Annotated in this window: 45 protein-coding genes, 1 tRNA gene, 1 CRISPR repeat array and 3 riboswitches (2 of these 50 cut by a window edge); of the genes, 13 read left to right on the forward strand and 33 right to left on the reverse strand. The window is 27.4% G+C overall.

Annotation, left to right across the window (positions count from 1 at the left end; genetic code table 11):
• Together KGF38_RS08365 and KGF38_RS08370 are read left to right on the forward strand one after the other, a co-directional pair.
• Window positions 1-331, forward strand: partial view of a VOC family protein gene (locus KGF38_RS08365; RefSeq protein ID WP_054276601.1) — the 3' portion only. 35 nt of this gene lie to the left of the window's left edge; 331 of the gene's 366 nt are visible here — the last part of the coding sequence; its start codon lies beyond the left edge, outside the window; it ends in the stop codon at window positions 329-331.
• An 893-nt stretch (window positions 332-1,224) separates the two neighbouring features.
• On the forward strand, window positions 1,225-1,410 hold the full coding sequence (locus KGF38_RS08370; protein WP_227832301.1) for a hypothetical protein: 186 nt from the start codon (window positions 1,225-1,227) through the stop codon (window positions 1,408-1,410).
• A gap of 232 nt (window positions 1,411-1,642) precedes the next feature.
• Here the strand turns inward: KGF38_RS08370 and KGF38_RS08375 are convergent, their stop codons facing one another.
• Both KGF38_RS08375 and KGF38_RS08380 read right to left on the reverse strand, forming a co-directional pair.
• Window positions 1,643-1,930 (reverse strand): hypothetical protein, encoded by a 288-nt coding sequence (locus tag KGF38_RS08375; RefSeq protein ID WP_054276600.1) that lies wholly within the window; start codon window positions 1,928-1,930, stop codon window positions 1,643-1,645.
• A 29-nt stretch (window positions 1,931-1,959) separates the two neighbouring features.
• Entirely contained in the window at window positions 1,960-2,691 is a 732-nt protein-coding gene (locus KGF38_RS08380) for a hypothetical protein (protein ID WP_074178328.1), read from the reverse strand.
• Window positions 2,692-3,149: 458 nt separating this feature from the next.
• On the opposite strand from KGF38_RS08380, the gene KGF38_RS08385 reads away from it, so the two are divergent.
• Complete coding sequence (locus KGF38_RS08385) at window positions 3,150-3,497, forward strand: hypothetical protein (RefSeq protein WP_227832302.1); 348 nt, start codon at window positions 3,150-3,152, stop codon at window positions 3,495-3,497.
• A 59-nt stretch (window positions 3,498-3,556) separates the two neighbouring features.
• Here KGF38_RS08385 and KGF38_RS08390 read toward each other — a convergent pair whose 3' ends face one another.
• Entirely contained in the window at window positions 3,557-3,814 is a 258-nt protein-coding gene (locus KGF38_RS08390) for a hypothetical protein (protein WP_074178329.1), read from the reverse strand.
• Window positions 3,815-3,972: 158 nt separating this feature from the next.
• Window positions 3,973-5,770: a CRISPR direct-repeat array (repeat unit 29 nt; unit sequence ATTTACATACCACATAGTTAATATAAAAC).
• A 657-nt stretch (window positions 5,771-6,427) separates the two neighbouring features.
• Here KGF38_RS08390 and KGF38_RS08395 point away from each other — a divergent pair.
• The 3 genes from KGF38_RS08395 to KGF38_RS08405 all read left to right on the forward strand — a co-directional run bounded on the left by KGF38_RS08395 (window position 6,428) and on the right by KGF38_RS08405 (window position 9,119).
• On the forward strand, window positions 6,428-6,592 hold the full coding sequence (locus KGF38_RS08395) for an integrase (RefSeq protein ID WP_207644662.1): 165 nt from the start codon (window positions 6,428-6,430) through the stop codon (window positions 6,590-6,592).
• A 205-nt stretch (window positions 6,593-6,797) separates the two neighbouring features.
• Window positions 6,798-8,075, forward strand: a complete 1,278-nt coding sequence (locus KGF38_RS08400; protein WP_074178331.1) for an amidohydrolase family protein — start codon at window positions 6,798-6,800, stop codon at window positions 8,073-8,075.
• Between the two features lie 726 nt (window positions 8,076-8,801).
• On the forward strand, window positions 8,802-9,119 hold the full coding sequence (locus tag KGF38_RS08405) for a pyrimidine/purine nucleoside phosphorylase (RefSeq protein ID WP_054270138.1): 318 nt from the start codon (window positions 8,802-8,804) through the stop codon (window positions 9,117-9,119).
• A gap of 86 nt (window positions 9,120-9,205) precedes the next feature.
• Here the strand turns inward: KGF38_RS08405 and KGF38_RS08410 are convergent, their stop codons facing one another.
• From KGF38_RS08410 to KGF38_RS08435, 5 genes are all read right to left on the reverse strand, one after another.
• Window positions 9,206-11,563 carry an HAD-IC family P-type ATPase gene (locus KGF38_RS08410; protein ID WP_074178332.1) on the reverse strand — a complete coding sequence of 786 codons (2,358 nt, stop codon included), beginning with the start codon at window positions 11,561-11,563 and terminating at the stop codon, window positions 9,206-9,208.
• Window positions 11,564-11,985: 422 nt separating this feature from the next.
• Window positions 11,986-13,443: an aminomethyl-transferring glycine dehydrogenase subunit GcvPB gene (gene gcvPB, locus KGF38_RS08415; RefSeq protein ID WP_074178333.1), complete on the reverse strand. Its 1,458-nt coding sequence runs from the start codon at window positions 13,441-13,443 to the stop codon at window positions 11,986-11,988.
• Window positions 13,443-15,917, reverse strand: a complete 2,475-nt coding sequence (gene gcvPA, locus KGF38_RS20380; RefSeq protein ID WP_075050862.1) for an aminomethyl-transferring glycine dehydrogenase subunit GcvPA — start codon at window positions 15,915-15,917, stop codon at window positions 13,443-13,445. The genes gcvPB and gcvPA overlap by 1 nt, the downstream gene beginning before the upstream one ends.
• 209 nt (window positions 15,918-16,126) lie before the next feature.
• Window positions 16,127-16,231: riboswitch (glycine riboswitch) on the reverse strand.
• Window positions 16,232-16,750: 519 nt separating this feature from the next.
• A tRNA-Leu gene (locus KGF38_RS08430) sits at window positions 16,751-16,831 on the reverse strand.
• Window positions 16,832-16,940: 109 nt separating this feature from the next.
• Complete coding sequence (locus tag KGF38_RS08435) at window positions 16,941-18,671, reverse strand: Na+/H+ antiporter NhaC family protein (protein WP_054270135.1); 1,731 nt, start codon at window positions 18,669-18,671, stop codon at window positions 16,941-16,943.
• A gap of 137 nt (window positions 18,672-18,808) precedes the next feature.
• Window positions 18,809-18,985: riboswitch (Lysine riboswitch) on the reverse strand.
• 258 nt (window positions 18,986-19,243) lie between these two features.
• Here KGF38_RS08435 and KGF38_RS08440 point away from each other — a divergent pair.
• From KGF38_RS08440 to KGF38_RS08450, 3 genes are all read left to right on the forward strand, one after another.
• Window positions 19,244-20,230, forward strand: a complete 987-nt coding sequence (locus KGF38_RS08440) for a lipoate--protein ligase (RefSeq protein WP_054276593.1) — start codon at window positions 19,244-19,246, stop codon at window positions 20,228-20,230.
• 90 nt (window positions 20,231-20,320) lie between these two features.
• A riboswitch (SAM riboswitch) is annotated at window positions 20,321-20,426 on the forward strand.
• 111 nt (window positions 20,427-20,537) lie between these two features.
• Entirely contained in the window at window positions 20,538-21,335 is a 798-nt protein-coding gene (locus KGF38_RS08445; protein ID WP_054270133.1) for a MetQ/NlpA family ABC transporter substrate-binding protein, read from the forward strand.
• Window positions 21,336-21,437: 102 nt separating this feature from the next.
• A complete protein-coding gene (locus tag KGF38_RS08450; protein WP_054270132.1) occupies window positions 21,438-22,037 on the forward strand; it encodes a TerD family protein in 600 nt (199 codons plus the stop codon).
• 50 nt (window positions 22,038-22,087) lie between these two features.
• Here the strand turns inward: KGF38_RS08450 and KGF38_RS08455 are convergent, their stop codons facing one another.
• The 7 genes from KGF38_RS08455 to KGF38_RS08485 all read right to left on the reverse strand — a co-directional run bounded on the left by KGF38_RS08455 (window position 22,088) and on the right by KGF38_RS08485 (window position 30,626).
• The gene (locus KGF38_RS08455; RefSeq protein WP_074178335.1) at window positions 22,088-23,962 is read right to left on the reverse strand and encodes a putative bifunctional diguanylate cyclase/phosphodiesterase; all 1,875 of its coding nucleotides are present in this window, start codon (window positions 23,960-23,962) and stop codon (window positions 22,088-22,090) included.
• 427 nt (window positions 23,963-24,389) lie between these two features.
• Complete coding sequence (locus tag KGF38_RS08460) at window positions 24,390-25,358, reverse strand: siderophore ABC transporter substrate-binding protein (protein ID WP_074179796.1); 969 nt, start codon at window positions 25,356-25,358, stop codon at window positions 24,390-24,392.
• A 99-nt stretch (window positions 25,359-25,457) separates the two neighbouring features.
• Window positions 25,458-26,213, reverse strand: a complete 756-nt coding sequence (locus KGF38_RS08465) for an ABC transporter ATP-binding protein (protein ID WP_054270129.1) — start codon at window positions 26,211-26,213, stop codon at window positions 25,458-25,460.
• Window positions 26,210-27,166, reverse strand: coding sequence for an iron chelate uptake ABC transporter family permease subunit (locus tag KGF38_RS08470; protein WP_074179797.1), 957 nt, complete (start codon window positions 27,164-27,166; stop codon window positions 26,210-26,212). The genes KGF38_RS08465 and KGF38_RS08470 overlap by 4 nt, the downstream gene beginning before the upstream one ends.
• A complete protein-coding gene (locus tag KGF38_RS08475; protein WP_074179798.1) occupies window positions 27,156-28,109 on the reverse strand; it encodes an ABC transporter permease in 954 nt (317 codons plus the stop codon). The genes KGF38_RS08470 and KGF38_RS08475 overlap by 11 nt, the downstream gene beginning before the upstream one ends.
• Window positions 28,110-28,368: 259 nt before the next feature.
• Complete coding sequence (locus KGF38_RS08480) at window positions 28,369-29,349, reverse strand: dipeptidase (protein WP_074179799.1); 981 nt, start codon at window positions 29,347-29,349, stop codon at window positions 28,369-28,371.
• A 74-nt stretch (window positions 29,350-29,423) separates the two neighbouring features.
• Window positions 29,424-30,626 carry a DUF819 domain-containing protein gene (locus KGF38_RS08485; protein ID WP_054270125.1) on the reverse strand — a complete coding sequence of 401 codons (1,203 nt, stop codon included), beginning with the start codon at window positions 30,624-30,626 and terminating at the stop codon, window positions 29,424-29,426.
• 193 nt (window positions 30,627-30,819) lie between these two features.
• Here KGF38_RS08485 and KGF38_RS08490 point away from each other — a divergent pair, with 193 nt between their 5' ends.
• Complete coding sequence (locus tag KGF38_RS08490; protein WP_065388385.1) at window positions 30,820-31,374, forward strand: cupin domain-containing protein; 555 nt, start codon at window positions 30,820-30,822, stop codon at window positions 31,372-31,374.
• A 116-nt stretch (window positions 31,375-31,490) separates the two neighbouring features.
• On the opposite strand, the gene KGF38_RS08495 is transcribed toward KGF38_RS08490, so the two are convergent.
• From KGF38_RS08495 to KGF38_RS08540, 10 genes are all read right to left on the reverse strand, one after another.
• Window positions 31,491-32,282: an HAD hydrolase family protein gene (locus KGF38_RS08495; protein WP_054270124.1), complete on the reverse strand. Its 792-nt coding sequence runs from the start codon at window positions 32,280-32,282 to the stop codon at window positions 31,491-31,493.
• Between the two features lie 27 nt (window positions 32,283-32,309).
• Window positions 32,310-33,398, reverse strand: a complete 1,089-nt coding sequence (locus KGF38_RS08500) for a cysteine protease StiP family protein (protein WP_074179801.1) — start codon at window positions 33,396-33,398, stop codon at window positions 32,310-32,312.
• 53 nt (window positions 33,399-33,451) lie between these two features.
• Complete coding sequence (locus tag KGF38_RS08505) at window positions 33,452-34,690, reverse strand: phosphoribosyltransferase family protein (RefSeq protein WP_074179802.1); 1,239 nt, start codon at window positions 34,688-34,690, stop codon at window positions 33,452-33,454.
• Window positions 34,668-35,744 (reverse strand): HpcH/HpaI aldolase/citrate lyase family protein, encoded by a 1,077-nt coding sequence (locus KGF38_RS08510; protein ID WP_054270121.1) that lies wholly within the window; start codon window positions 35,742-35,744, stop codon window positions 34,668-34,670. Before KGF38_RS08510 ends, KGF38_RS08505 begins: the two co-directional genes overlap by 23 nt.
• 60 nt (window positions 35,745-35,804) lie before the next feature.
• On the reverse strand, window positions 35,805-36,941 hold the full coding sequence (locus KGF38_RS08515) for a toxic anion resistance protein (protein ID WP_054270120.1): 1,137 nt from the start codon (window positions 36,939-36,941) through the stop codon (window positions 35,805-35,807).
• Entirely contained in the window at window positions 36,942-38,504 is a 1,563-nt protein-coding gene (locus KGF38_RS08520) for a YceG family protein (protein WP_054270119.1), read from the reverse strand.
• A gap of 86 nt (window positions 38,505-38,590) precedes the next feature.
• Window positions 38,591-41,350 (reverse strand): calcium-translocating P-type ATPase, PMCA-type, encoded by a 2,760-nt coding sequence (locus KGF38_RS08525; RefSeq protein WP_074179803.1) that lies wholly within the window; start codon window positions 41,348-41,350, stop codon window positions 38,591-38,593.
• Window positions 41,340-41,969 carry a TerD family protein gene (locus KGF38_RS08530; protein ID WP_054270118.1) on the reverse strand — a complete coding sequence of 210 codons (630 nt, stop codon included), beginning with the start codon at window positions 41,967-41,969 and terminating at the stop codon, window positions 41,340-41,342. Before KGF38_RS08530 ends, KGF38_RS08525 begins: the two co-directional genes overlap by 11 nt.
• An 84-nt stretch (window positions 41,970-42,053) precedes the next feature.
• Window positions 42,054-42,632 carry a TerD family protein gene (locus KGF38_RS08535; protein ID WP_054270117.1) on the reverse strand — a complete coding sequence of 193 codons (579 nt, stop codon included), beginning with the start codon at window positions 42,630-42,632 and terminating at the stop codon, window positions 42,054-42,056.
• Between the two features lie 37 nt (window positions 42,633-42,669).
• Window positions 42,670-43,248 carry a TerD family protein gene (locus KGF38_RS08540; RefSeq protein WP_003420269.1) on the reverse strand — a complete coding sequence of 193 codons (579 nt, stop codon included), beginning with the start codon at window positions 43,246-43,248 and terminating at the stop codon, window positions 42,670-42,672.
• A 330-nt stretch (window positions 43,249-43,578) separates the two neighbouring features.
• Here KGF38_RS08540 and KGF38_RS08545 point away from each other — a divergent pair, with 330 nt between their 5' ends.
• The gene (locus KGF38_RS08545; RefSeq protein WP_074179804.1) at window positions 43,579-45,015 is read left to right on the forward strand and encodes a trypsin-like peptidase domain-containing protein; all 1,437 of its coding nucleotides are present in this window, start codon (window positions 43,579-43,581) and stop codon (window positions 45,013-45,015) included.
• Between the two features lie 118 nt (window positions 45,016-45,133).
• Here the strand turns inward: KGF38_RS08545 and asnB are convergent, their stop codons facing one another.
• Window positions 45,134-47,017, reverse strand: a complete 1,884-nt coding sequence (gene asnB / locus KGF38_RS08550) for an asparagine synthase (glutamine-hydrolyzing) (protein WP_074179805.1) — start codon at window positions 47,015-47,017, stop codon at window positions 45,134-45,136.
• 172 nt (window positions 47,018-47,189) lie between these two features.
• On the opposite strand from asnB, the gene KGF38_RS08555 reads away from it, so the two are divergent.
• Window positions 47,190-47,894, forward strand: a complete 705-nt coding sequence (locus KGF38_RS08555; protein ID WP_054270114.1) for a superoxide dismutase — start codon at window positions 47,190-47,192, stop codon at window positions 47,892-47,894.
• A 112-nt stretch (window positions 47,895-48,006) separates the two neighbouring features.
• Entirely contained in the window at window positions 48,007-48,543 is a 537-nt protein-coding gene (locus KGF38_RS08560) for a metal-dependent hydrolase (protein ID WP_054270113.1), read from the forward strand.
• A 134-nt stretch (window positions 48,544-48,677) separates the two neighbouring features.
• Here KGF38_RS08560 and KGF38_RS08565 read toward each other — a convergent pair whose 3' ends face one another.
• The 7 genes from KGF38_RS08565 to KGF38_RS08595 form a co-directional block, all read right to left on the reverse strand.
• Window positions 48,678-49,298 carry a TVP38/TMEM64 family protein gene (locus KGF38_RS08565; RefSeq protein ID WP_074179806.1) on the reverse strand — a complete coding sequence of 207 codons (621 nt, stop codon included), beginning with the start codon at window positions 49,296-49,298 and terminating at the stop codon, window positions 48,678-48,680.
• A 209-nt stretch (window positions 49,299-49,507) separates the two neighbouring features.
• Window positions 49,508-52,039 carry an FAD-dependent oxidoreductase gene (locus tag KGF38_RS08570; RefSeq protein WP_074179807.1) on the reverse strand — a complete coding sequence of 844 codons (2,532 nt, stop codon included), beginning with the start codon at window positions 52,037-52,039 and terminating at the stop codon, window positions 49,508-49,510.
• 107 nt (window positions 52,040-52,146) lie between these two features.
• Complete coding sequence (locus tag KGF38_RS08575) at window positions 52,147-52,764, reverse strand: PepSY domain-containing protein (protein ID WP_054270110.1); 618 nt, start codon at window positions 52,762-52,764, stop codon at window positions 52,147-52,149.
• A 293-nt stretch (window positions 52,765-53,057) separates the two neighbouring features.
• Window positions 53,058-54,503 carry a cell wall-binding repeat-containing protein gene (locus tag KGF38_RS08580; protein WP_074179808.1) on the reverse strand — a complete coding sequence of 482 codons (1,446 nt, stop codon included), beginning with the start codon at window positions 54,501-54,503 and terminating at the stop codon, window positions 53,058-53,060.
• Between the two features lie 286 nt (window positions 54,504-54,789).
• Window positions 54,790-55,674: a mechanosensitive ion channel family protein gene (locus KGF38_RS08585; protein WP_074179809.1), complete on the reverse strand. Its 885-nt coding sequence runs from the start codon at window positions 55,672-55,674 to the stop codon at window positions 54,790-54,792.
• Between the two features lie 199 nt (window positions 55,675-55,873).
• Window positions 55,874-57,124: an MFS transporter gene (locus tag KGF38_RS08590; RefSeq protein ID WP_074179810.1), complete on the reverse strand. Its 1,251-nt coding sequence runs from the start codon at window positions 57,122-57,124 to the stop codon at window positions 55,874-55,876.
• Between the two features lie 248 nt (window positions 57,125-57,372).
• Window positions 57,373-57,671: the 3' end of an ABC transporter permease gene (locus tag KGF38_RS08595; RefSeq protein WP_054270107.1), read on the reverse strand. 466 nt of this gene lie beyond the right edge of the window; only the last 299 of its 765 coding nucleotides appear in the window; its start codon lies beyond the right edge, outside the window — the gene reads right to left on this strand; the stop codon is at window positions 57,373-57,375.

The raw sequence follows: 57,671 nt of genomic DNA on the forward strand, positions 1-57,671 counted from the left end.
TAAAGAGGCGATAGAGCTATATAAGAATGCACTATATGCTGATGTTAAAACGCTCATTGAGGATTCCAATTCAAGTCTTGTCGTTCATGCAGAACTAACAATTCATGATGGATTGCTCATACTAAATGATTTTGGTAATAGTGATGGAGTTTCAAAGTCTGGAGGATATCAGTTATGTCTCCAGTTTGATAATGAAGATGAGTTAAAAAGAGCTTATTCAAATATGGAGTTTGAAAGTATTACAATTAACCCAATACAATCCACAGATTACAGTCCATGCACTGTAAGATTTGAAGATAGATTTGGTGTAAGGTGGGCATTTTGGGTATAGCTGATTGTATATTAGTAAGTAACCCTATTGTAAATTTAGCTTGTTAATACCAATCTTTGAAGTCTTAAAAAAGATTATGGTAAAATCGAGATAGCTTCTTAAGTTTTATCAAACTAAGAAGCTATTAGTCAACAATCTGAGATAAATCCTTTAAACTAGGATTTATGTTTTTATCTTTAGCTTTACAAATTTATTATATATCTTTACACTTTTATTAATTATGTTATAATAACCTTATATGAAAGTTTTATATTTTTGACAAATGGAGTATGAATTACTCCTTTTTTCTTTTATGTTACTATGATGAACATCTAGTTAACATTAATAGGTTATCATGTAAGATAAATACAAACTGTCTCTTATATGTACATTTTTCATTGTTGTAATAATGATTTCATGTATATATTTCTCACAATTGGAGTGCTTTTGCACTCTTTTTTAATATCTTCTATTATTACTTACTAAATATTTCATTACCCTTTTTACATATAAAAAAGATTATTCATATCTATAAATTTATTCAATTTTCAAACATATCTGTTGAATAATATCTAGTTGTATTATATTGTTTTAATTGTAGAATAAAACTAAATTGGCAAAACCAAAGGAATTTAGTGTCATAAATATATATTAAATAAGACTTATAAAACGAATTATAAGTTATATCAAGCAGTCATCAAAAATATATACTCTTTTGGTTTTGTGAAAGTTTTTATGTGGGTAATAATATGTATATTTAAAAATAAATTGTATGGATATACACATATATTGATTGTTTATACTGATAGTTCATATGCTTATTATAATTTTATAGATACATAGTTATATAGATTTTCTTTTCTAGAAAATCTTTTTTAGTTTCATCTACTCTATAAATATATGGGGTGATATAAATGTGTTTTAAGACTTATATACTTAAAAGAGTAGTAAATAACAAGCAACTAAAAATAACTCGAAGTTTTGACTTAGATAATCTCATTTGTACTGTAACAGAAATATTAGAAGAAAATAAGATTGATTTAATAATTACAGATAAAAAAACAAGGTTGTTTGGAGAAATGAAAAAATCACCCTTTTAAGATGTTTGAAGTGTCTAAGGGCACAAATATCAAAATGAATTATTTTTATTATATTTTATTTTGTAGAATAAATTTCGTTCGTATTATTACAACATATACTATAATTTTTTTAACTAATAAAAAATTATTTTTAAAGTAGAATATATTAAAAAGGTGATAGAAATTATCTATCACCTTTTTGTCTAATATTTAAATTTAATTTATATACTACTAAAATAAATCTAAATGCAATTTAAGAAATTAAATAGTTGAATAGTATATTAAAGCATACTGGTAAAGACAAAAATATAAAATTCTTTATAGTCATAAGTTTTATCTCATCATTTTTATTTTCTTCATTAAAGTAATTGTCTTGATAAAATGTGGCTCTATTTTGATAACCTGTTTTTAATACCCCATTTTGAATTAATAGAAGTATAAAAAATATTGCTAATAAAATAAAGTTATAATTTTTTTCTTTTAATATAAAATTAATCGTAATAACTATAAAACTATATAAAACATATAAAAAAATTTTCATAAAAAGCACCTAAATTCCATATTTATATTTTATGTTAAACCAAATCTAGTTCCTATAAAAACATCTACATAATCAGTCCAAGTGGCACTTGATACACTTCTCTTTACTGTTAAATGAGCCTGTGCATTTACTCCACCTGCTCCACTAGCATCATAGTAGTAATTAGAACTTGGAGAAAATGAATATGTAGAACCCATTTTTGGTGAATTCCATGTTGTAGAATTAAATTTTTCTATTCCAGAAGTACGATTCCCTGTAGCATTAAGATATCTACTGTAACCAGAAATTGAACGTAGATATAATTTTGTAGGAGTCATTTGTGGGTCTGACTTAGATATAACACCACCACTCACATTAGTTATTTTGTATCCAGGATATCCATCAGGCAAATTACGTTTATCATATGTCATTTTTACAAAATACTTTACATCTGCAAGTATTTCTTCCTGATATTTGTTAAGTATAGCTCTAGTTACTATTACAGTTGCATCAAATGTTTCTGAATCTTTATTTTCAGCTATTTTTACAACATCTAATATTGTATCTTCTTCTGTTGATATTAAGTTTTTGATATCTTTACTGTTTAACATTACTTTACTCTTAGGGTCTTCATTTCTAGGTCTAATGTTGTGATTTGCTAAATCTATTATCCTTTGAGGAATTTTTTCAGGGGGGTCTTCATCAGCAAAAGTAAATGGTACACATACTTGAAAAATCATTAATACTGATATTACAAATGGTACAAGTTTTTTTAATTTCATAAGAACACCTCCTTGTTTATATAAATTATAATATAAATACTCAGAATTTTCAATCTATTTTTGTAGAATAGTTATATTTTTTGATATTTAATATATTATCATTAAATTTTATTACATATATTTGTAATATTTTAGATACTCTTTGTAATTATGTTGCTGATATACTTTAATTAAGAAAAATAAACCTTATATGAGTTGGTGATTATTTATGAAAAATATTTTAAAGACTTCTTTTCCCACTATGCTAGGTTTTTGTATTGTAGCCTTCTTATGAATTTATTTTTGCAAAAGAAATAAGCTTTAATAAAATTAAACCATTTATGTTTTTATTTGTGGGGGTGCTTATAGGTACTCTAATTCACATAATATTTTATTATTTAAATAAAAATAGATAAAGCTAAATGATTTTTTTTTAAATTTTCACCTTAATAAATTATATTTTAAAGAAGGTCTTTTCTATGAAACTTTGGAATACCTATCTTATACTTATTGGAATAGGAATTATAATATTAACTACAATAATATCTTTAATTAAACCTAAAACTAGTTTTTGCAGTGAAAAATATTTTAATAAATTAGAATCAATGTATGGAAATATATATAGAAAAAGAATTGTTAAACTAGAAGTACTTTCTCGCTATGTAATGGGTCTTGAATATATAGTAATAGGTTTATTCACAAGAAAATTAGATATTACAATAATAGCAATGATATTAATAGCTATTATAACAACTCGGCTTGGCCTACCCATTTTCAAGCATTGCAACTATTTCAATTGGATTTTTAACTCACTATATCTGCAATAAGAAGCATCATATAAGTTAAGTAAGAGTGTCTTGAATGAGACTTCTCTTATCTTCTCCCCTTATTTTTTAATGTCAAATTCACCTAAATTCACTATATCAACAGTTTCAAATCTTTTTTCTTTTTTAATAGATAAAGAATCTTGTGGATTAACTGGAAAATGGAAATCTATTTTTTCTTTTCCATTTTTTAGGTGTATGTCTATTCCCAAATTATCACTTACTTTTATTTTTTGTATAAAAAAATACCTACCTTTTGAGTAAGTACTTACTATATTCACCTCCCTTATCAATGTTGGGAGGATAATTTTTTGATACATGAACTCCACTCTATAAATTGTAGATTCCATCTTCTTGCTAAAAATATTATAACATATGTATTTACATGTTTTTCCTATATATTGTTTTTTATAATATTATTACATCCTTTTAATTTGAAAAACACCTACTATTTAAGTAAGTGTTTTTAGTATTTTTAATTTTAAATCCACATAGTTAATATAAAACAATCGAAGATACAGCTCCAAAAGCTGTTTGAAAAATATTTACATACCACATAGTTAATATAAAACAGGTTCTTTTAAGAGGATTAATTTAATAGCAATCTAATTTACATACCACATAGTTAATATAAAACCTAGCTTCATTTGCTTTCACCCTTAGATTATATAATATTTACATACCACATAGTTAATATAAAACTTTATTATTTACAATTATGTATATTTTATAATAATAAATTTACATACCACATAGTTAATATAAAACCTATTTAAATGAATACAATAAATTTAGTTGGAAGATATTTACATACCACATAGTTAATATAAAACTTGACTGTATCTCTACTTTCGATAATTTTAATTCCAATTTACATACCACATAGTTAATATAAAACATGGGTAGAAAAAAATAAAGACACACATGAATTTATAATTTACATACCACATAGTTAATATAAAACTATATAAGGCGCCTCCGCTAGTTACATAAGCATAATAATTTACATACCACATAGTTAATATAAAACTTTTAAAGTGACTAGTCATGTCCCTTATACTTCTTGATTTACATACCACATAGTTAATATAAAACTTTGCCATGTATCTGATATATTTTGATATAATATTTATTTACATACCACATAGTTAATATAAAACGCTTTCTACTTTTATTATATCAGTAAGCTCAACTGTATTTACATACCACATAGTTAATATAAAACTTGAAGCAGCACAATCGTTTAAAAAGTATACTCCCATATTTACATACCACATAGTTAATATAAAACGTTCTTCTGTTAAATCATTCCATAGCTCGTCAAAATCATTTACATACCACATAGTTAATATAAAACCAGTAACATCACCAAACGCTGAATTAACTAATGTCATATTTACATACCACATAGTTAATATAAAACGGTACTGTTAATATAAACTCTATGCCCCAACTTCCAGATTTACATACCACATAGTTAATATAAAACGCCCAGTATTCGTGAAAAAGTCAAGAGTTGTAGACTTATTTACATACCACATAGTTAATATAAAACATTAAAAATAATAAAAAAGATGTTATTGCTTATACCCATTTACATACCACATAGTTAATATAAAACTTCGTAATCGCACTAGTTTTTTTTACTATCATACCAAATTTACATACCACATAGTTAATATAAAACTATGTTTAGCTGTCATTTTGCCAACAGCTTTACTTTTATTTACATACCACATAGTTAATATAAAACCTCGTAGAATTTACCTCTGTACTCTTTCGTATAAACAATTTACATACCACATAGTTAATATAAAACGATTAGGATTTTCAAGCAAAAATTTAATGTAAATTTCATTTACATACCACATAGTTAATATAAAACGATTGTCTAATTTTTGAGCCACTTCTAATTGTTTATTATTTACATACCACATAGTTAATATAAAACAAGCTTAACTATTTCATCTTTATTTTTACTTACAACAATTTACATACCACATAGTTAATATAAAACGTCATTACAACTTATACTTCCAGTCAAACGACCTTAATTTACATACCACATAGTTAATATAAAACTGAGTTAATTATCGCACGATTTGGGGGAGATTTCAATTTACATACCACATAGTTAATATAAAACCCAACCAGGAAATGCCAAACTAGGCCACTGTACAGGATTTACATACCACATAGTTAATATAAAACTAATTGCGATTATGTGTTCTATTATTCTTTTTAAGGATTTACATACCACATAGTTAATATAAAACCCCAAAATAAACTTAGCATTTCTAATACTTACATATATACAACTCTCTTAAATTTGCAGTGCGCGGATAGTCGTGCAATTGATAACACTTATCATACACTCTCAATGCCTTATGTTTCAACTGTTAAACTATACTTAAATAGAAAAATCGCACGCTGCAAAACTCTTATATTTTTATTATATCATAAATAGATTATTTTTGAATATTTGTACCAATTTATAATTTAATAAAAATAAACATTTTTTTAATAAACTCTGAAAATTTTTTTCACTTGTTATAAAATATAATTAAGTAATTAATTCAAACTAACTCAAAGGATGGTGCTCTTATGGATACTAAGTCAGCCTTCATAAGAAAAAAATTAAAAACAGAAGAGATATAATAAAAAATCAAAATCAAAGAGAACATTATCAGCACTTGATGAATTAATAAGTTTATTAAAAGAAGAAAAACTAAAACAAAACAAATTAAAATTACAAGGAGTATTAAAAAATGAATTAGACCTAATATGTCTAAACTCTAAACTCAAACCTTAGACTCAAGCAAAATTTTGTATGCCTTTCAAAATATTATTAAAAAATAATAATCTTCGAGATATTAAATATACATGAATTAAAACATACAAATGCACGCTTAATTCTTCTAGCTGGAACCAACATAAAAATAATTTCTGAAAGATTAGGACATACAGATATAAAAATGACTATGAATAGATATTCTCACATTTTATATGAAATGGATAAAGAAGCATATGAGAATATAAGTAATATTCTCTTTAAACAAGGTTCAGTTTTATGTCAGTTAGCATTATATTTTTATTAAATATCAGCTAAATGTCAGTTGAATGTCAGTAGCATGTATCTTAGAAGATAATAGCAAACAACTGTATTTAACTACTATTTAATATTATATAATAGAATTTATATCTTAGATTTGATATAATACATATGGTAAAATTTTAATTTATAAAACCAAAATATGACCTACATATATTAAAATTAACAAATTTAAAACTAAGGAGACTTATATGTTAAAAGCAATAAAAGGAAATATAATTTTCACAAAAACTTCAGATGCTTTCACAGTATTTGAAAATAGTTACATAATACTAGATAAAGGTAAAGTAAAAGGAATCTTTAAAGAAATACCTAAAGAATATAAAAACACAGAAATAATAGATTACACTGACAAACTTATAATACCTGGCATGAATGACCTTCACTGTCATGCATCTCAATTTAAAAATCTAGGAATGGCTATGGATAAAGAACTTCTACCATGGCTCGAAACTTATACATTTCCAGAAGAATCAAATTATGCAGATATAGAATATGCAACAAAAATGTATAGAAAATTTGTGAAAGAAGTTTGGAAATCTGGAACTACAAGAATAACTGTATTTGCTACAGTACATAAAGAAGCGTCTATGAAACTTATGGATATATTCAAAGAGGTTGGACTTGGAGCATACGTTGGTAAAGTAAATATGAATATGAATTGCCCTAACACTTTACTAGAAAATACTCATGATTCTATTACTGACACAGAAGAAATTATAAACAAATACAATGATACAGATTCTATTGTAAAACCAATAATAACCCCTAGATTTATACCAAGCTGTACAAGTGAACTTTTAAAAGGTTTGGGTGATTTATGTTTAAAGTATAATATTCCTATGCAATCACACTTATCTGAAAATCATGATGAAATCGAATGGGTTAAAAGTTTAGAACCTGAATCTAAATTTTATGGAGATGCTTATAATAGATATAATTTATTTGGTCAGACTCCTACACTAATGGCTCACTGTATTCATTGTTCTCAGGAAGAAATAGATTTAATGAGAGAAAATAATGTTATGGCAGTTCACTGCCCAGCTTCTAACTTTAATGTTGGTAGTGGAGCTATGCCTATTAGAAAATTAATTGATAATAATATTAAATTAGCTCTTGGTTCAGATATAAGTGGTGGGCATACTTTGTCAATATTTAAAGCCATAGTATCTGCAATACAATTATCTAAATTATATTGGGTAAATTCTGGTAAGAAGTGTAATTTCTTATCTTTATCTGAAGCTTTTTATATTGCAACAAAAAGTGGAGGAAGTTTCTTTGGAAAAGTTGGTAGTTTTGAAGAAGATTATGATTTTGATGCATTAATTATTGATGATTCAGATTTGAATCATGCCAATTATTCTATACTTGAAAGACTTGAAAGGTTTATCTATGTTGGTGATGATAGAAATATCATTCATAGATATGTATGTGGAAAATTAATTGAAGAACCTAGTATAGAATTATAATAAAAATTTTAATTATATAAAATTTTTATTATAATCTGTTTCATTCATATGACTACAATTAATAAAAGAGTGTATTTTAAAACTCAAAACTATAGGTTAAAATACACTCTTTTTAGCTTATTTATAGTATTAGTGAATGTAACATATTTTTACTAATACTATTTTCCTTAATATAATCCCCTCTTAGCATTTAAGATTATCTACATGTATCCAGATATTAAGCAGAATACCTATAGTTTTATAAAATTAATAACTCATTTTGGTAGGTAACCTTAAGCTCTACTTTTACTTTTGTTGTACGCTTTACATACACTAAATCTTAAGATTACCCATCCTATCTGCAACTTTATTTTCATAAATAATACTGATGATATTAAAATAAGTAGTATTGGTTTTATAAGAATATCAAAATTATTAAATTGAAATAATCTATTGTAAAAAATAAAACTTATTACAATTATAACTGTAGCTGTTAGAAGATACACAACCTCTATTGAATAATCTGTTCATTTCATATCTTATTATTTTCAAATTATTAAAGATTTAATTACTCTCTTGTAAGATTATAAGCTTTCAAAAAGTCCTAATATTATATATTATTTTTCTTTATTTTTTATTTACATTAAAATTTTTAATAAATACTAAATTTTATTTGTAAATATCTAGTAATTTTTGTGTTATTTTTATATAATATATATGTATAAATAATTTTGGAGGTTTTATCTAATGAGTGAATTTAAAAATGTTACTGCAGTAAAAAAGGCAAACGTTTATTTTGATGGTAAAGTAAGTAGTAGAGTAATAATATTTCCTAATGGAGAAAGAAAAACTTTAGGATTAATGTTACCTGGAGAATATACTTTTTCTACTAGAGAAGAAGAAATAATGGAAATGCTTGCTGGAAGTATGGATGTAAAATTACCTGGAAGTAATGAGTTTATAACTTATAAAGAAGGGCAGAAGTTTAATGTTCCTAGTGATTCAAGTTTCGATTTAAAAGTTAATGAAGTTGTTGACTACTGTTGCTCATATATAGCTGATTAATAAACATACATATTCTTACATAAAATAAAACACATCTAAAAAGAGCAGTTCAATTAAAAACTGCTCTTTTTTATATATTCTTAAATTTAATTTAAATCTGGAACTATTGTATCTAATATCTCATCTAATACGAATAGCATTACTTTTATCATAATTGGCATTAATACTGCTAATGTTATAGTTATAAGAATTAAGTCTTTACTCAATGCTACAAATGAGAATAATCCACCTAAAAACAAAATTCCAATAACAAATGCAATAGTCATACTTACAATTAAAAATAGTCTTTCTTTATTAAATGGTAAACATTGTTGTCTTAATATTAAAAGACCACATACACCAGTTAATATCGCACACATTGTAGAAAATACGCTTGAACTATAACCTAAGTATTCAACTATGTTGTACACAATAATTACATTTACTGTTACACACAATGCTCCTGGTAAGGAATTTTTTAATATATTGAGTAAAAAATTTCCTGAAATTCTACTTTTATTTGCTTCAAGAGCTAAGAAGAATGATGGTATCCCCACTGTCACAGCTCCAATTAGTGATAATTGTATAGGCACAAATGGATACTGTCTACTAAAGAAGAATAATGTTAATATAGACAAGAAGAATGAAAAAATTGTCTTTACTAAAAATAAAGAAGATGCTCTTTGAATATTATTAATTATCTTTCTTCCTTCCATAACAACTTTTGGCATTGATGCAAAATTTGAGTCCAGTAATACTAAATTAGAAACATTTTTAGTAATATCACTTCCAGAAGCCATTGCTATACTACAATCAGCTTCTTTAAGTGCCAACACGTCATTTACACCATCTCCAGTCATAGCCACTGTATGATTTTGTTTTTTTAGCGCTAAAATCATTTGTTTTTTCTGTTGTGGACTTACCCTTCCAAAAACACTATATTTATCAACAGCTTCATATATATCTTCATCATTTTTAAGTGTTGTAGCATCAATAAAATTACTAGCCGTTTTAAGACCTGCTTTTCTAGCCACTTCACTTACTGTTATTGGATTGTCTCCAGATATAATTTTTATATCTACACCCTCATTATAAAAAAATTCTAATGTCTCTTTAGCTTCATCTCTAATTTTGTCCAGTATCAATATAAAAGCTAGTGGTTTTATATCTTTAGGTATATTGTCTCCTTCCATACAAGAATTACTATGAGCTAAAACTATTACTCTATTACCTTTTTTAGAATATCTTTCAACCTCTGTTTTAAACTCTTTATATTTCTCCTTAAAAATAAACTCAAATGCTCCTAATAAATATGTCCCTTTATTTTCAAAGGATACTCCACTGTATTTTCTTTCTGATGAAAATGGAATTAAATTTTTAACTTTATATGTATCTAAAATATTATATTTATCTCTTATTGCATTTAATGTTGCATTATCATCTTTAAGGGCATTACATATATTGCCCATTATATCATCAATATCTACTTTCTCTAGCATTACTACATCATCAACTTGCATTTTACCCTCTGTAATTGTACCTGTTTTATCAAGGCATAATGTATCGACTCTGGCAAGAGTTTCTACACAGTATAATTCCTGCACTAAAGTTTTATGACTTGCAAGCTTTATAGTTCCTACAGCTAATGCAATACTTGTAAGTAGTGTCAATCCCTCTGGTATCATTCCATTTACAGCTGCCACAGTTCCTACTACAGATGTTGTTATAGAATCTCCATTTCCAAAATGTTGCTTTGCAAATAATATGATTCCTAGAGGAATAATTATTATACCTACAACTTTTAATATTGTATTTAATGAATTTCTAAGTTGAGAGTTATGTTTTCTAGAAACCTTAGCATCATTAGCTATCTTATTTGCATAGTTGTCTTTACCTATATTTTCAACTCTCACAAAAGCTTCTCCAGAAACTATAAAACTACCAGAATATAAGAAATCACCTTTGTTTTTTATAATAATATCAGATTCTCCTGTAATTAAAGACTCATTTACCTCTAATTTTCCATCTAAAACTTTTGAATCTGCACAAATTTGATTACCTGTTTTTAAAATCATAATATCATCTAGTACCAATTCTTGTACATCAATTTCTTTTTTCTCTCTTTCTCTTATAACGGATACCTTATTTGAAACTATGACAGATAGATTGTCCAGCAACCTTTTAGCTCTTATTTCTTGAATTATCCCTATAATAGTATTAATTACAGCAATAAATATAAATAGAGTATTCTTAAAAGAACCAACTGATACTAATAGACATACTAAAACAATATTTATCAAGTTAAAAAGTGTAAACACATTATCTTTAAGAATTTGTTTATATGTTTTAGTTTTTCCATTATCAAATACATTAATTAAATTATCATCTATTCTACTTTGAAGTTGTCTACTGCTTAACCCCATATTTATATCACAATTATACCTTTTTAAATTAATATTATCCATATTCTACTCCTTTCAACTTAACGATTTTTTTATACTTAAAGCTACAAATATATTATAAAAGTATCAATTTTTTATTTTATTATTCTATAGTTTATATAATAAAATATAAATCTAAAGATTTAAATATTATAATTCTTAAGATTTCCTAAATTTTTATAAATTTCGATATATTTTAGTTAAGCTTCTCTTAAGCTAAAAAAGTAAATAAAATTTTACCAAAATAAATTTCCATAATTCCTATAAATATTGGTATTATAATCATTATCCTAACACTCTATATAGATGCTAATGTAATTTAAAACTTCTGTAGTAAATATCATATATATTAATACATAAAAAAGCTATCTAAACCAGATTAAGTTAGATAGCTTTTTCTTATAAATACAAATTTATTTATATTTACAATTTTTATTTTTAATTTTTTATCTTTGTGACCATGTAAGTATAGGTTTCTTTACCGCTCTTGCGTCATCCACTCTCTTAACTAAAGTATTATGTGGAGCAGTTTTCAATAGCTCTGGCTCTTCTTTTGCCTCTTTAGCAACATTTTTCATAGCTTCTATAAAACTATCTAATGTTTCAATGCTTTCACTTTCTGTAGGCTCTATCATAAGTGCTTCATTTATAATAAGAGGAAAATACATTGTTGGAGGATGGTATCCATAATCTAAAAGTCTCTTTGCTATATCGATAGTTTTTATATTTGCCTCTCCTCTTGGTAATCCACCTAATACAAACTCATGTTTACATAAAGTATCTATTGGTAAGATATAATTATCTTTTATACTCTCTTTGATATAATTAGCATTTAAAACTGCCATCTCACTTGCTTCTTTAAGGCCATCTCTTCCCATAGTTAATATATATGTGTAAGCTCTTACAAGCACTCCAAAATTACCATAGAAGTTTTTAATTTTTCCAATAGATTTTTCTCTATCATAATTTAATACATACTTATCTTCTTGTTTCTCAATCACTGGTATTGGTAAAAAAGGTACCAATTCTTTTTTAACTCCAACAGGACCAGCTCCTGGCCCTCCTCCACCATGAGGAGTAGAAAAAGTCTTATGAAGATTAAGATGCACTACATCAAATCCCATATCTCCAGGTCTTGTTATTCCCATAATAGCATTCATATTTGCACCATCATAGTACAAAAGCCCTCCTGCTTCATGTACAAGGCTTGCTATTTCTTTTATATTTTTTTCAAACAATCCAAGAGTACTTGGGTTAGTAAGCATAAGAGCTGCTACTTCATCACTTAAGACTTCTTTTAATGCATCTATGTCTACAGCTCCATTTTTATCAGATGCTATCTGAATCACATCAAAGTTTGCCATAGCTGCACTTGCTGGATTTGTTCCATGTGCAGAATCAGGAATTATTACTTTAGTTCTCTTATGGTCTCCTCTGTTTTCATGGTATGCTTTTATAATCATTAACCCTGTAAATTCTCCATGTGAACCTGCTGAAGGTTGTAGTGTGACTTCATCCATACCTGTAATTTCTGAAAGTCTACTTGACAAGTCATACATTAAAGAAAGAGAACCTTGTGCTGTATCTGAAGATTGGTATGGATGCATTCCTGTAAAGTTTGGAAGTGCTGCCATATCTTCATTTATTTTAGGGTTATATTTCATAGTACAAGAACCTAAAGGATAAAAACCTGTATCAACTCCAAAATTTTTATTCGATAATAGGGTATAATGTCTAACTAATTCTAATTCACCAACTTCTGGCAAATTCAATTCACTTTGTCTAACCATACTTTGGTCAATCATATCTTCTACTTTTATATCATCTATATCTAACTTTGGAAGTGAATATGCTTTTCTACCTTTTTTAGATATATCTATCAACAAACTATTATATTCTTTCATTATAATCCCTCCATTATTCCAACTAACTTATCTATTTCTTCTTTGCTTCTTTTCTCAGTCACACAAAGTAAAGTTGAATTTTTTAATTCTGGATAATTGTGTTCTAAATTATAACCACCTAATATATTTTCTTCTAAAAGTTTATTATTTATAGTTTCTACATTAAGATTTCCTTGTACAGTAAATTCTTTGAAAAATTTACCTTTGAACATTGGCTTATATTTCCCAGTTTGTATAAGTTTATTATAAGCATAATGTGCTTTTTTCATAGATTGCATGCCAACTTCTTTAAAACCTTCTTTACCCATAGTAGCCATATATATTGAGGCTACAAGAGCATTTAAGGCTTGATTTGAACATATATTAGAAGTTGCTTTTTCTCTCCTTACATGTTGTTCTCTAGTTTGTAAAGTTAGTACATATGCAGTTTTACCTTCTGTATCTAAACTTTGCCCAACTATTCTTCCTGGCATTTTTCTTGTATACTTAGATTTGCTAGCCAAAAATCCTACATAAGGACCTCCAAAATTGATAGGATTTCCTAATGATTGAGCTTCTCCAACAACAATATCTGCTCCTATTTCACCTGGTGTCTTTAAAACACCTAATGATATTGGGTCAACACTCATAATTAACATAGCCTTATTTTCATGAGTTATTTTTTCTATTTCTTCCATTTCTTCAATAATTCCAAAGAAGTTAGGAGTCTGTATAAGAACACATGCTGTATCTTTATCTACTGAAGCTCTTAATTTTTCTATATCTGTAATTCCATATTCATTACAAAAATCAATTTCTACTATTTCACAATCTTTATATTGCAGATAAGTCTTTAGTACTGATAAAGTTTCAGGATGTGTAGTTTTTGATACTACTATTTTACTTTTTCTCGTCTGGTTCATAGCCATTATACATGCTTCTATTGCAGCAGTTGCCCCATCATACATTGATGCATTTGCAATTTCCATACCAGTAATTTCTGCAATCATAGATTGGAACTCAAACACTACTTGTAAAGTCCCTTGACTTATTTCAGCTTGATATGGAGTATATGCTGTATAAAACTCAGATCTTGAAGTTATATGTTTTATAATTGATGGTATATAATGGTCATATGCACCAGCTCCAAGAAAACAGGTTAAATCTTCTAAACTTAAATTTTCTTCTGACAATCTTTTTACTATTTTACTTACTTCTAATTCAGATTTCCCACTTTCTAAATTCAAATCTCTTTTTAACTTTATTTCATCTGGTATATCTGAAAATAATTCATCAACTGAATTTAATCCTACTACCTTTAGCATTTTTGATTTATCTTCACTTGTGGCAGGTATATATGAAAATTTATTCTTTTCATTTGATATAGTATTATCTTTTTTATATTGCTTTTTGTAAAAAGGTTTCTTAACTATCATCGCAGGAACAACTTTTTTTCTTATTGCTATCCCTATTTCATTTCCTAATTTTGCATATTCAGAATCTATAATTCCCATACCTAAAATTTTTCCTGTTGTTGGGGATGCACATCCTGTTGTTACAAAACCTACTGTTTTGTCGCCAATCTTTATATCGTATCCATTTCTAGGCATCCCTTTACCTTGCATCTCAAAGCCTATTAATTTTCTTTTAGCTCCACTTTCTTTTTCTTCTGATAAGATTGTTTTCCCAACAAAGCCTTCCTTGTTTGTTTTTACAAAAATTGATAAGCCTCCTTCAATTGGAGATATATGTTCATTTATTTCATGGCCATACAGAGGTAGAGCTGCTTCAAATCTCAAAGTATCTCTACAGCCTAAACCAGCAGGACATATGTCTTCTCCTCCAGCCTTTAAAACTTCATTCCAAATTATTTCTGTATGTTCGCTTTTACAATATATCTCAAATCCATCTTCTCCAGTATATCCTGTTCTTGAAACTAAACAAGTTAAACCACATATTTTTGTTGATGGAATTGACTTATAAAATTTTATTGATTTTAAATCTATATCTATGATTTTTTGAAGAATTTCTTCTGCTTTAGGCCCTTGAACTGCTAGTTGACTAACTTCATTAGAAACATTTTTTATATCTACATGGTATCCTTCACTTTGTTTTATTATCCATGCTACATCTTTATCTATATTCCCTGCATTTATTACTAATAAATAATCTTCTTCACCAAATTTATATATTAATAAATCGTCAACTACTCCTCCATTTTCATAACACATAGGTGTATATATAATGTCATTTATCTTTAATGTGCTTATATCATTTGTAACTAAATTTTGTATAAATTTTTCTGAATCTGCACCTTTTATTTGTACCTCTCCCATATGAGATACATCAAATATACCTGCACTTTTTCTAACCATTTCATGCTCTTTATTTATTCCTTCATATTCTAAAGGCATTTCCCAGCCAGCAAATTCAACAAGTTTTGCTCCAAGCTCTTTGTGTATATTATACAAAGGTACTCTTTTCAATTCATTCATATATAACCCTCCCTATAAATTTAGACCCACTATACTTAAGTAATTTCGATATTATGTCCTGTACTTTTTCATAAAAAAAAGATATATCAGCATAGAAAATAATCCTAGCCTATATATCCCTGTTTGTATACCTGAAAGATTTAATAATTTAATATTATTTTGCTTCTTCGGTGACTTATAGTCTATTAACCTAAGTCTCTCCAGAGTCCCATCAATTAGCGATATCTTTGCCTGAAAGTTTCTCTAAGAATTGGCATTTCTTAAATTGCTTCTTCGGCGCCTTTTTATATAAAGATCTCTCTCGCTAATCTCATTTGGAAATATTTATTTTCATTTTTATTGTATGAATATTTCAATTAAATGTCAACACATTATATTTATTTTTTTTTATGTATTAATTTTTTTGTTAAGTTTTTATTATCAATTATACTACTTTTATAATATTAACTTTTATACATATATGTTATATATTAATGTAAAATAATATATTTATTTAATTTATTACTAGCATGTCATATAAAACACTAAAAGTAAAGTTATATTGTAATTTACTATATTATGTTAAAGATATATTTATACACGCAATAGAATCGTTTGCAAATTTATCTTTGTGAAAAATAAGATTTTATCTTATTGACAAATATCTAAGAACTTATATGTAATTGTAATTTTAAACAACAAAAAAAGCACTCAATGTGCTTTTATATTTATTAATAAAATATCCTTAGAAATATATCCATATTATATTTGATTTATCAAAAAATAAAAACGGGATAGCCCACTCCGAAAGCCAGCAATCCCAGTTTTTTTCAGCACAACTAAGTACTGTAGAGTGCGGATGAAGGGAGTCGAACCCCCACGCCAATGGCGCTAGATCCTAAGTCTAGTGCGTCTGCCAATTCCGCCACATCCGCTTATCACTCTTTTATTTTACTATATTTTGCTATTATTTTCAATAACTTTTTAAAATTATCTAAAAACTAACAAAAGAATGATAATAAAAGGTGAAATTTATTTATATCTTTATTCTGCAAGTTCTATCTCTGCTTCATCAACTCTCTTACCAATTATTTGAATACCAACAAATACAGCAGCTATAGCTACTGGTAATACTATATATATTGGCAATCCTAATCCAGCTGGTATATATCCAAATACAATAGTGATTACTGCTGTAAATATAGCATATGGCATTTGAGTATTAACATGGTCTATATGATTACAACCAGCTCCCATCGAAGAAAGTATTGTTGTATCTGAAATCGGAGAACAGTGGTCTCCAAATATTGCACCTGTTAAGACTGCACTTGTACTCACTATTACATAAGACATATCAGGATTTAATGAGTAAGCTAGTGGTATTGCTAGTGGCATAAGTATACCCATTGTTCCATAAGCTGTTCCAGTAGCAAAAGATATTATTGCTCCTAAACCAAATATTAAACTTGGCAATAAGAATGGAGGTAGTGAACCTGATAATAAGTGTATCAAAAACTTAGCTGTACCTAATTCTTTTATTACTGAACTTAATGACCATGCAAGTATTAATATTACACCAGTTATTACTAAACTTTTCATCCCATCTATCCAAACATCAATTGCTTCTGACACTGTAAAAATCTTCTTAACTACAGCCATTATAATAGCAACTAAACTTGCAACAAGTGCAGATTGGAATAATGCTCTAGATGCATCAGATGCACTAAATGCTTCTTTTATTGCTCCAAAAGAATATGGTGAATTTGTAAATAGTTGTATTAGAGCTTTATCTTCACCACCCATTATAGACGTATATCCACTATAATAGAATGATGCCAAAGCAACTATTATTAATGTTCCTATTGGGATTATAGCATTCCACACACTCAATTTCACTCCATTTTTTGGTGCTAAATCATCTAATTCTTCTACACCTTCATCAAGGTCTGTACCAACTTTTCTACTTCTAGATTTTATTTCTGCTTTTTTCATTGGCCCAAATTCTTTTAATAATAATGCTGATATTACAATAAATGCTAATATTAATATATTATAAAATCTAAATGGTATTGTATTTAAAAATATACCAAATGCATCAACATCTACACTTATACTTTCAAAAGCATCATGTATTAAACCAACTTCAAGACCTATCCATGTAGATATTATAGCTAATCCAGCAACTGGTGCTGCTGTAGCATCTATTATAAAGGCTAATTTTTCTCTTGATATTTTCATTTTATCTGCAACAGGTCTCATCATAGGACCTACTATTAATGAATTTGCATAATCATCAAAGAATACCAAAAGACCTAAAAACCATGTTATAATTTGTGTACCTTTCGCTGATTTCGCTCTTTTGGCAAGTGCCTCAGCTATAGCCTTAGCTCCTCCCATCTTTGCAACAAGATTTATAACCCCTCCAATTGCTAGAACTTGTAGTATTATCCCTGCATTCCACGGGTCTGATAACGATACCAAAGCTCTATCCACTAAGTCTAAAAATGCTTGTATGAATGTAGCAAACACATTTATACCACTAGCTTTAATTATAAAACTCCCAGAAAGAATCCCTATAAGTAAAGAAATTATTACGTTTTTAGTTATGAATGCAAGTATTATAGCAACTAATGGTGGTATTAAAGTTAAGATTCCAAATTTTTCTGCATTAGCTAGTGCGATAGTGTCTATATCTTCCTCTGCAAAAACCATTACTGTTGACATTATAAACATAATTGTCGTCAGAAAAATAATATTAATTTTTTTGTTTCTCATATAAATCTCCCTCTCTTTTTTAGTTTTGTGAATTATACAGGGTATTTGATAAAACTAAAAAAGCCTTAAGTGCTAAACACTCAAGGCTTGAAAATTACAATACATCAACAATATTAAAATAAATATAATATAATTCCTTAAATGATAGCTCACCACAAATAAACCTGTGACAGTTGTACATATTTTCTATGTACCCCCAGCAATATAATCTTAAAGCATCGATTATAAAACTTCGGCAATATCTCCTTTCCTAATAAATCTTTGTGCTTAACTCATTATTAGTACTGATAGATTATTGCGCCTCTACCCTTCTATTCACTTTTTTAAGTATATTTTGAGTATATATTATTTATTTAAACTTTGCAAGTTAGTTTTTAAAATTCCTTTTTATTTTTTACATAAAATCCCAAACTTTTCTAATTATGTTTAATATACACTTCTATTAATATAAGATTGTCTTCTTTTTTAAATCTTCTAATTTAAAGGACTTTTTACATTATTGTCGAATTATAAAATTAATTGTACTAAAAATAACAAAAAAATTTTATCAATTATATGGAGGAATTACTTTAATGTTACTAATTTACAATGAAAAGACAAACCCTTACTTCAATTTAGCGATGGAAGAATATCTTCTAAAAAATTTTGACGAAGACTTATTTATTTTATGGAGGAATGAACCTTCTATAATTGTTGGAAAAAATCAAAATACACTTTCAGAAATAAATTTAGAATATATAAAAGAAAATTCTATACCTGTTGTTAGGAGACAATCTGGTGGTGGAGCTGTATTTCATGATTTAGGAAATATAAATTTTACATTCATAGCCTGCAATAATAATAGCTTTAGTGATTTCAGAAGATTCACTCAACCAATAATAGACTTACTTAAAACATTAGATGTAAACGCTGAATTTTCTGGAAGAAATGACCTTCTTATAGATGGTAAGAAGTTTTCTGGAAATGCTCAATACAACTACAAAAATAAGGTGATGCATCATGGTACACTGTTATTTTCATCTGAGATAAATGACCTTTCAAAAGCTCTAAAGGTAAAACCTATAAAATTTGAAGGAAAGGGCATAAAGTCTGTAAAATCTCGTGTAACTAATATAAGTGAACATCTACAATCTAAAATGGATATACTAGAATTTAAGGACGCAATAATGAATTATCTCTCTAAAACTAACACTGATAATACTAATTATTATTTAAGTGATTATGATATAGAACAAATAGAAAAACTTACTAAGTCAAAATATGAAACTTGGGATTGGAACTTTGGTAATTCACCAAAATATACCCTTTCAAATGAGTTAAAATATTCTGGTGGAAACGTTGAGTTTAATCTAAATGTTGATAAGGGAATAATAACTACTATAAAATTTTTTGGAGACTTTTTTGGAAAACGTGATGTTTCATTTGTGGAAGATAAACTTGCTGGAACGAAGCATGAAGAGAATGCTTTAAGGAATGTTTTAGATTCCATTGAAATAAATGATTATTTCTTAGGAGCTGACACTGATATTCTAATTTCTGGAATCTTAGGTGTTAAATAGAAATATTAAAAATTTTAAAATATTTATAAAATTATGTTTACATATGTAAAAAATCATGATAATATTTATAACATAATTAAAAATTGATACTTCTTATCCAGAGTGGTGAAGGGACTGGCCCTATGAAACCCAGCAACCAGTATATTTTTATATACATTGGTGCTAAATCCTGCAGTATTATACTGAAAGATGAGTCTAAATTAGCTTTTAAAGCCTGAGTTTAAACTCAGGCTTATTTTATTTTGCAGTGTGATAAAAGAGGGTATTTTATTTTTAACTAATCAATCATATTCAGGAGGGAATTTATATGAAATTCAAAAAATTATTAAGTTTATTATTATGTCTAGTTTTTACTTTATCTATAGTTGGATGTTCTAAAGGTAACGATGATAAAAAAATTGTTGTTGGCGCTACTTTAGTACCAGGTGGAGAATTATTAGAAGAATTAAAACCACTTATCGAAGAAAAAGGTTATACTTTGGAGGTTAAAAATTTTGATGACTACATACTTCCAAACGAAGCTTTAAATAATGGAGAAATTGATGCAAATCTATTCCAACATGAACCTTATCTAAAAGAAGCTGTTAAAGCTAAAGGATATAAAATAATGGCTGGAAAAAAACTATATGTATGCCCAGCAATCCTTTACTCTTACAAGATAAAATCTATTGATGAATTTAAAAAAGGAGATACAATCGCAATAAGTAACAACCCATCTTCTTGTTCTAAAGACCTTAGATACCTTGAAAGTATCGGACTTTTAACTTTACCTAAAGGTGATGGATTAGTTAGTCCTAAAGATATAATAGAAAATCCAAAAGGCATACAATTTAAAGAATTGGATATCGCTCAAATTCCATCTTCTCTTCCAGATGTAACTGCTGCATTTATAGATACTACATACGCAGTACCTGCTGGCCTTGATGCTAAGAAAAATGGACTTTATACAGCACCTATAAATGATGAGTATGCAAATCTTTTGGCATTTAGAACTGAAGATAAAGATAGTGAAAAAATTAAAGTTCTACAAGATGTTCTTACATCAGATAAAGCAAGAAGTATAATTGAAGAGAAATATAAAGGCATTGTAATTCCTGTTTTCTAGTATATTTAGTATAATTTTAATATTATTATTCTAATCTTGTTGAATATTGACTTGTTAAGTGCTACCATTTAAGTAAATCTATGTTTATGGAGGAAAATTACTATGGCTATAGAATTAAAAAAGGGGCAAAAAATAAACCTTACAAAAAAAGAAAATAGTGATTTAGGTGAAATCTTAGTTAATTTAAATTGGAATCAAAAAATACAAAAAAAAGGTTTTTTTGGCTCTCTAAAAAGCAGTAATATAGATTTAGATTTAGGTTGCTTGTTTGAAATGAAAAATGGTGTAAAAGGTGCTGTACAGGCATTAGGTAATTCTTTTGGTAGTTTAGGACATCCGCCTTTTGCTCAATTAGATGGAGATGACCGAACAGGTAGCAATACACAAGGAGAAAACATAAGAATAAATGGTAATAAAATAAAAGAAATAAAAAGAATACTTATTTATGCTTTTATCTATGAAGGTGTAGCTAATTGGTCTGAGGCTGATGGAATTGTAACAATTAAACAGAAACAGGATTCAGATTTAGTTGTTAAACTTGATGAACATAAAAATGGCTATAATATGTGTTCAATAGCCTTGATAGAAAATGTAAATGATGAGACATTCAGTGTTGAAAAAGTAATTAAATACTTTAAAGGTCATAGAGAAATGGACAATGAGTTCCATTGGGGCTTAAAATGGGTTGCAGGAAGAAAATAAGTGTATTTATAAGGGACTATAAGTAAATTTACTTACAGTCCCTTTTTTCATTAAGTATTCACTTGATAACTATTATATACACATTCTTTATCCAGTAGTTCCTCAAATTCTAACATGGGCATTGGTTTATAAAATACATATCCTTGAACTAAATCACATCCAATCTCCTTTAGAAACTCAACTTGCTCCTTATATTCAATACCTTCAGCAACAGTTGTAATATTCAATTCTTTTAGCATATGTATAATATTTTTTATTACTGTTCTTTCTTTTTCTTTGTCTAAACTAGCATTAAAAAACATAGAATCAAGCTTCAAAACATCAAATGGTAAATCTTTTAAGACACCTAAAGATGAGTAACCTTTTCCAAAGTCATCTAGAGAACAAGTAAATCCATTTTCATGTAAATCATGTATAATTTCCAAAAAGTGTTCTTGATTCTCAAAAGCAACACTCTCAGTAAATTCAATTTCTATAGTATTTCGTGGTATATTATATTTCTTTTGTATATTTGAGTAAGTTTCCACAAATTTAGTATTATAGAACTGTATTCTAGAAACATTAACTGATATCTGAACAAATGGTTTATTTTCATCTAATCTCTTTCTAATCCATATACAGACTTCTTCAAAAACATACTTATCTACTAAACCAATAAAAAAATCCTTTTCCAATATTGGAATAAATACTGCAGGAGATATAATCCCTTTATCTGGAGTCATCCAACGTACTAAAGCTTCTGCACAATCTATTTTTTGATTATGTAAATTAACTTTAGGTTGAAAATAAACTATAAATTCTTTATTTTCAATAGCTTCATGTATTCTACTTTTGATTGTATTTTCTTCAATCATTTTTTTACGGATATTTTCATTATAAAAAGCATAATTAGTCCCTGGTTTATTTTTAACAGTTTTTTGTGCAAAGTTTGCCCGATTTATTAAATCATCTATGTTTAGTTTTTCAATCACATCTTCAATACAACAAATTCCACTGACAATAGTGATACTATATTTGTTTTTAATTTCATTTGTAATATTAATTAGTTTATCATCTACAACTCTTTGCCTTATTACTAAATCTGACTTATCTACATAACATCTTAAAGCAATAAATCTATCTGCAATTTCTCTTGCGAATATCTCATATTTTCCAATATCATTCATCATAAGATTAGCATATCTTTTCAGTATCATATCTCCATAATCATATCCAAATATATCATTAACGTATTTAAAATTTTCAAAATCAATATAGAATATAGCAAATTTCTTATCTTTATATTTGTGAATATTTTGATTTGCATCTATCTTAAACTTTTCTATAGTATTTGCTCCTGTTAGCTCATCTTTATATGCAATGTTTTTTAAATCTACATTTAGCTTTTCCAAACTAATTAATTTTCTATTATATTGTATAATCAATATAATCCATGCTAACATACCTATAGTAGATATAATGATTATTAAAGTCATTAGATAATCACTTTTTTCTTTAGAGAAATTTTCTATCTCAAACACGGTACTATTTGCAAGATTAAAAAATTCTTCACTTATATCTAATAAATGATTATTCTCTTCATTCATCCTTACTTTTTCTATTTCATTGTTTAAATCTTTCCACTTTTTTTCTAGTAAAAATAAGTACTCATTATATTTTTTGCAATCAGCATCTACCAAACCGTACTTTCCATCCCCTGTAATCAATTCATGTAAAATCCCATCAATATAATCTATCAACTCATCATTAGGTTTATTGTTCATTTCTAATTTGCTTAAACGCTGACTAGCTCCCCGAACAATGCCAACATAATTAATAAGTTTTCCATAGTCCCCAATATTATGAATCAATTTAATCGAAATGGAACTTATAGAAATTAATAAAATAAATAATACTAAGATAGTTACCTTCAAAACTCTCTTCATAAAATACCCCTATCCTCTATGTTGTTTTTCATGTGTATAATCATTTTTCAAATAAGATGCATGAAATTCCAATAAAAACTTATATGCAATTAAGATATAGAAATTTTTATTTTACATAGTTTATTTTTAGCATTATATCCATTTACAAAAACGTTTTTTATATAGAAATTCTTATTTTCAAATATAGTTATCTTACTTTTAGTTGTAAAACATAGCTTAAAACTATATAATTGCGACAACATACATCTATATAGTTCAATTATATTTAAAAATTATTCTTTTTGTCCAGTATAACTTTGTATTTTATTATATTTTGAATAGATTTATATTGTAATTAAGATTATTATTTAAATCATAAAAAATCAGCCACTTAAAGTGGCTGATTAAATAAGTAATAAATAAAACATGTTTATTGTAAATAATAGATTTACTTATTAACTGCTTGTGATGCATCATCTATCATTTTATTTAAAGAAGTTAGACCTCCATCATTCACATACCATGTTGGTGAATCCAGATAGATTACATTATCATTTTTATATGCATCCATAGATTTTATTATATCATTATTTAAAACAGACTTTGCTGTTGAACCCTCTTTTACATCACTACCTGTAGCTATTCCTCTATCTATAACAAACATAACTTCTGGATTTTGTTTAGCTATATACTCAAAAGTAATATTTTGACCATGACTTGATTCTTTTATATTTTTATCTTTATTTTCAAATCCAAAACTATTGTATAATATACTAAATCTTGATTCTTCACCAAATACACTTAAATTACCTTCATTTACCATTAGGGTTAAAGCATTTAAGTTTTTTTCTTTTACTTTTTTATTTAAAGTCTCTATCTTCTTTTCAATTTTACTAAACTCTTGATTAGCTTTTTCTTCCACTCCAAATATTTTTCCTATTTTATCTATATTATTTTTAACAGAATCCAAATACTTCTTATCATCTTTACTTGTACTTATTGTTGGTGCTATTTTCGATAATTGCTCATAAAAATCTTCTTGTCTTCCATTTATTATAATTAAATCTGGATTTGCTGATTTTATACCTTCTAAGTCTGGTTCTTTCAATCCTCCTAAATCTGCATATTTTTCATCTTTATATTTTTCTAAAGATGTTGGCAAACTTGATTTTGGAAGTCCTACTAAGCTCTCTCCTACTCCTAACGTATCCATTGTATCTAGAGCTGAATAATCAAATACTACTACCTTCTTAGGATTTAGCTTTACATCTGTTTCTCCCAAACTATGAGTTATCTTTACAGTATTATTTGAATTATCTGATGTCTTAGATTCATTTTTTTTGCCTCCACCTAATGCAAACACTGTCACCAATACTACTATTACCACTGTGGCTACTATTGCTACTTTTTTATTCATGCTGATATCTCCTTCTTTCTTATTGATGTCTATTTTAATTTAAATTTTTATAAAATTCGTTTGTTTTTATATAATACTTTGAATTTTATAGATGATTCGTTAAAAATAAATACAAATTCGATTTCCATTTATATTTTTAATATTGAAGTTCATCTCATAAATATCTTCTAAAACTTTTTCATTGACTATCTCATCTGTACGACCTACCTTCTCAATTTTTCCATTTTTTAATGCAACTATATTATCTGAATAGCATGATGCGAAGTTTATATCATGCATTACTAACACTATAGTCTTATCTAGGTCATCACAAAGGTCTCTAAGCACTTTCATCATCTGAACTGAATGATTCATATCTAAATTATTAAGTGGTTCATCAAGCAATATATACTCTGTATCTTGGGCTATTACCATTGCTATATAGGCTCTTTGTCTCTGACCTCCGCTCAACTCATCTAGATATTTATGTTGTATATCAGTCAATTTCATATATTCTATCGCTTCATCAATATACTTCTCATCCTCTTTAGTTAGATTTCCTTCACTATACGGAAATCTTCCAAACCCAACCAATTCCCTTATTGTGAGCCTTAAAGTTATATTATTAGATTGTTTAAGAATAGCTATTTTTTTAGCTAATTCCTTGTTAGTGTAGCTAGCTAAGTTTTTCCCTTCTATTATTACTTCGCCACTATCACCACCTATAAGCCTTGTTACTATTGATAATACAGTACTTTTCCCAGCTCCATTTGGTCCTATAAAAGAAGTTATCTTTCCTTTCTCTATATTAAAAGAAACATCTTCTACAACATTTTTGTTCTTATATTTTTTAAATATATTTCTTATTTCTATCACTTATTTGCCCCCTTTAACAATAACTGAATAAAGTAAATTCCTCCTATGAAATTTATTACTACACTCAAAGTAGTATCAAATTTAAATACATGTTGTATAAAAAATTGACCAATTATTAATGTAATCATGCCTATTAGCATAGAACCAAAAATTAAATATGTATGCTTATACGTTTTAAAAACTTCTCTAGATATATTAGCAAGTAAAAGCCCTAAAAATGTCATTGGACCAATAAGTGCTGTTGATATTGAAACTAAAATCGCTATTACTATTATCATTTTTTTAACTACTTTATCAAAATCTACACCTAAATTAATTGATTGCTCTCTACCCAATGATAATACATCTAAATACTTTATTTCGTCATATATAAAAGGTATCATGGCAATAATTATTATAAATGCTATTAAAAGTACATTAGTATTTATATTATTTAAACTGGCCATTATACTAGTTTGTAAAGCTAGAAATTCATTTGGGTCTATCATTACTTGAATAAAGGTTGTTGCACTTTTAAATAATGTTCCAAATATCATACCTACTAGGACTAAAAAGAAAATATTATTTTTATTTTTTTCAAATAATGTCTTATATAATAACATTGATGCTCCAATCATAACAGCAACATTGACAATAAAATTATAATTTTCATTAATAATCAAACTGCTAGTTGAACCAAATATAAATACTATTATAGTTTGAATCATTACATATAATGAATCCAATCCTAATACGCTTGGTGTTAGTATTTGATTGTTTGTAATTGTTTGAAACACTACAGTAGTAAATGCTATACACCCTCCACCTAATATCATAGCAAGTATTTTTGGTATTCTTTGTGATAGTGCATAATCTATATTATTCATATCTATTCCATAAATTGTAAAAATCACTATTGATATTAATAGTAATATACTAATGAAATAAATTTTTTTATTAAGACTAAGCTTCATTTACATTCCTCCTTAGTATCAAATAAAGGAATAGTATACTTCCTATGACTCCAACTGTAAGTCCTATAGATATTTCATATGGATAAATAATTATCCTTCCAAAAATATCGCATATAAGCACAAATATAGCTCCAAATAAACCAGTATACCATATGTTTGCTCTTATATTATCACCCATATATAAGGACACAATGTTTGGAACTATTAGACCTATAAAAGGTATGTTACCAGCTGTAACGACTACACATACTGTGACAAGGGCCACTATTACCAAACCTATATTAACAACCTTTTTGTAGCTCAACCCTAAGTTTGTTGCAAAATCTATGCCCATGCCAACAACAGTAAATTTATTTGCATAGATATATGCTAATATTATAAGAGGTATTGTAATGTATAATATCTCATAATTTCCTTTAAGTATCATAGAAAAGTCACCTTGCATCCAAGAACTTACATTTTGACTCAAATCGTATTTATATGCAATAAAATCTGTCATAGAACCTATTATATTTCCAAACATTATACCTACTAATGGTACGAAAATTATATTTTTAAATTGTAATCTGCTTATTATTTTCATAAACATAAAAGTCCCTATAAGAGAAAATACAAATGCTATTATGGTCTTTGTAAGAATAGACGCAGTTGGTATTAAAAGCATACAAATTACTATACCAAATTGAGCTGCATCTATTGTAGCCCCTGTTGTGGGTGATACAAATTTATTTTTACTTATCTGTTGCATTATAAGACCTGCTATACTCATCCCTACACCTGCAATCAATATACTTATCAATCTTGGTATTCTACTTATAACAAATACCATAAGTTTATGTTGATTTTTTGCAAATAGATGCATTATATTTATATCTTCAGCTCCTATAAATAAAGAAAAATAAGACAAAATTATTATTCCTATGACTAAATACCTTTTTTTCATTCTCCCTCCTTAAAAACTTTTCTTTATTTAAAATGATAATTATTATCATTTTTCACTTTTATAGTTTATCAATAATAATTATCATTGTCAATAGTTGTATATATATTTTTTGTTTTACATATAAAAAATGTTACTAGAATTGAAACTTCTAGTAACATTAAAATTCAATTTAATAAAATAAATTATAAATGCTAATTTAAATATGTATGTGTTACATTAAATATAATAAATATCTTATGCGTTTAAACTATTCATTATATTATTTTAATATATCTTTAAAGAGTCTATAAAAATTACCACTAGAAATTAAATCTATATCTCTTTTTTTATAACCTCTATTTTCAAGCTCTACTATTATATTATGTGCTGTATGTGTGCTCTCAAGACCATCTACACTTGGAATACTGGCATTTTCAGTAAAAGAACCTATAGTTTCTGTCCTCAAGTAATCACTAAAGTCAAACCCAAAAGATACATGTTCTATACCTATAAGATTTACCATATAGTCTATATGGTCAACTAAGTGTATCAAATCTTGTTTTTTGGGATTACTATTAGTAAATCCTCTAAAACTATTTATTCCTACTAATCCACCTGTCTTTGAAATTTCTTTTAATTGAGCATCTGTAAGATTTCTTTTAGCATCACATAGATTTCTTGCGTTAGAATGAGAAGCTATTACTGGCTTACTTACAATAGACATCAAATCCCAAAATGACTTGTCATTCAAATGTGACACATCCACAATCATGCCCAATTCTTCCATCTTATTTACTGCTTTTTTCCCTATTTCAGTTAAACCTCTGTTCTTATCTCCTAAACATCCTGTCGCAAGTTCATTTTGCTCATTCCAAGTTAACGATGCATGTCTTGCTCCAACTTCCTTGTAAAAATAATCTATTAAATCTATATTTTTTCCAATATGACTTAATCCTTCTATTCCAATTAAAATATTTATTTTATTTTCACTTATACCTTTACTTATATCAGAATATTTTTTTACTATATTTACAATATCTTTCATATCTTCAATTTCATCTTTTATGGAGTTTACAATTTGTTTAACTCTTTTTTCAGGTTCCTTATCATATGGAGGGTCTATCCATATTACAAAGATAGCTCCTTCTATATTTGCTCTTTTAAAACTATCAAGATGAATTCTTCTAAATACATCTTTCTCCCCGTTAAGTCTTCTTATTGTTACATCTGCCCAAGTATCTGAATGTCCATCGAAAATCATAACAACCTCCAGTTAAATAAAAATCTTTATCAAAATAAACTTTTTAATTCACGAAAAACTATATTAAATTAAAATTATATTAAAATATTTCCCACTAAAAGGCCAAAATAATTACCAACTATGTATCCAAATGTTCCAACTATAAGTATTGGTCCTACTAGTTTAGACCAGCCTTTTGATATTGCCATAGCTGCTGCTGTTGTAGGTCCACCAATATTTGCATTAGATGCAAGAATGGCTTCTTCTAAACTAAATTTAAATATTTTGGCAACTATAAATGTAACTAACATATTTATTAGTACCATTATTCCACAGTATAAAAGTAGTAGTGGTGATTTTTGAATTATTAATGTTATAGAAGCAGGAACACCTACTACTACAAAGAATATATAAATCAAAAATGTACCTATCTCTTGTGCTCCTTTTATATCACTAAAGAATTTAGGCATAAAGGTAGCAAATAACATAGTCAAAGTAGTTATTATTAAATATTGATTACCGAATAGAGTATTTAACATTGCTAAAAAAGGATTTGATGTTGGTATTATAGCTTTGAACCAAGTTGATAACTCTACAGATACTGCAACAATTATAAAGGCACTACCAATAGCTATTGCTATATCTTTTAAAGATATTTCTTTTCTTCCCCAATAGTTTGCTGCTATTGTTTCTCCTTCAGTTACATCAGTACGTTCCATCTCATCTACATGTGGATGTTTAAAATGTTTTCTAAAAAATCCAATGGATGGGATAGCTATTAAAACAAAGAAATATAAAGCCATTAAAAGATTATCTGCTACAACTGTTGCTGATACTAATTCTCCGGGTGCATTAAATGCTCCTGACATGGCTGCGAAGTTTACATTTCCACCTATATAAGAACCTGTCATCATAGCTGCAACAATATTTAAATCTGGTACTGCATTTTTTAATAGTAAAAATCCAACCATAGCTCCAAGAACAGTTCCTACAGAGCCTACAAGAAATATTACAAGTAATCTTCCACTTTCTTTCCATATCTTTTTAATGTTACATTGATATAACAGTAAAGCTATGGCTAAAGGAACAACATATCCCCATACCTGGTCATACACAACAGACTCTACTGGTATGATATTTAGATTTGATAGTAACATGGCTCCTACAAGAGCTATTATTGCCCCTGATATTTTCGATGCCCAGTTGTACTTTTGTTCCAGATAAATACTAAATGCTGCCCATCCAGTTATGACTGCCCATAGTACCCAAATATTATCAGGACTTACAAAACTCTTCATCTTACCTACCTCCTATTTCATTAAATTAAAATATTCAAATCAATATTCAATATATTGAATATTAGTTTTATTATAATCCATCTTTTCAGAAAATTCAATATAACATGGAAAATACATGAATAATAAAACTTTTTTATTTTATTATTCTTTAGAAATTATATGTTATAATCATGTCTAAGGGGGTTTGTATCTAATGAATATAGATGTCGGAAGTAAAATTAGAGCTCTTAGAAAATCTAAAAATATCAGTATCTCTACTTTAGCAAAGAACTCGGATTTAAGTACGGGTTTAATAAGTCAAATTGAGCGAAATATGGTTGTTCCATCAATTGTAGCAATGTGGAAAATATCAAAAGCTCTTGATATAAATATAGGTTATTTTTTTGATGAGATTGGAAAAGAATACTCTGATATAGTGGTAAAGAAAAACAATAGAAAAAAAATAGTAACTAATGATTCTACAAAATTTTATGAACTTCTTGTTCCTAATTTATCTGGTAAGAAAATAGAATTTTTACTTGTTACGCTAGATGGTCATACAAAAAAAAGTAGTGAATTTGTAACACATGAAGGGGAAGAATGTGGTTATATAATAAAAGGAAAAATGAAGATAATACTTGGAAATAAGGAATATGTACTAGAAGAAGGAGATAGTTTTTATTTTAACAGTACTATTCCACATGTATATGAAAATTATGATGATGATATATGTATCTCAGTTTGGGCAATGACTCCACCTTCATTTTAATATATTGAACTCTTACTTGAATATAAATTAATAAAAATCTGAAATAAATTAGTATGACAAATTTTATTCTAATTTATTTCAGATTTTTTTAGTTTATTAATTATATATATTTATTATTATATATTAAGCAGACAACTTTCATCTAAAATATTAGATAGTATCTCTTCTGTTCCACTCATTCCATTAAAAGTACTCGATATAAATGAACTTTCTGTTTCATTTTTATTTATATCACCATGCTTTAATACATATGCTTTATTTGAAATATTGAGCATACCATAATCCATAACAGAATCTCCTATTGCATAAAAAGACTCTATTTTTAATTCCTTAGTCAAATACTTTATAGCATTTTCTTTTGAGATTTCTTTTGGTATAAAATAGATTTTTCTGCCACTAACATAGAATTTCCAATTTTTTGATTCCAATATATCTAGATACTCCCTAATTGAATCCAAACTAAATTTTGCAAAATCAACAACTATATAAAAAAATGTATCTTCTGCAACTTTAAAGTTGGTTATTCCTTCTACATTCAGATAATCTTTAAATTTTACAATCATACTTTCAATGGGTTCATAGTTAGACTTTAATTTATCTATTTCTTTACTCCACGATTTTAATATTTCATTATTTTTAAGTATAATTGCTCCATTTGAAGTTATACTAAATGGAAAATGAATCCCATATTTATTAAATTCTATACGCTTAAATTGCTCTACTGTTCTAGTAGTTGTAGGTATAAACATACCATAATATTGTATTTGCTTTATTAAATTTATAGTATCTAAAGATATATAAGATATTTCTTTTTCTCTATAAATTTCTATATTAGTATATTTCTTATCAGTGTCTAAAAATTTATCAGAGTAAATAATACTCCTGTCTAAGTCTGAAAAAACAATCATTCAGTATTCTCCTGTCTAATATATTTTCTAAATATCTTTCATATTTTTTATTATTCCACAACATTTATATGCTTTTAAGTCCATTTGTTCAACTTCAACATTTTTCTCTTTAGCTAATATAAATATGTGCTCTAAAGATTTATCATTTAAGTCTTTAACTAGAATCTTATATGGAACTCTTCTAAGTAAAACTCTTGTTGTTTCTCCAACACCTGGTTTGATAAAATTAATGTCTGTTATGTTGTACTTTTCCTTTATATTTAAAACATCAAAATACCCATCTTTTGTTATAATATCACTTTCCCATTTATTAACTTCATCAGATATGTTCTTAAATTGATTTTTAAAACATGCTTCTATAGTTTCTATATAATTTATAGATTCGTCTTTATCTTTTAAATGTTTATAGAACTTAGCTCCATGAAAATCATCTTTACCAATTAAATCATCTCTTAATACAGTTCTACTTATTAATCCAGAAACAGTTGAATTTAAACATGCACTTGGTATTAAGAAATCTTCTCTAATTCCATAAAGACCTGAATATCCAGCAGGGTCAGCCAATACAGCAAGGGTTGAGTCAAAAGTTTTTTTAAATTTACTATTAAGCTCATCACATGCCTTTTCAAGTTCTTTTGATATAGTTCCTTTTCCAGTCCAACCATCTAAAAATTGAATCTCTGAATTTGGATGATTCTTTACTATATATTCAACTGCATTCATATCTATTCCTTTATCTCTTATTATAGAGATTGTATAATGAGGTAAATTTAGATTATACTTGTTTTTCAGATATCTCTTTGCCAAAATTCCAATAGGTGTACCTGCTCTAGCAAGTGAAACTAAAACCACATCATTCCCATTTTTTTTAATTATTTTTTCACACATAACCCCTATTGAAAATGCAAGCTTATCTTTATTTTGCTCTAGTTTATCATGATATAAATTCAGATAATCTTCACTAACTTCATACTCTATTGGTATCATTTCTGAATAATGACTACCACTTTGTATTTTTAATTCTCTCTCTTTATTTCCTTCTTCTTTAATTAAATTTGATATATCTTTTAATAAAAAGATAACATCATCCTTAGAATATGTGCTAAAATCTGCCATATGATTCAACTCCTATCTTAAAACTGTGATATATCTTACTCCCCTTAAAGCATTTAGCTACAACATACTATAGTAAGTTCTTTTATACTTGTATTTTTAATTATATCAATAAATTCCAGATAAGAATTTTTACTCTTATTTAACTCTACAAATAAATAACATTTAGAAAAATTATGTTTATCTATATTATAAATATAATTTTGAACATCTATATTATAAAAACTCTTTAATTTAAACTTACTTCTAATAGGATAATTATTTTTTTCAATATCAATAATTGGACTTCTTGTTGTTGAATGATAGTACACATCATATTGATTTTCTTTTTCTTTAGCAAACAACATTGGTATATACATAAATTCTTCAGTACCTAAAAATAGAATCTTTTCATTTTCATTTTTTAAAGATTCTTTATTATCCATAGTTATTTTTTTGCTTTCTCTCTTTACAATTTCTTTTAATCTAAACTGTTCTCTTCTATTGATTCCAAATCTACCTGTATATTTTACGTATTTCTTATTCCCAATATAATCTTCTAGGTCAACATTAATGTGATTTACTACTAAGTTTACTTTATCATTTGAAATAGATTGTGACTCAGCAGTATTATAATTATCATTGTAATTTGAAATAATATCTTCATTTATATCAAAATCAAAGTTTCCTTTAAATAAGTATACAAATTCTATCTTACAATCTAGTTCTTTTTCTAAATAAGTAACTTTTCTTAAGTTCTCATCACTCACCCAATTAAGTATGGAACATATTGTGTACTTCTTTTTAGGATAAATACTTTGAATCTTCCTAATTATATTCATACATGTATTAGCTGTGGTAATCTCATCATCAACTAATATCACCTCATCTCCAGTTTTGAAGTTGTTAAGCATTCCAAAGTATAGATTTTGGTCTGTTGCATGAGAATGTTCCTCTAAAAATTCTAGATTCTCTAACTCATCAAACTGTTCTCTAGTAGTGTGAATAAATTCGTATTCTCCACATAAGTAATCAAAAAAACTATGCCCAATAGCTGTGCCAGTTTCAGCAAAAGCTATAACAGTACCATTTGATGTTACTTTATTTTTTTCATTATAAATTGTGGCTATTAATTTTCCCAAATTATCCATCTCACTTGGTTTGCATGCTAGATGCTTACCAAGTGTCTTTGATATGAATAAAAAACGTCTCTTACTATTGTTTCTTATTCCTATATCTAAAAAATCATTTAATTCTAAATTTAATGGATTATCAATAATGTCAATTTCACAATTAAAATTTAAGCAATTCTTCATAGTCTACTCCTTTATTTAATACACCATATATTTTAGATAGAATCAATGTTTTTTTAGCCCATAAAAAATGTGGATTTGTCTCATTCATTCTCTCTCCTAGTATACCTTTGCTCACACCATATTTGCTATTTGTGCTATTCAATATATCCAAAGCATCAGTAAAATCTTCATATGACACTGCAGATAGTGCTTGTACAATCTGAATTTGCATTGGATGAATTACTGTCTTTCCAATTAGCCCATGAAATTTATCCAACAATATTTCTTCTATATACTTACTTCTTATATCCTTATTTGTCATATCAAAGAACTCTGATACTCCTCCACTTATAGGTATATCTAACTCTGGCCTTTGAAGATACGTAATTATATCTAGTATAAATGAAGAGCAAATCAAATTGTCATATATAGAAAAGTTTTTGTCTCTTCTTATACCATACATACCTAATATGTCAGTTATACCTACTCTAATACTGAGTATTCTTGACTTGTGTTTTAAAATAGAATTGTATAAATTATTAAAACTCAATTCTTTACTTTCCTTATATATAAATTCCCTTGTCTCTATTATTGGAATAACATACATATCTTGAAGATTCATAGAGCTCAAAGCTTTTATACAATTTTCTATTAACTCTGAATTTGCTTTAGGAATTAATATGCCTGTTATAGTATGACTATTTTTAACTATAATATCTTTAATCCTCAACAATTGCTCCACATCTTTTATCCTTACAAAAATTAATGGTATTCCATCTTTGTTTGTTATACTTTCATCACTAATATCTTTCAAAATTAACCTAAGATTTTCTATAGCCTCTAACTCTCCATTTACCCCAACAGCATCTTCTAAGCAAATAGCCAATGGTCTAACTCCTCTAACATCTCCTATAATACTCTTATAAATCATATTATATTGAGTAGCTGGAACGTATAAAAAAGCACCTAGTGCATATTTCAATACATCTTTTTCAGTCTTAGCATTAAAGTCTTTTGGCTCTTTCAAAAAAATTTTTTTCAAATCATCTTTGCAGATATAATCGAAATATTTCAATGTATGGCCTCCTCATATACATAGAAAGGGCCAACTTTATACAAATTAGCCCCTAATATACTACTTATTATAAATTATAGCTGTATTTAATTCTTCCAACCTCTTTGTATTATCCTTAATTAAAACTCTATTGTTTTCTTCTATTCTCATAGTTTCATCTATACCAGACTTAATAGTAGTATACATTTTTTCTAATGTCTCTATTTGAACAGAACTTGTTCCAGCCATTCTAGCTATTTGTGCACTTTGAGTACTTACATTTTGAGCATTTCTAAGCAATAATTCATTAGTCTTATCATCAAGTGCTTTTAGAGATTTTGCTTGCAATTCTTGCTTTTTAAGCAATATAGCTTGAGATAAACATTGTTTAAATACTGGTAAAGTTACAACAAATGCACTGTTTATTTTTCTAATTAAACCATAGTTATTATGTTGCATACCTCTAAGCATAGGTATTGTCTGTATGGCTATATTTTCTGCTATTCTTAAATCATATATTCTTTGATTTAACATATCATAAACTTTCAATAGCTCTTGATAATTAACAACATCCATTTGGTCTCCACTAGTTTCCGATTTTTGCTTAAAGAAAGGTAATATCTCGTTATCCATTTCTTCTATTGCCATTTCTCCAGCAACAATATATTTTTGAAGTTCATTATAAAACTCAAAGTTTTCATTTAACATAGAACCTATTTGCTTATTAGAAAGTGCTATATCTCTTTCATATTGTTCAAGTTCAATTTGGATTTTTTCAACTTCTCCTCCCAATGTTTCATATTTTTGAAACATCATTTCAATGGCATTATTAGCTTTTTTGAAAAGTTTTTGAACAAAATTTGGTTCCTTAGTTTCTTGAAAATCATCTAAATCAAACTTGTCCATTATTTTAGTCAAATGAACCAACATTTTAGAGTTTTCTTCATTTCTATTTAGTTTTATTGTATTTAAAAGACTATCAGAAACCCTTGCTACTCCTTCAGATGCTTTTCTACCAAATTGTAAAATTGTATCTGGGTTTTCTACTTCTATAAGAGACGTCAATGCCTCAACTTCCTTAGACTTTCTCAGTTCATTTTTTTTATTATTTGTATATTCCATTATATCAAAATTTTCTTCTTCAACAACTGTAGGTAAATTTTCAGTAACCTCTACAGAATTTTTATCTTTTGAAAAACTATTTATATTTATCCCCATCTAAAATCTTCTCCTCTTTCCAAAAATTTTTTTAAGTAAAGGTATATCATCTTCAAGTGAATTTAATCTAAGGTCATATACCATTTTATCCAATCTGTGTACATCAATCAATTGGTTATTTATAACATTCTCTATATTATTTTCTCCTCCTGGACACAATATAATAATATCAAATCCAATTTTACTTAGTAAAAGCATAAGGAAAACTATTTCTTTATCAAATACTATACTCTTGTACATATATATAATCAATTTTGGATTTATAAGAGAATAATCAAAATTATTCATCATATGAACAAACTTCTTATCCATATGAAGTATTGTAAACAGACCTTTTATCTTGTCCTCTCCACTTAAACCATTTAAGAACATATTTCCTTCTAATAACTCTTCAACCTTTTCTAAAATCATAATTTGTTGATTTAATGCCAATGTTGAAATAGAATAATCTTTATTATTTAAAACAGAATTTTTATCTATAACACCTTTTGAATTCAGTAAAAAAGACAAACTAAAAGCATCTCTTGTAAACTCTTTCGAAAATTTGTCTATATCCCCATTAAATTCAATAAATGTTGAACTTTCCGAATCTCTCAATAAATCTAAAAACTTAATATACTCATTTTTGTCATTATATATTCCATTAATCTTAGAGAGAAAATTTGGAACTTCTACAGTAACATCATTAAACTTAAATCCTGGTCTTAATTTTAATGGCTGATTCCAGTATATTGATATTTCATCAACAGTTGAACTTAAAAGTAAATTTTTTATTTTTCTATCTTGAAGCTGCCAAGGTTTTATAAATCCTGCATCATTTAATAACTCTTCGCTTATACGTTTTGATGCTTCTGCTCCCACAGTAAAAGCTTTTTTTACAGAACCTTTATCTATTTTTTCTCCTAAGATAACCCTTTCTTCAAAAGCAACTTTTTCTTCTATTATATTGGCTTCTTCAAACTCTACCTTGTATTTTTCTATGTTTAAAATATCTATATTACTCTTTGAATTTGGGTTAAGATATAAAACATCAAAGCCTGCCAAGTACAATATTAAGAGTAGATAAACTTCATGCTTTTTTATATCCCCATAAAATATTACTTTTGGAGCCTCATTTTTATTTATATCTAAAGCACCGATATAGATTTTTATCCATGCCATTATTTTCACTATAAAATTTTGTTTAACTCTATCATTAGTAAATTCTTTTTCTTCCTCTTTTAAAACTTTATCTATAGCTTTTTTTAGTTTATAATCAATCCCATCGAACCCTAAAATATTTATATCTACATCTTCCATACTGTTTCTATATTTTTTAAGTCCATTTTTAAAATAATTTATAATATCAAAATCACTAGGATTTGCTATAGCATCAGTAAATAAAACAATATCTTTTTTACTATCAATATTTTGTTTTGCCTTAAATATCTCAAGATTGTACAAAACCTCATCTTCTAAACCAATATATGAAATAAAATAACTTAGATATCCTTTTGAAGGAGTGTAATTTCCTCTGTCTGATTGGCTGGAGAATATTTTTTCAAATACCTTTGAGTCGCCCATAATTATCCTCCCAATTTAAATGTTTATTTAGAACTGACTCAAAATACATATTTTGAGTCAGTTTGTTATTTTTTAAAAAATTTATTTTAAGCGGCTTTTTTTGGTTTTACTAGTCTTATTATACATTTTACAACTTCATTAACTACAACTACACTTGCTGCTACACATAGAACTTTTCCCCATGTCATAACATCCATAGCTACAGAGTTAAAGAAATCTTGGAATAGCTGAGTAAATATTACTTGCGCAATTCCTGTTAAAACTATTATTTGTAATGCTAATTTGTTATGTGTAAAGTTTGGAAAAATACTATCTGCATTAAATTCTCTACAGTTAAATGCATTAAACAATGCACTAAAAGCAAACAATGCAAACATTACAGTTCCTTTGTGAGCTTCATCAACTCCTAAGAAGTTAAATGTAGATTGTAGCATTAGTATTGTTGTTATATAGATTGCATTTAATACTATCGTATATACCATTGATTTAGAAATTATATTAGCTTTTCTATCAACAGGCTTTCTATTTAATACATGGTTTCTAACAGGCTCTAGACCTAATGCTAGTGCTGGTGGACCATCCATAATTATGTTTACCCATAATAATTGTATTGTAGTAAATGGCATCTCTTGTCCCATTACCTGAGATATTATAGCCACTAAAAAGGCAATTACATTTACTGTTAATTGGAATTGAACGAATCTTTGGAAGTTATCATAAATTCCTCTACCCCATTTAATACCTTTTACAATAGTACTAAAACTATCATCAGTTAAAATTATATCTGCTGCATTTTTAGACACCTCTGTCCCAGAGATACCCATTGCTATACCAACATCTGCTTTTGAAAGTGCTGGAGCATCATTTATACCGTCACCTGTTACTGCAACAACATCTCCACTCTTTTGTAAAGCTGAAACTATTCTCATTTTACTATCTGGCTTACTTCTTGCAACGATTGAGATAGTTTGTATCTCTTCTTTTAATTCTTCATCATCTAAAGTATCTATATATGAAGCTTCAACTGCTCTCATATTTCCTTTTAATAAACCTAATTCTTCACCTATAGCTTTTGCTGTATTTATATTATCTCCTGTAAGCATTTTTACAGAAACACCAGCTTTGTTTGCTGTATTTACAGACTCTATAACATCTTTTCTAAGTGGGTCTCTTATACCAACAAAACCACTGAATACTAAATTACTTTCCATTGCACTAACATTCATAGCATCACTTTCAGCAGTTACTGCTGCTTCTTCTTCAGCTTGTGAGATTTCTTTATATGCAAAACCTAAAGTTCTCATTGATTTTATTTGTAATTTTTTTATTTCTTCTAAAATTTCATGTTTCACATTTTCAGTTATTGGAACTATGTCTTTTCCCCTTTGGATATGTGAACATAACTCAAGTAAAACTTCTGGTGCTCCTTTTGATAATAGTACATGATGATTATCTCTACCCATAACAGAAGTCATCCTTTTTGAGTCAGAAGTAAAAGGATTTTGAGCTACTATATTACAATCTTTTCTAAATTTTCTATAGTCTACGTTTTTATAGTATAAAAGTAATGCACATTCAGTAGCACTTCCCAAATACTTAACATCACCATCGTTATGCTCTATATCAGCTGTAGAGTTTATCATACAGTTTTCTTCAAAATAACTATTTATTTCTTCTTCTGAACTTTCAATATATCTTCCATCAATATATGCAACTTCTACAGTCATTCTATTTTCAGTTAATGTACCAGTTTTATCTGAACATATTACAGAAACAGAACCTATAGTTTCACAAGCTTCTTTTTTAGTAACTAATGCATTTATTTTGGCCATTTTTTGCATTGTTATTGCAAGTGTCATATTTATCATAGTTGGAAGACCTTCTGGTACTGCTGCAACTATTAACGCAACACATACTGTAAATGCCGTTTTAACAGGGTCTATTGATTCTAAAAATGGTAATATTCCAGACATGTCTACATTTAATACATTCTTACTTACCATTTGGAAAACCATAAATATAAATAATAATCCTGCTACTGCACTAGAAACTTTAGCTATCAATCCACCTAAATTTCCAAGTTTTATCTGAAGTGGAGTTTGCTCATCTGTATCTGATAAGTTTTGAGCTATTTTACCCATCTCACTACTATCTCCAATTGAAGTTACAACTAGAGTTCCTCTACCATAAGCTACAAGTGTACCACCAAATACCATATTTATTTGTTTTGCAGGTATTGGCTCTTGTACTACTAATGCTCCTTTAGATTCTATTTCTTCCATAGAAACTACTACATCACACTTTTTAGATACATCATCAGATTCCCCAGTTAACATATCTTCTCTAACTTTAAGATTTATAGTCTCTATAAGTCTACCGTCAGCAGGTACCATGTCACCAGTTTCGATATATACTATATCTCCTGGTACCAATTCACTTTTAGAGATTTGATGTACTTCTCCGTCTCTCAATACTTTAACTTCTATGTTTTCAGTCAATTTAGAAAGAGCATCTGCTGCTTTCTTAGAACGACCTTCTGTAATCATACCTATTGCTATACCTATTGCTATAGCTCCTACTATACCTATTGCATCATGAGTTTCTCCAATTACTGCACTTACTACTGCTGCAATAATCAAAATAACTATCATTGGTTCACTTAAACTGTCTTTTAAATCATCCCAAAAGCTTCCTTCTTCTTTTGGTGTAAACTCATTTAAACCATACTTTTCTCTTCTTTTCTTGACTTCTGGTTCTGATAAACCTTTTTCAGGGTTAACAGATAAGTCTTCTGTTACCTCTTCTTTATCTACATTATAATATTTGATATCATTATTAAATTCCATATGCACACTCAATCCTGTCTAAATTTTGCATTACTTCCTTAAGACCCGCATCCTTTGTTCCTTCACCTATTGCTTTAAATTGCCAACTTCCATCTTTTCTATATATAGCTCCTACTATAAGAGTAGTTTTTTCAGAATAATTATCAGATAGATTATATTTGGCTATCTCTTTCTTATTATTTTGGTCTTCAACTCTTATATAGGCATTTTCTATCATACCAAAATGTTGTTTTCTATCCACACAGTTGTATATGTTTACTACAAATAACAATTTGTGAATATTTGATGGAACCTTATCCAAATTAACTAGGATTTGTTCATCATCACCTGTACCTTCACCAGTTAAATTGTCTCCTGTATGCAATACTGACTTACAGGCACTTTTTAGATTTCCAAAATAAATTAAATCTTTTATTCCACTCAATTTTCCTTCTTGATTAAGCATAAATACAGATGCATCACAATCTATATCAGCTTGTCCTCCACCAAACAGAGATTTAAAAAATCCTCCACCTGCTTGTTGCACAGGGTCCCATCCCAAACCTACAAGTATATTACTCAGTCCAGGGTTCGATTTTTTTAAATCTATTTTATCACCTTTTGATAAATTAATCGACATACTAAACCTCCACAAAATTTTATATAATATAACCTATACATTTTTGTATAGGTTATTTATATTTAATATATTATATTACTCAAGTTAAACATTTAATCCATAATTTCTACAAAGTGCTTCTAAGCCACCTTCAAAACCTGCTCCAACTGCATTAAACTTCCATTCTCCATTATACTTATATATCTCACATACTGTAATTGCAGTTTCTATACTAAATTCTTCACCCAAGTCATATCTTAATATTTCTTCGTCATTTTCAGAATTTAAGACTCTTATATATGAGTTACTTACTTGTCCAAAATTTTGTCTTCTTTCGGCAGCTTCATATATTGTAACTGTTACAGCTATCTTTTGAATATGCTTTGGCATTACATCTAAATTTACTAGTATTTCCTCGTCATCTCCATCACCTTCACCAGTTCTATTGTCACCCAAGTGTTCAACTGCTCCTGATGTATGTTTTAAGTTATTATAGAATATAAAATCTTCATCTTTTTCAACTCTTTGTGATTCTCCTACCATGAAAACACTTACATCTAAATCATAATCATATCCACTATCAAATGAATTTGTATCCCATCCTAATCCAAGTTTTATATTTTTAAGACCTGGATTTCCTTTAGTTAAATCAATTTTTTGTCCTTTTTTTAATACTATAGCCATGGAAAATACCCCCTCTAGTTTATTATTATATTTGAAATTATAAGTTTATTCCAAAGTTTCCACATAGTGCAGCGAGACCACCTTCAAAACCAGAGCCTAGTGCATTAAACTTCCATTCTCCATTATGCTTATATATTTCAGCTACTACTATAGCAGTTTCTATACTAAAATCTTCTCCTAATTCATACTTTATTAGCTCTTCATTCGTATCTTTATCTACTATTCTTATATAAGAATTACTTACTTGTCCAAAGTTCTGTCTTCTCTCAGTTGCATCATGAATTGTAACTGTAAAAGAAATCTTGCTTATTTCTCCAGGAATCTTAGATAAATCAACAACTATTTGTTCATCATCTCCATCACCTTCACCAGTTCTATTGTCACCTAAATGTTCAACTGCTCCAGATGTATGTTTTAAATTATTGTAAAATACAAAATCTCCATCATTAGTAACACTTCCACTTGCTCCTGTTAAAAATGCTGCTGTATCTAAATCAAAGTCAAATCCACCATCATACTTGTTAGTGTCCCATCCTAAACCAACTAAAATATTTTTAAGGCCTGGATTTCCTTTAGTTAAATCAACCTTTTGGCCTTTTGATAATGTTATACCCATAATTTATCGCTCCCTTGTTAATTTTAGCTAAACAAATCTTGCTAATTATTTATCTTTTTCTTTAATCATATTATATCATTTTTTATTCATTTGTGAAGAAAACTTACTTGATATTTTTAAAATATAATTAAAAAAATGTTTATATTTCTTACTTTTTACATAGATTTTACATACTTTATTAAATATGTAAAATCTATGTTTAATATGTAATTATATATCATTTGTATGAACAAGTACATATTTTATTTTGAAACTACAAAATTCTTGTACTATATTGTTTTAAGTTGTTTTATAATAGATTATATCATCTTATTTTATAGGAGAAAAAATATGCTTTGTACTATTAAACCATTAAAGATTTTAATAAAAAAATCACATGAACCTCTAATTGAATTTATGTCTAATATGCCATATGCAAGTAAAAGTTCTTCATACATTAAGGAAGTCTACTTTACACGATATATAGGTGTTGAATATTCAATTGATAAGTACATAGAAAAAATCAAAAAGATAGACGATTATTTTTTTAATAATCCAAAAATTCCTTATATTAGATTAAGTAATTTAAATATGAGTTTTGACAAATCACAAACAGATAATATGCTTAAGGTTTTTAATACTTATGATAAAGTCAAATTTAACAGCTGGAACTTATATAGTATTGACTTTCCATGCAAGCTAGAAAATGATACTTTAGATTGGACTAAAAAAATTGCATTTAAAAATACCTTAGATTTATTTGATACAAGTATGCCAAATTCAACACCTTCTATTGTTAAAAACTTTGCTGTTAAACTTTTGTGTTGGATAGAATACTTTCTACCTAAGTTATTTTATAATAAAACAAAAACTAATATCTCACCAAAAATAGTGTACTTTGGAAATATTAAGAGACAAGAACTTTTTTTCTTATATTTTTTATCACAACTTGGATGTGATATTTTATATATAAACCCATGTAAAGATATTATTGATTTATATCCTGAATGTTCAAATTTTTCTACTCTATTTGAGCTTTCTAAAAAGAGTACAGAGATATTAGAAATACCTTTTGAAAAATCTGTTTCGAATATAAACTATAAAGAAGATACCAATAAAATCTACACTTCTACAGATAGACCTCACTCTGAAAGTACTTTTATTAACACAAAACATACATCTAAAAAACCTATACAAAATAAAGAAATAGAACTTTCTTATGAAGAACTTGCAATGTTATCATCTTCTATCGTTATGATTGTTGTGTGTAATAGTGAGGAAAAACCATTCAAGAGTGGTTCTGGAGTAGTAATAAATAGCGAAGGTTATATACTTACAAATCTTCATGTAGTTAACGATGGGTACTCATTTTTGGTTAGATTTGAAAATGATGATAATGTTTATACATCTTACCAAATTATAAAGTATCATACAGATTATGATTTAGCTGTAATAAAGGTTGATAGAAAATGTAAACCAATACCTATCAATGTTAGTAAAAAACCTGTAAGAGGTCAAAAAATAGTTGCAATCGGAAGCCCTTTAGGTCTTTTCAATACAGTTTCAGATGGAATTATCTCAGCTTTTCGTGATTTTGAAACAGTTCAAATGATACAATTTACAGCTCCAATCTCTAGTGGTAGTTCAGGTGGAGCACTTTTAGATATGTTTGGAAATTTACTAGGGTTGATTTCTGCTGGTTATGATGATGGGCAAAATCTAAATTTAGCAGTAGAAAGTAACCTTGTCAAAATGTTTGCCAACAATTTTATTGAAATAATAAAATAAATGTATCTGGATAAACTTTTAATAAAATAGCCAGAACTAAGTTTTTGATAATAATATATATCAGAAATTTAGTTCTGGCTATTTCTAAAATACAATACAAGAAAAATCTAACACAAGATTAGTATTTAATATTTTTATCTTCCATAAATATTTGATACCACATACAAAAGATGAATATAGTCCATATTTTTCTTGAATTATCCTTATGTCCTTTAAAATGTTCCTCTAAAAGATTTATTGCATATTTTTTATCTATAAAATCATCTACATTTGAATTAGAAATAGTTTCTTTTACAACTTCTCCTAAAGAATCTTTTAACCAAATTCTTATTGGTGTTGGAAATCCTAATTTTTTTCTTTGAATAACATGTTCTGGAACTATATCTTTAAATGCTTCTCTAAGTAAAACTTTTGTATTACTCTTTGTTGTCTTTTGATCCATCCTCAAGTTCTTTGCTACATCAAATACATCTTTATATAAAAATGGAGCTCTAAGTTCAAGTTGCTCACATATAGAAATTTTACTCATTTTTTGAAGTATATCACCCTGAAGCCATGTATTCATATCTATATGTTGCATCTTGCTTATATAATCATAATTATGCTTCTGTGCATCTCTATACAAGTTAGATAACAAGTACTCATATATATTTTTCTCTTTATATTTATAAAAGAAATTTTTTACTTCACTATTTTCAAAAATCTTTGCATTTCCTATATATCTTTTTTCTAGTGGTGTTGTAGCTCTATAAAAGTAATTTTTTCCCTTCATGTTAGGCATAAGTTCTGAAACTCTTCCTAAGATACTTTTAACATACGTAGGTGAGTTTACAATAGATTTCATATTATTATATTCCTTATATATATTATATCCTCCAAATAATTCATCTGCACCTTCTCCAGACAATGCTACTTCAACATGTTTACCTGCTTCCTTGATTAGAAAATAAAGTCCTACTTCTGAAGGGTCTGCTACAGGGTCATCCAAAGAATAAATTATTTTTGGTAATGCTTTTATATATTCATCTTGTGTTATATTAATTTGGATATTTTCTATACCTAACTTATCAGCTGTTTTCTTTGCTATTTCTAACTCACTATATCCTTTAACATTAAATCCTACAGAAAAGGATTTTATATTTGGATTAATTTGTGAAGCTAAAGTAGTTATAATAGATGAATCTATACCACTAGATAGAAATGTTCCAATTGCTCTATTTCCTATCATATGACTTTTTACTGAATCCATTATCACATTTCTTACATCTTCCTCGCTTATATCTCTATTTCCTAAATGATTCTTAGTATAAAAAAATTTTGTACTACTTCTAAATTCAAGTTTGTTATATCTTTTTAAAGATAATATTCCATTTTCCACTCTAAAAAAATGACCTGCTGGTATCAACCTTATTCCTTGTATCATAGTATCTTCAGGAAGTACATATTGAAATGAAAAATAGCTTTGCAAACTTCTTTCATTTATATTTAGATTTTTTATATATTGAAGCATAAATTTATACTCTGAGGCAAAAATGATTGATTGTTCATTATTTATATAATAAAGTGGTTTTATTCCAAATAAATCTCTCGCTCCAAATATACTTTCACTTACTTTATCATATATTATAAAACTAAACATACCTTTTATCTTATGTACACAATTCTTACCAAACTCTATATAAGACGCCAATAAGATTTCAATATCATCATCAGTAGTAAAAGTATGCCCTTTTTCAATCAATTCTGCTTTTATTTCATGACAATTATATATACTTCCATTAAAAACAATAACTTTTCCATCCTTTTCAAATGGTTTATTCCCACAAATAACATCTATTACATCAAATCTCTCAAAATCAAAAGTTTTTTCATCATTTTTAAATTTTTCTCTACTATCGAGATTTACATTATTAATATTATTTATAGACTCTTTTTTTTTAAGTTTAATATCTTCTTTTTTAGATATATCTCCTTTATAATAAATTGAAATATTGCCATCCATACTATCAAAATTCCTTCCTATCTTTTAGTCTTGTTCTATATCTCATAGTTTTGTCTTTAGATTTAAAACTTATTCAATTTAAAAGAAAATTACTATCAAATTTTTATAAATTATTTGCTAATCTTTCATATTTTTTTTATTTCTAGAAATACTATATTAGGAGGTGATTTTTATGAAGAAAAAAATGTTAATACCAGTTATTATGTCTTTATTTATAATTTCACAGTGTATAACTTCATTTGCTTTTACACCTGAAAACAATAAATTTAAGGTTAAACCATTACCTTATGCATATGATGCACTTGAACCTTATATAGATAAAGAAACTATGAAATTGCATCATGATAAACACTATCAAGCTTATGTTGATAAATTAAATGCTGCTCTTGAAAAATATCCTGAGCTTTACAATTATTCTTTATGTGAATTATTGCAAAATTTAGACTCTTTGCCTAAAGATATTGTTACAGCAGTAAGAAACAATGCAGGAGGTGCTTACAATCATAAATTCTTTTTTGATATAATGACTCCTGAAAAAACTATCCCTTCTGAATCTTTAAAAGAAGCAATCGATAGAGACTTTGGTTCTTTTGAAAAATTTAAAGAAGAATTCAAAAAAGCTTCTTTAGATGTTTTCGGTTCTGGTTGGGCTTGGCTTGTAGCTACTAAGGATGGTAAATTATCCATTATAACTACTCCAAACCAAGATAGTCCTATAAGTAAAAACTTAACTCCTATAATAGGACTTGATGTTTGGGAACATGCTTACTATTTAAAATATCAAAATAGAAGAAATGAATACATTGACAACTGGTTTAATGTAATAAATTGGAATGGAGCTTTAGAAAACTATAAAAATTTAAAATCTCAAGATTAATTAAATATTAAAATCCTTTTGAAAAAAACTTATGTTTGCTATATAATAGAATAAAAGATAGTCTAAATTTACCAATATTATGTTTATAGTGACGATTCAGGAGGATTTTTATATGATAAAAGAAACACATGAAAGGGGAGGATATATATTTGCACTTTTGATACTCCCCTTTATAAACAATATATATCTAGTCAAATACGATATTACATATAAAATAGTATTAATTATGGTTTATATTTATTTTGCATATTTAGGGTCTTTGTTTCCAGATATAGATATGCGAGGTTCTCATATAAGTAAAAAATTTATATTGATATACAAATTATTTGGAAGCAGGTTTAGACATAGAGGATTTACCCATAGCCTAATTGCTTTATTGCTTCTTTATAGTTTTTTTAAATCTCTAACAATCTTTACTCACAATAATATAGTTTTCTCATGTTTGTCTAGTGGATTTATAATAGGATATCTATCTCACCTGTGCCTTGACCTTATTACTAAAGAAGGTATTGAACTGTTTTACCCCATTACCATAAACATTTCTTTACTCCCTATAAAAACTAACTCAAAAACAGAAAAATTCATATCTAAGCTCTTAAATTTCATAGTTATTTTTTTGATTGGATATCAATTTTATATTTTACTATAGTTACGTTTGTCGACTCATATTTTGTTTAATAGTTCTTAAAAGATATTGTACCTAATAAACAAAAAAATAAAAAGTATCTTAAAATAATGCTTTGGAAGTTAATTATTTTTTGATACTTTTTATTTTTTAGAAAACTAAATTTTTCTATTATCTCTATCATCATTGTTTTTTTTATGATGAAATTCATAATTATGATTTTCAAGGTTTTTATTGACTCTATTTCCAATCTTCCATGATAAAAACACCAGCAATATAAATGATGCTATCTTTAAAGGACTTGTTATAAATCCTTCTATGTCACTTGCCACATAACTTATTACTATAAACATTACAAATTTGCCTGCCAACATTGCTGGCACAAAATCCTTTATATCTTTTTTACCAAAAGCTGATGCAATAGTAACTAAACAACCAGGCATAAATGGACAGGCATATGCTATAAACAATAACTTAAATCCCTGTTTATCCATCCAACTTATTGCCCTTTCAGTTTTACTATTTCTCAACTTATTAAAAAGCTTACTGTCATTAAATCTGCTTATTAATAAAAATAACGAGGTTGTCCCAAGTCCTGAGCCAATCCATGATAACAAACATCCAAGAAATAACCCTTGTATTGCAGCATTTGCTGTAACTATGGCAACAAGTGGTAGGGCTGGTATAAAGCTTTCTATAAATGCACTTAACAAACCAATTATTGTAGCTAGTACCCAATAGTTTTGAGTCAAATCAAGTAATTCTTGTATATACTGCATATTGCTTTTCCCCTTTTTTAACTTTAACTATTATTATATACTCTATATTGTTATTATATACCAATCTCAAAAAAGGAATCTAACATTAAAAAGTAAACAATCTATATAAATTTACAGTTAAGGTATGATTATTTTATTATATATTATAACAAAAAAGTCTTAAAATATGAATTGTCATATTTTAAGACTTTTTCGGTCTTATATTTAAACTATAGTATATCTGCTTTCATAATATCTTCAAAATCACCTTTTTCAGATATTAATCTTATCAATTTAACAGTACAACTTAAATCATTTATAAGTATAGCTCCAACTAATGAACCGTCTTTCATAAATAATTTTTTGTATATTCTCTTTCCTTCATCTTTTGATGAAATTTCTTTATCAAAATTTTGTATATTACCAATACTAAATACTTTTACATTCATTGCATCTAATGAAACTGGATACACATCACTTTCAAATGTCAAATTATCTCCACTTGCATTTGCACCTGCTATTTTTCCCATTTCCACTGAGGATGGCCATATTGCTAAACTAGTATTTTCTACTTGTGCAACATCTCCACAAGCATATATATCTTTAACAGTTGTCTGTAATGTCTTATCTACAACAATACCCCTGTCAGTTTTTACAGATGTATCTTGAACTATTTGTGTATTTGCTCTTACACCAATAGAAAATACTACCATATCACATTCAACACTATCTCCATCTTTGAATATAACTTTTTGTGCTTTTCCATTTCCATCGATACCATCAACTGCTACACCTAATCTTACATCTATTCCTGTATCTCTTACACATTGCTCTAATATTTTACTACCTTCTTTATCAAGTTGTTTTGATAGTATGCCATCCATCGCTTCAACTACTACTACTTCTAATCCTTTTAATCTAAATTCCCATGCAGCTTCAAGTCCTAATAGACCTCCACCAATTACCACAACTTTCTTAGATTTTTCTAAGGCTTCCTTTACACTGTATAAATCTTTTATATTTCTAAGAGTAAACACATTTTCTAAATCATGCCCTTTAATTGGTGGTATAAAGTTTCTACTTCCTGTAGCTATTACAAGTTTATCAAATTTAATGGCACCATCATTTACTATAATAGTTTTATTTGCTTCATCTAACTTATCTACATTTGTTCCTAATATTACTACTATATTGTTTTCGTCATACCAAGCTTTATCTTCCATATAAAAATCTGAACCAAGCTCTTCATTTATGCCATCAGAAAGTGCAGGTCTATAGTAAGTTAATTCATCTTCATTAGAAATCATAGTTATCTTACAAGTTTTATTTCTTTTTCTTATAGCATCTGCTGCATAAAAACCAGCTGCTCCATTTCCTACTATTACAAAATATTCATCAGTATCTTTTCTAAAAGTAACTTCATCTTCTTCAACTTCTATAAATTGGTCTTCTTTCGCTCCACATACAGGACATACACTAGGAGCACTATCCCCTTCAAATACTTCATTACAAATTACACATTTAAATTTCTTAGTTTTCTTTTTACTTCCAAAAGTAGAATTTAATTTATCCAAGAATTTACCTGTATAAGAATGTAATTTTTCTAACTCTTCATTTGATGGTTTAAAGTTAACAGCAAATGGTTTTACAGCTTTCATTCTAAGCTGATTTATTCTCTCCATAGCATTTTCTATACCTTCTCCACTCCATCCATATGAACCAAATACTGAAGCAACCTTTCCACCATGAATAACTGGATTTAAGGATACTAAAATATCCCATATAGGCTTTAATGCGTCTCCTAATATTGTTGGTGTACCAAACAATACACCTTGTGATACTGCTATCTTTGCTAAAATATCTTCTTGTTTATTCTCTATTACATCAAATAAGTTTACTTTATAATTGCTGTTTTGTTCAATATATGCTTTTATAGCCTCTGCCATAATCTTTGTATATCCATGTGCAGAAACATAACAAATTGTAACTTCTTTTTCTAATTTTATTTGTTCATTTACACTCCAGTTATAATAAAGGTCTATAATTTTTCTAGGATTTTCAGTTAATACTGGTCCATGACCTGGACATACAGTATCTATATCTAAGTCTCTTATCTTTTCTATAGCAGTTACCATAGATGGCTTGAATGGTCCCATTATACAATCATAATAGTATCTTAAAGCATCTAAGTAATCCTTTTCTTCGTCTTCATCAAGTGTGTTTACTATCTTATCATTACTATAATGACTACCAAATGAATCACATGTTACAAGAGTCTTGTCTTCTTTAATATATGTGTATATAGTATCTGGCCAATGAAGCATAGGAACAGAGAAGAATTCTAAAGTCTTGTCTCCAATTGATAATGTATCTCCATCTGCAACTGCAATATACTCAAAATCTTTGTTTACTATTTCCTTAAGATATTTAATTGCAGTTTCTGAAGCTACTACTTTTGCATTCTTAGCTAAATCCAAAAGTTTTTCAACACTTCCTGCATGGTCTGGTTCAGTATGACTTACAACAATATAGTCTATTTTTTCAAAATCTATATTTAAATCATTTAATCGTTCAATATAATTTTCAAAATGCTTATCTTTAACTGTCTCAAATAAAACCGTTTTTTCTGTTCCTTTTAATACATATGAATTATAAGTAGTTCCATAAGGTGTATACATAATTATGTCAAATACTCTTAAGTCAGGGTCAAGTGAACCTACCCAATATAAATTTTCTTTTATTTTTAATGATTTCAATGACATACCGTACTCCTCCTAAAATAGTTATTTAATCTTTTTATACCCTGCTTGTTATATTTTAAACAAATTTTATTTAAAAAAGAAATTATTACAAAAGTAATTTAAAGCTTCTAATCTTCTTTTTCTACCTCCAATATAGTTCCCTTTTTAGAATCTACCTTTATGTCATATTCATTTTTATCTTTATCTATTCTTATTTTATAAAAAGTAACATCTAAATCTTTATCTAAACTCCATTTTTTTACTCTTCCATTTTGTTCTTTTAATGCAATCTCCATAGCTTTTTGAGGTGTTATTATATCATTTAAATCTAATTTTTCTTTTCTAGCTGCTCCATTTAAATCTTCTGAATCCAATTTTTCTGTTTTATCCTGTAGTACATCTTTTGTATTAGCGTCTATTTTCATCTTATACTCATTATTATCATCTACACCTTCAACAGTATAAACAAATTTATTTAAGTCTCTTTCAAGGCTTAAATCTACTATATCAGCATCTTTATACTTATCTTTAAATATGCTTACTGCATCTGTGTATGGTACTTTAAAATCTTGTTCATTCAAATTTTCATTATTTTTTTCATCTTTTAAATCATTATTTGACGCATTTGTCTCTTTCTTCGTATTATCTTGTGCCTGTCCTGAATCTGTAGTTGGATTTCCACTACATGCAGTCAATAAACCTGCAACAAGTATACTTACTACTAATAAATATGTTTTTTTACACATAAAAAACCCTCCTTAAATACTTAATTTATTCTATATTATGCCCTCTAAACCCTTTATTTACCCTTTTATATTAAATTTACTTCCTACTTTGCTAGTTTTAAGACTATAAAATTTATATCTACTAAAATAAATTTACTAAAACAAAATATGTTGTTTGTGTAAATAAAAAAAGCATTCCCCAGTATGAGAATGCTTAATTGTAATTATAAAATTATTCGATTAATACTTTTAATTATTGCTTTATTATCTTTTACAGAAGGAATATATTTGTAATTATTTTTAAAAATACTTTTTTAAATGTTATTCCAAATATCTTTATAAGCATATCCACTATAAACATCTATGAAATACCATCCATAAGTCTGTTTTGGTTGTGGCTTTGAATCTATTCTTACAGCATATACTTTTATATTATTAATATTATCAATATAAGCAGTATTTACTCTTAATAAATTAACACTAACCTTATGCTTTCTAGCACATTCTGCTAATGCTAATTCTTTTGCTTTATCTTCTGTTATCATTTTTCTATTTTCATAGTCAGCTGGGTTACATACTTCCATAATGCCACTAACATTGTATGTATATACTTTGCTCATATCATTTTTCTCTACACAATATCTAACATCACCTTCAGAATTCTCTGTGACATAACCAAATACGTAGAATTGTTTTCCTGAATATTCAAAGCTAGTATCTAATAAAAATATTAAGTCTTCATCTTCTGGATAATTTTCATTATAATAAAGTTTATCAACACCTAGCAATTTTTTCACAGCATTAGCAGCATCCTCTACTGTATATTGTTTTCCAGTATCTGAATTTCCTATATTTTTTGTTACATTTAAACACTGCTGTAATATACTATCATTTAGATTTCCTATTGCTGTTATTTTAGTTGCACTTTTTAATACAGTCTTATTGCTATTATCATCAACTAAAACTGTTGGAGTATTTTTAGCTATTGTAGAACCAGCAAGTGCATACACTAAATCTGTTCCGCTAGCTATATAAAACTCTTTTGCTCCATTATAGAACTTATTTATTATCTTCTTATTAGTATCATATCTATCTACTCCACCCAATCTAGTTGAATTAGTATCATTTACTAAGTTATCACTCATTGATGAAGTACCTCCTATTATATAACTTTCTGTTCCAGTAGTGTTAAATGGTACACTCTTTCCATCAGTTAATACTATAGGTGCTTTATCTCTAACAGCTACAGATGCAATACTCATAGCATCTGGTTCACCTTTAAAAGCATTAGTTAATATAACCTTACTAACCTTGTTAATAGCTCCTATTTCTTTTGCTACATTATAACTTGTCTTAATTCTATCACTACCTTGAAGTCTTTTAACTTCTATATTCTTATCTCTCAAAACGTTTTCAGTTGCTTTATCAATAGAACTTTCACCACCAATTATGTACACTTTATTAGCTTTTTCAACTCTTTTCATAGTTGCACTTGGTATATTATTCTTTTTAGTTAAAAGAATTGGTGCATTTGTTGCTCCTGCAAGACCACTCGCACTTAATCCATCAGCCATAGTACTATCTGCATTTACAAGTATTGCAGTAGTATAGTTTTCTCTATCTGCAATAAGTCCAGCAGTTTCATATTTATCTGCACCTTGAATTTTATCAATTTTATCAAGTGCATTTGCAGATATAGGACAACCAGCAACAAACATTGACATAGCTATCCCTAACGATAATAATTTCTTTGATTTCACAATATTTCCCCCCTTATTAATACTTCATAATTAAATTGTATAACAAGCACATATTATATGTTGTCGGAAACAAAAACTATTTCCAATCATTTAACGACATTAAATTGTAAAAAAACAAAATATTTTTTTAATAAAATATAAAAAACTCTTATATATAATATATAAGTAGTTAATTGTTTTAAGTCAAAACATAAGATTCTTATATATATTAAATCAGCCCTCATAAGAAAAAAATGAAAAATAGGCACCCAAAGATTAAATCTAAAGGTGCCTTGACTTTATAATATTAAATTCTTTTTAGCTCTCTTAATGTTAAATCCATCTTAGGATAAGGAATTGTAATTCCTTCTTCATCAAATCTAACTTTAACCTCTTCCAATAAATCAAGATAAATTGTCCAATAATCTTCTGTATTACACCAAACTCTAACAGCAAATTTAATGGCATTATCTCCATGTTCCACTATTCCTATAAATGGTTCTGGTTCATTTATTATTAATTTATGGCTATTCACAATCTCTTTCAATACTCTTCTCACCTGTACTATATCATCTTCATATCCTACACTAAAAGTTAAGTCAACTCGTCTAGTATTCTTTGCTGAATAGTTTGTTAGGCTATCATTTGATACAGAACCATTAGGTATAAGTATCTGCTTATTATCTGGAGTAACCAATTGTGTATAAAAAAGTCCTATTTGCTCAACTGTTCCTCCATGACCTGCTGCTTCTATGTAATCTCCTACTTTAAAAGGTCTAATCAAAAGTATGATAAATCCTCCAGCAAAATTTGATAAACTACCTTGTAATGCTAAACCTATAGCTACCCCTGCTGATGCTATCACAGCAGCAAAGCTAGATAAGCTCATTCCCCAATATTCTAAAACAATGATTACAACAGCAACTTTAAGCACACTTAAAAGAAGAGATTTCAAAAACCTTCTTAGGGTTAAATCAATATCCCTTTTTCCAAGTAATAACATTACATGGTTTACAAATTTCTTTATTATTTTAAATCCAATGGAAAGTATAAGTATACCTATTATAAGTTTTACTCCACTTGTAGTAGCCCATTCTAAAAAGCTTTCCATTATACCGCCCATATCCATTTTATTAATATCTAGATTGTTTAAATCCAACTTGCTTATATCATCTATTTTTGTCGTATCCATAAAAAACTCCTTACTTTATATTTTTAGAACCAATATTATAGTTTAAAGTTCTTATTTTCTATTTAATATAATACAATATCATTTCGACATAGTAAACAAGATTTATATTCCAATTATATCTTGGTATATATCCTTGTAATAAATATAAATTCTTTTTTATCTATAAAATATTGCATTAAATTGAATCAATAATAAGATTCTATTCAGTCTTAGAATTATCATTTTTTACACCTATATGAGATGCTGTTATAGTTATAATACTGAGTACTATAAATATCACAAATCCTCTTTTATATCCATCAACTACATTATGTGAATTTACTTGCAAAGATACTGCTATAATTAAATTAATAATACCACTACCTATAAATTCGAAAGTATTAATGACACTAGTTGCCAATCCAGAATAAATTTCTTTATTTTTATACTTAGCATCATTGAAAACTTGTAAATGAGACATAACTATACATCCCATAACAAAAAATGCTATTGGTAAAATGATTATTGGTGGTTTTACTTTATATACAACTACAATTAGAATCCATATAAATAAATCTATTATTGCTCCATATTTAATTATATTAAATTTACTAGAGCTTATTTTAGCAAATACAAAGTCCATAATTATTGAACCAAATATAAATCCATATGTAAAAAATGATACTATAAATGCAGAAAAACTCTTACTAACCCCATAAACATCCATTATGTATTTCACTCCCCATAGACTTGTAAATGCACTTGTCAGACCTACAAAAGAGAACATTATCATTGAGTTATACCATGTTGATTTATTTTTTATAACAGACTTAATTCCATCAACAATACCAATCTTCTCTGGCTCTTCATTAGGTTCCATATCTATATTGAATCCGTATTCTCTTGGAGTATCTCTAACAATAATATACATAAAACATCCGATTACAACACCAATTATGCCTATCAATAAAAATGAATTTCTCCAGCCAACAAATTCAGATAGAAATACAAGTGGAAAAGTAGCAAGAACTCCCCCTAAATTCCCTACAAATGAAAATTTAGCTGTTGCAGAAGCAAATTCTGATTTATTAAACCATCTACCCTGAATTTTTAAAATACAAAGCAATATTACTGATGTCCCTGCACCTACAACTATACGAGAAATATATGCTAACTCTATACTTTGAATCAATCCAAATAAAATAGAACCTAAACTTGCCATTATTATTCCAAGACTACTAATTTTTCTTGCTCCATATTTATCAATTAAGATTCCTGCTGGTATTTGCATAAATGCATATGCATAGAGGCAAAAAGATGCTATATTTGAAATTTGTATAGAATTAAAACCTAACTCATTTGATAAATTATCTGAAACAACAGCAGTTGACATCCTTAAAAATAAGACTAAAATGAATGAAAATGTAATTATGCCCCAAACACTCCATTTAGCCTTTGTATAACTTTTCATATTTTCTCCCTCAAATCTACATAGCTTTAAATTTTCTTGATATACTCTATAAAATTCATGCTTTCTAAGTGATTATATCAAGTATACATCTATTTATTACAAATTTTAACATATAGTCTCATTATACTACATATATACATATTTAACTAGAAATAAAGTTTCATTCTTGTTATATATATAAATTAACTCCTTAAATATAAAAAGCCATCTTTGAACATTACTCAAAAGATGGCTCTCTATAAAAATATCTATTCTAAATTTAATTTTTTATCTAATATATATTTTGTAGCGAAAAATAATATTACTACAACTGCAATACTCCCAAGCATTGCAAGTGCAAAATGAGGACTTTGATAAAAATGATATATCATATTTGTATCTTTATGTGGTAAAATTCTTTCTATAGCATTTCCAACACTTGATATTACTATATTTATAGCTATAAAAGAAACAAATGCTACTATATTTCTATGCTTGTTAAATCTTGGCAATTGCCCCATTGAAATTGATGTATATAATAACAAAATAAATGATGAATATGAAATAA

The organism is Clostridioides sp. ZZV14-6387 (genome assembly GCF_020657835.1).
In the GTDB taxonomy this organism is placed as follows: domain Bacteria; phylum Bacillota; class Clostridia; order Peptostreptococcales; family Peptostreptococcaceae; genus Clostridioides; species Clostridioides difficile_A.

What these genes read in the sequence shown, in the direction of transcription:
- KGF38_RS08565 (WP_074179806.1), bottom strand. Translation starts at nt 49,298, where the DNA reads ATGCAGTATATACAAGAATTACTTGATTTGACTCAAAACTATTGGGTA.
- KGF38_RS08560 (WP_054270113.1), top strand. Translation starts at nt 48,007, where the DNA reads ATGATAAAAGAAACACATGAAAGGGGAGGATATATATTTGCACTTTTG.
- KGF38_RS08380 (WP_074178328.1), bottom strand. Translation starts at nt 2,691, where the DNA reads ATGAAATTAAAAAAACTTGTACCATTTGTAATATCAGTATTAATGATT.
- KGF38_RS08385 (WP_227832302.1), top strand. Translation starts at nt 3,150, where the DNA reads ATGAAACTTTGGAATACCTATCTTATACTTATTGGAATAGGAATTATA.
- KGF38_RS08525 (WP_074179803.1), bottom strand. Translation starts at nt 41,350, where the DNA reads ATGGAATTTAATAATGATATCAAATATTATAATGTAGATAAAGAAGAG.
- KGF38_RS08500 (WP_074179801.1), bottom strand. Translation starts at nt 33,398, where the DNA reads ATGGCAGATTTTAGCACATATTCTAAGGATGATGTTATCTTTTTATTA.
- KGF38_RS08475 (WP_074179798.1), bottom strand. Translation starts at nt 28,109, where the DNA reads ATGAAAAAAAGGTATTTAGTCATAGGAATAATAATTTTGTCTTATTTT.
- KGF38_RS08590 (WP_074179810.1), bottom strand. Translation starts at nt 57,124, where the DNA reads ATGAAAAGTTATACAAAGGCTAAATGGAGTGTTTGGGGCATAATTACA.
- KGF38_RS08530 (WP_054270118.1), bottom strand. Translation starts at nt 41,969, where the DNA reads ATGTCGATTAATTTATCAAAAGGTGATAAAATAGATTTAAAAAAATCG.
- KGF38_RS08540 (WP_003420269.1), bottom strand. Translation starts at nt 43,248, where the DNA reads ATGGGTATAACATTATCAAAAGGCCAAAAGGTTGATTTAACTAAAGGA.
- KGF38_RS08555 (WP_054270114.1), top strand. Translation starts at nt 47,190, where the DNA reads ATGAAGAAAAAAATGTTAATACCAGTTATTATGTCTTTATTTATAATT.
- KGF38_RS08460 (WP_074179796.1), bottom strand. Translation starts at nt 25,358, where the DNA reads ATGAATAAAAAAGTAGCAATAGTAGCCACAGTGGTAATAGTAGTATTG.
- gcvPB (WP_074178333.1), bottom strand. Translation starts at nt 13,443, where the DNA reads ATGAAAGAATATAATAGTTTGTTGATAGATATATCTAAAAAAGGTAGA.
- KGF38_RS08390 (WP_074178329.1), bottom strand. Translation starts at nt 3,814, where the DNA reads ATGTATCAAAAAATTATCCTCCCAACATTGATAAGGGAGGTGAATATA.
- KGF38_RS08370 (WP_227832301.1), top strand. Translation starts at nt 1,225, where the DNA reads ATGTGTTTTAAGACTTATATACTTAAAAGAGTAGTAAATAACAAGCAA.
- KGF38_RS08515 (WP_054270120.1), bottom strand. Translation starts at nt 36,941, where the DNA reads ATGGGGATAAATATAAATAGTTTTTCAAAAGATAAAAATTCTGTAGAG.
- KGF38_RS08405 (WP_054270138.1), top strand. Translation starts at nt 8,802, where the DNA reads ATGAGTGAATTTAAAAATGTTACTGCAGTAAAAAAGGCAAACGTTTAT.
- KGF38_RS08575 (WP_054270110.1), bottom strand. Translation starts at nt 52,764, where the DNA reads ATGTGTAAAAAAACATATTTATTAGTAGTAAGTATACTTGTTGCAGGT.
- KGF38_RS08400 (WP_074178331.1), top strand. Translation starts at nt 6,798, where the DNA reads ATGTTAAAAGCAATAAAAGGAAATATAATTTTCACAAAAACTTCAGAT.
- KGF38_RS08545 (WP_074179804.1), top strand. Translation starts at nt 43,579, where the DNA reads ATGCTTTGTACTATTAAACCATTAAAGATTTTAATAAAAAAATCACAT.
- KGF38_RS08480 (WP_074179799.1), bottom strand. Translation starts at nt 29,349, where the DNA reads ATGATTTTCGATGGACATTCAGATACTTGGGCAGATGTAACAATAAGA.
- KGF38_RS08435 (WP_054270135.1), bottom strand. Translation starts at nt 18,671, where the DNA reads ATGAGAAACAAAAAAATTAATATTATTTTTCTGACGACAATTATGTTT.
- KGF38_RS08490 (WP_065388385.1), top strand. Translation starts at nt 30,820, where the DNA reads ATGAATATAGATGTCGGAAGTAAAATTAGAGCTCTTAGAAAATCTAAA.
- KGF38_RS08535 (WP_054270117.1), bottom strand. Translation starts at nt 42,632, where the DNA reads ATGGCTATAGTATTAAAAAAAGGACAAAAAATTGATTTAACTAAAGGA.
- KGF38_RS08485 (WP_054270125.1), bottom strand. Translation starts at nt 30,626, where the DNA reads ATGAAGAGTTTTGTAAGTCCTGATAATATTTGGGTACTATGGGCAGTC.
- KGF38_RS08450 (WP_054270132.1), top strand. Translation starts at nt 21,438, where the DNA reads ATGGCTATAGAATTAAAAAAGGGGCAAAAAATAAACCTTACAAAAAAA.
- KGF38_RS08445 (WP_054270133.1), top strand. Translation starts at nt 20,538, where the DNA reads ATGAAATTCAAAAAATTATTAAGTTTATTATTATGTCTAGTTTTTACT.
- gcvPA (WP_075050862.1), bottom strand. Translation starts at nt 15,917, where the DNA reads ATGAATGAATTGAAAAGAGTACCTTTGTATAATATACACAAAGAGCTT.
- KGF38_RS08495 (WP_054270124.1), bottom strand. Translation starts at nt 32,282, where the DNA reads ATGATTGTTTTTTCAGACTTAGACAGGAGTATTATTTACTCTGATAAA.
- KGF38_RS08570 (WP_074179807.1), bottom strand. Translation starts at nt 52,039, where the DNA reads ATGTCATTGAAATCATTAAAAATAAAAGAAAATTTATATTGGGTAGGT.
- KGF38_RS08520 (WP_054270119.1), bottom strand. Translation starts at nt 38,504, where the DNA reads ATGGGCGACTCAAAGGTATTTGAAAAAATATTCTCCAGCCAATCAGAC.
- KGF38_RS08410 (WP_074178332.1), bottom strand. Translation starts at nt 11,563, where the DNA reads ATGGATAATATTAATTTAAAAAGGTATAATTGTGATATAAATATGGGG.
- KGF38_RS08470 (WP_074179797.1), bottom strand. Translation starts at nt 27,166, where the DNA reads ATGAAGCTTAGTCTTAATAAAAAAATTTATTTCATTAGTATATTACTA.
- KGF38_RS08375 (WP_054276600.1), bottom strand. Translation starts at nt 1,930, where the DNA reads ATGAAAATTTTTTTATATGTTTTATATAGTTTTATAGTTATTACGATT.
- KGF38_RS08440 (WP_054276593.1), top strand. Translation starts at nt 19,244, where the DNA reads ATGTTACTAATTTACAATGAAAAGACAAACCCTTACTTCAATTTAGCG.
- asnB (WP_074179805.1), bottom strand. Translation starts at nt 47,017, where the DNA reads ATGGATGGCAATATTTCAATTTATTATAAAGGAGATATATCTAAAAAA.
- KGF38_RS08455 (WP_074178335.1), bottom strand. Translation starts at nt 23,962, where the DNA reads ATGAAGAGAGTTTTGAAGGTAACTATCTTAGTATTATTTATTTTATTA.
- KGF38_RS08505 (WP_074179802.1), bottom strand. Translation starts at nt 34,690, where the DNA reads ATGAAGAATTGCTTAAATTTTAATTGTGAAATTGACATTATTGATAAT.
- KGF38_RS08585 (WP_074179809.1), bottom strand. Translation starts at nt 55,674, where the DNA reads ATGGATACGACAAAAATAGATGATATAAGCAAGTTGGATTTAAACAAT.